The 57671-nt window shown below is 40.2% G+C and carries 57 protein-coding genes, 2 pseudogenes and 1 riboswitch (1 of these 60 cut by a window edge); of the genes and pseudogenes, 17 read left to right on the top strand and 42 right to left on the bottom strand.

From position 1 onward, the window contains the following. Window positions 1-219: 219 nt before the first annotated feature. The 3 genes from LCL96_RS23570 to LCL96_RS01490 all read right to left on the bottom strand — a co-directional run bounded on the left by LCL96_RS23570 (window position 220) and on the right by LCL96_RS01490 (window position 2874). On the bottom strand, window positions 220-1299 hold the full coding sequence (locus LCL96_RS23570) for a GGDEF domain-containing protein (RefSeq protein ID WP_224939729.1): 1080 nt from the start codon (window positions 1297-1299) through the stop codon (window positions 220-222). 357 nt (window positions 1300-1656) lie between these two features. Beyond that, window positions 1657-1866, bottom strand: a complete 210-nt coding sequence (locus LCL96_RS01495; protein WP_224939728.1) for a hypothetical protein — start codon at window positions 1864-1866, stop codon at window positions 1657-1659. Between the two features lie 411 nt (window positions 1867-2277). Then, the gene (locus tag LCL96_RS01490) at window positions 2278-2874 is read right to left on the bottom strand and encodes a class I SAM-dependent methyltransferase (RefSeq protein ID WP_224939727.1); all 597 of its coding nucleotides are present in this window, start codon (window positions 2872-2874) and stop codon (window positions 2278-2280) included. An 88-nt stretch (window positions 2875-2962) separates the two neighbouring features. Between LCL96_RS01490 and LCL96_RS01485 the strand changes: the two genes are divergently transcribed. Further along, complete coding sequence (locus LCL96_RS01485; RefSeq protein WP_224939726.1) at window positions 2963-3316, top strand: hypothetical protein; 354 nt, start codon at window positions 2963-2965, stop codon at window positions 3314-3316. Window positions 3317-3414: 98 nt separating this feature from the next. Here the strand turns inward: LCL96_RS01485 and LCL96_RS01480 are convergent, their stop codons facing one another. The 5 genes from LCL96_RS01480 to LCL96_RS01460 form a co-directional block, all read right to left on the bottom strand. Next, on the bottom strand, window positions 3415-4992 hold the full coding sequence (locus LCL96_RS01480) for a SagB family peptide dehydrogenase (RefSeq protein ID WP_224939725.1): 1578 nt from the start codon (window positions 4990-4992) through the stop codon (window positions 3415-3417). A 20-nt stretch (window positions 4993-5012) separates the two neighbouring features. Continuing rightward, the gene (locus tag LCL96_RS01475; protein ID WP_224939724.1) at window positions 5013-6956 is read right to left on the bottom strand and encodes a TOMM precursor leader peptide-binding protein; all 1944 of its coding nucleotides are present in this window, start codon (window positions 6954-6956) and stop codon (window positions 5013-5015) included. Then, window positions 6953-8863: a putative thiazole-containing bacteriocin maturation protein gene (locus LCL96_RS01470; protein WP_224939723.1), complete on the bottom strand. Its 1911-nt coding sequence runs from the start codon at window positions 8861-8863 to the stop codon at window positions 6953-6955. The genes LCL96_RS01475 and LCL96_RS01470 overlap by 4 nt, the downstream gene beginning before the upstream one ends. Window positions 8864-9010: 147 nt before the next feature. After that, entirely contained in the window at window positions 9011-9280 is a 270-nt protein-coding gene (locus LCL96_RS01465; protein WP_224939722.1) for a heterocycloanthracin/sonorensin family bacteriocin, read from the bottom strand. Between the two features lie 247 nt (window positions 9281-9527). Continuing rightward, entirely contained in the window at window positions 9528-10475 is a 948-nt protein-coding gene (locus tag LCL96_RS01460; protein WP_224939721.1) for a DHH family phosphoesterase, read from the bottom strand. A gap of 93 nt (window positions 10476-10568) precedes the next feature. On the opposite strand from LCL96_RS01460, the gene LCL96_RS01455 reads away from it, so the two are divergent. After that, window positions 10569-10874: a YtpI family protein gene (locus LCL96_RS01455; RefSeq protein WP_224939720.1), complete on the top strand. Its 306-nt coding sequence runs from the start codon at window positions 10569-10571 to the stop codon at window positions 10872-10874. A gap of 273 nt (window positions 10875-11147) precedes the next feature. On the opposite strand, the gene LCL96_RS01450 is transcribed toward LCL96_RS01455, so the two are convergent. Continuing rightward, complete coding sequence (locus tag LCL96_RS01450; protein WP_224939719.1) at window positions 11148-12467, bottom strand: DRTGG domain-containing protein; 1320 nt, start codon at window positions 12465-12467, stop codon at window positions 11148-11150. Window positions 12468-12788: 321 nt separating this feature from the next. Further along, a complete protein-coding gene (locus tag LCL96_RS01445; protein ID WP_224939718.1) occupies window positions 12789-13031 on the bottom strand; it encodes a hypothetical protein in 243 nt (80 codons plus the stop codon). A 628-nt stretch (window positions 13032-13659) separates the two neighbouring features. On the opposite strand from LCL96_RS01445, the gene LCL96_RS01440 reads away from it, so the two are divergent. The 3 genes from LCL96_RS01440 to LCL96_RS01430 all read left to right on the top strand — a co-directional run bounded on the left by LCL96_RS01440 (window position 13660) and on the right by LCL96_RS01430 (window position 15343). Beyond that, entirely contained in the window at window positions 13660-14235 is a 576-nt protein-coding gene (locus LCL96_RS01440) for a phosphoglycerate mutase family protein (protein ID WP_224939717.1), read from the top strand. Window positions 14236-14398: 163 nt separating this feature from the next. Beyond that, window positions 14399-14797 (top strand): hypothetical protein, encoded by a 399-nt coding sequence (locus tag LCL96_RS01435; RefSeq protein WP_224939716.1) that lies wholly within the window; start codon window positions 14399-14401, stop codon window positions 14795-14797. A gap of 117 nt (window positions 14798-14914) precedes the next feature. Continuing rightward, window positions 14915-15343: a hypothetical protein gene (locus LCL96_RS01430; protein WP_224939715.1), complete on the top strand. Its 429-nt coding sequence runs from the start codon at window positions 14915-14917 to the stop codon at window positions 15341-15343. A gap of 175 nt (window positions 15344-15518) precedes the next feature. On the opposite strand, the gene LCL96_RS01425 is transcribed toward LCL96_RS01430, so the two are convergent. Then, window positions 15519-16199 (bottom strand): metal-dependent hydrolase, encoded by a 681-nt coding sequence (locus tag LCL96_RS01425; RefSeq protein WP_219166602.1) that lies wholly within the window; start codon window positions 16197-16199, stop codon window positions 15519-15521. A gap of 166 nt (window positions 16200-16365) precedes the next feature. Further along, window positions 16366-17484, bottom strand: coding sequence for an alanine dehydrogenase (gene ald / locus LCL96_RS01420; protein WP_113969681.1), 1119 nt, complete (start codon window positions 17482-17484; stop codon window positions 16366-16368). Window positions 17485-17725: 241 nt separating this feature from the next. Here ald and LCL96_RS01415 point away from each other — a divergent pair, with 241 nt between their 5' ends. Further along, entirely contained in the window at window positions 17726-19054 is a 1329-nt protein-coding gene (locus LCL96_RS01415; protein WP_224939714.1) for a purine-cytosine permease family protein, read from the top strand. 66 nt (window positions 19055-19120) lie between these two features. Here LCL96_RS01415 and LCL96_RS01410 read toward each other — a convergent pair whose 3' ends face one another. Next, on the bottom strand, window positions 19121-22645 hold the full coding sequence (locus LCL96_RS01410; protein ID WP_224939713.1) for a pentapeptide repeat-containing protein: 3525 nt from the start codon (window positions 22643-22645) through the stop codon (window positions 19121-19123). Window positions 22646-23833: 1188 nt separating this feature from the next. Here LCL96_RS01410 and LCL96_RS01405 point away from each other — a divergent pair. After that, window positions 23834-25330: an adenylate/guanylate cyclase domain-containing protein gene (locus tag LCL96_RS01405; RefSeq protein ID WP_224939712.1), complete on the top strand. Its 1497-nt coding sequence runs from the start codon at window positions 23834-23836 to the stop codon at window positions 25328-25330. A gap of 133 nt (window positions 25331-25463) precedes the next feature. Here LCL96_RS01405 and LCL96_RS23355 read toward each other — a convergent pair whose 3' ends face one another. Beyond that, on the bottom strand, window positions 25464-25598 hold the full coding sequence (locus LCL96_RS23355) for a hypothetical protein (RefSeq protein ID WP_263628036.1): 135 nt from the start codon (window positions 25596-25598) through the stop codon (window positions 25464-25466). Window positions 25599-25668: 70 nt separating this feature from the next. Next, complete coding sequence (locus LCL96_RS01400) at window positions 25669-26427, bottom strand: adenylate/guanylate cyclase domain-containing protein (protein WP_224939711.1); 759 nt, start codon at window positions 26425-26427, stop codon at window positions 25669-25671. An 87-nt stretch (window positions 26428-26514) separates the two neighbouring features. On the opposite strand from LCL96_RS01400, the gene LCL96_RS01395 reads away from it, so the two are divergent. Then, window positions 26515-27084, top strand: a complete 570-nt coding sequence (locus LCL96_RS01395; protein WP_224939710.1) for a hypothetical protein — start codon at window positions 26515-26517, stop codon at window positions 27082-27084. 347 nt (window positions 27085-27431) lie between these two features. On the opposite strand, the pseudogene LCL96_RS01390 reads toward LCL96_RS01395, so the two are convergent. From LCL96_RS01390 to LCL96_RS01335, 12 genes and pseudogenes are all read right to left on the bottom strand, one after another. Continuing rightward, a pseudogene (locus LCL96_RS01390) lies at window positions 27432-27704 on the bottom strand (substrate-binding domain-containing protein); the annotation flags it as partial. Window positions 27705-27752: 48 nt separating this feature from the next. Then, window positions 27753-27890 carry a hypothetical protein gene (locus LCL96_RS01385; RefSeq protein WP_224939709.1) on the bottom strand — a complete coding sequence of 46 codons (138 nt, stop codon included), beginning with the start codon at window positions 27888-27890 and terminating at the stop codon, window positions 27753-27755. Window positions 27891-28081: 191 nt separating this feature from the next. Then, window positions 28082-28420, bottom strand: coding sequence for a hypothetical protein (locus LCL96_RS01380; protein WP_224939708.1), 339 nt, complete (start codon window positions 28418-28420; stop codon window positions 28082-28084). Window positions 28421-28500: 80 nt separating this feature from the next. Then, window positions 28501-29355 carry a malate synthase gene (locus tag LCL96_RS01375; protein WP_224939707.1) on the bottom strand — a complete coding sequence of 285 codons (855 nt, stop codon included), beginning with the start codon at window positions 29353-29355 and terminating at the stop codon, window positions 28501-28503. Window positions 29356-29956: 601 nt separating this feature from the next. After that, window positions 29957-30310 carry a hypothetical protein gene (locus tag LCL96_RS01370; RefSeq protein ID WP_224939706.1) on the bottom strand — a complete coding sequence of 118 codons (354 nt, stop codon included), beginning with the start codon at window positions 30308-30310 and terminating at the stop codon, window positions 29957-29959. A 319-nt stretch (window positions 30311-30629) separates the two neighbouring features. Then, window positions 30630-31568, bottom strand: a complete 939-nt coding sequence (gene rbsB, locus LCL96_RS01365) for a ribose ABC transporter substrate-binding protein RbsB (protein WP_224939705.1) — start codon at window positions 31566-31568, stop codon at window positions 30630-30632. A gap of 10 nt (window positions 31569-31578) precedes the next feature. Further along, window positions 31579-32532: an ABC transporter permease subunit gene (rbsC, locus tag LCL96_RS01360; protein WP_224939704.1), complete on the bottom strand. Its 954-nt coding sequence runs from the start codon at window positions 32530-32532 to the stop codon at window positions 31579-31581. Next, on the bottom strand, window positions 32525-34015 hold the full coding sequence (locus LCL96_RS01355; RefSeq protein ID WP_224939703.1) for a sugar ABC transporter ATP-binding protein: 1491 nt from the start codon (window positions 34013-34015) through the stop codon (window positions 32525-32527). The genes rbsC and LCL96_RS01355 overlap by 8 nt, the downstream gene beginning before the upstream one ends. Window positions 34016-34033: 18 nt before the next feature. After that, window positions 34034-34420, bottom strand: coding sequence for a D-ribose pyranase (gene rbsD / locus LCL96_RS01350; RefSeq protein WP_224939702.1), 387 nt, complete (start codon window positions 34418-34420; stop codon window positions 34034-34036). Then, on the bottom strand, window positions 34417-35307 hold the full coding sequence (rbsK, locus tag LCL96_RS01345; RefSeq protein ID WP_224939701.1) for a ribokinase: 891 nt from the start codon (window positions 35305-35307) through the stop codon (window positions 34417-34419). The genes rbsD and rbsK overlap by 4 nt, the downstream gene beginning before the upstream one ends. Before the next feature lie 6 nt (window positions 35308-35313). Continuing rightward, entirely contained in the window at window positions 35314-36294 is a 981-nt protein-coding gene (locus LCL96_RS01340) for a LacI family DNA-binding transcriptional regulator (protein WP_224941253.1), read from the bottom strand. Between the two features lie 141 nt (window positions 36295-36435). Beyond that, window positions 36436-36711, bottom strand: coding sequence for a hypothetical protein (locus tag LCL96_RS01335; protein ID WP_224939700.1), 276 nt, complete (start codon window positions 36709-36711; stop codon window positions 36436-36438). 701 nt (window positions 36712-37412) lie between these two features. Here LCL96_RS01335 and LCL96_RS01330 point away from each other — a divergent pair. The 7 genes from LCL96_RS01330 (at window position 37413) to LCL96_RS01300 (ending at window position 41675) form a co-directional block, all read left to right on the top strand. After that, a complete protein-coding gene (locus LCL96_RS01330; RefSeq protein WP_224939699.1) occupies window positions 37413-38180 on the top strand; it encodes a nucleotidyltransferase domain-containing protein in 768 nt (255 codons plus the stop codon). 367 nt (window positions 38181-38547) lie between these two features. After that, window positions 38548-38781 (top strand): DUF3953 domain-containing protein, encoded by a 234-nt coding sequence (locus LCL96_RS01325; protein ID WP_224939698.1) that lies wholly within the window; start codon window positions 38548-38550, stop codon window positions 38779-38781. A gap of 102 nt (window positions 38782-38883) precedes the next feature. Next, entirely contained in the window at window positions 38884-39291 is a 408-nt protein-coding gene (locus LCL96_RS01320) for a DUF4304 domain-containing protein (protein ID WP_224939697.1), read from the top strand. Between the two features lie 110 nt (window positions 39292-39401). Further along, window positions 39402-40076: a hypothetical protein gene (locus LCL96_RS01315; protein ID WP_224939696.1), complete on the top strand. Its 675-nt coding sequence runs from the start codon at window positions 39402-39404 to the stop codon at window positions 40074-40076. A 163-nt stretch (window positions 40077-40239) separates the two neighbouring features. Beyond that, entirely contained in the window at window positions 40240-40566 is a 327-nt protein-coding gene (locus LCL96_RS01310) for a DUF3221 domain-containing protein (protein WP_224939695.1), read from the top strand. Window positions 40567-40657: 91 nt separating this feature from the next. Continuing rightward, entirely contained in the window at window positions 40658-41200 is a 543-nt protein-coding gene (lepB, locus tag LCL96_RS01305) for a signal peptidase I (RefSeq protein WP_224939694.1), read from the top strand. Between the two features lie 226 nt (window positions 41201-41426). After that, on the top strand, window positions 41427-41675 hold the full coding sequence (locus LCL96_RS01300) for a hypothetical protein (RefSeq protein WP_224939693.1): 249 nt from the start codon (window positions 41427-41429) through the stop codon (window positions 41673-41675). A gap of 163 nt (window positions 41676-41838) precedes the next feature. Here LCL96_RS01300 and LCL96_RS01295 read toward each other — a convergent pair whose 3' ends face one another. After that, entirely contained in the window at window positions 41839-42558 is a 720-nt protein-coding gene (locus LCL96_RS01295) for a glycerophosphodiester phosphodiesterase (protein WP_224939692.1), read from the bottom strand. A gap of 581 nt (window positions 42559-43139) precedes the next feature. Between LCL96_RS01295 and LCL96_RS01290 the strand changes: the two genes are divergently transcribed. Then, window positions 43140-43652 carry a DUF6143 family protein gene (locus tag LCL96_RS01290; RefSeq protein WP_224939691.1) on the top strand — a complete coding sequence of 171 codons (513 nt, stop codon included), beginning with the start codon at window positions 43140-43142 and terminating at the stop codon, window positions 43650-43652. A gap of 570 nt (window positions 43653-44222) precedes the next feature. Here the strand turns inward: LCL96_RS01290 and LCL96_RS01285 are convergent. Beyond that, a complete protein-coding gene (locus tag LCL96_RS01285) occupies window positions 44223-44438 on the bottom strand; it encodes a hypothetical protein (RefSeq protein ID WP_224939690.1) in 216 nt (71 codons plus the stop codon). A gap of 36 nt (window positions 44439-44474) precedes the next feature. Beyond that, window positions 44475-44732 (bottom strand): DNA-binding protein, encoded by a 258-nt coding sequence (locus LCL96_RS01280; protein ID WP_224939689.1) that lies wholly within the window; start codon window positions 44730-44732, stop codon window positions 44475-44477. Between the two features lie 778 nt (window positions 44733-45510). On the opposite strand from LCL96_RS01280, the gene LCL96_RS01275 reads away from it, so the two are divergent. Further along, the gene (locus LCL96_RS01275) at window positions 45511-46374 is read left to right on the top strand and encodes a DUF1259 domain-containing protein (RefSeq protein ID WP_224939688.1); all 864 of its coding nucleotides are present in this window, start codon (window positions 45511-45513) and stop codon (window positions 46372-46374) included. Window positions 46375-47025: 651 nt separating this feature from the next. On the opposite strand, the pseudogene LCL96_RS01270 reads toward LCL96_RS01275, so the two are convergent. From LCL96_RS01270 to LCL96_RS01215, 12 genes and pseudogenes are all read right to left on the bottom strand, one after another. Beyond that, window positions 47026-47166 (bottom strand): annotated as a pseudogene (locus LCL96_RS01270) (hypothetical protein); the annotation flags it as partial. Window positions 47167-47712: 546 nt separating this feature from the next. Next, on the bottom strand, window positions 47713-48909 hold the full coding sequence (locus LCL96_RS01265; protein WP_224939687.1) for a M20 family metallopeptidase: 1197 nt from the start codon (window positions 48907-48909) through the stop codon (window positions 47713-47715). A gap of 12 nt (window positions 48910-48921) precedes the next feature. Next, window positions 48922-49758, bottom strand: coding sequence for a MetQ/NlpA family ABC transporter substrate-binding protein (locus LCL96_RS01260; RefSeq protein WP_224939686.1), 837 nt, complete (start codon window positions 49756-49758; stop codon window positions 48922-48924). Window positions 49759-49769: 11 nt separating this feature from the next. Beyond that, window positions 49770-50432 (bottom strand): methionine ABC transporter permease, encoded by a 663-nt coding sequence (locus tag LCL96_RS01255; protein ID WP_224939685.1) that lies wholly within the window; start codon window positions 50430-50432, stop codon window positions 49770-49772. Then, window positions 50422-51447: a methionine ABC transporter ATP-binding protein gene (locus LCL96_RS01250; RefSeq protein WP_224939684.1), complete on the bottom strand. Its 1026-nt coding sequence runs from the start codon at window positions 51445-51447 to the stop codon at window positions 50422-50424. Before LCL96_RS01250 ends, LCL96_RS01255 begins: the two co-directional genes overlap by 11 nt. A gap of 111 nt (window positions 51448-51558) precedes the next feature. After that, window positions 51559-51664, bottom strand: a riboswitch (SAM riboswitch). A 126-nt stretch (window positions 51665-51790) separates the two neighbouring features. Further along, window positions 51791-52354: a GNAT family N-acetyltransferase gene (locus LCL96_RS01245; protein WP_224939683.1), complete on the bottom strand. Its 564-nt coding sequence runs from the start codon at window positions 52352-52354 to the stop codon at window positions 51791-51793. Window positions 52355-52616: 262 nt separating this feature from the next. After that, window positions 52617-53183: an AAA family ATPase gene (locus tag LCL96_RS01240; RefSeq protein ID WP_224939682.1), complete on the bottom strand. Its 567-nt coding sequence runs from the start codon at window positions 53181-53183 to the stop codon at window positions 52617-52619. A gap of 204 nt (window positions 53184-53387) precedes the next feature. Beyond that, window positions 53388-54071: an alpha/beta fold hydrolase gene (locus LCL96_RS01235; RefSeq protein ID WP_224941252.1), complete on the bottom strand. Its 684-nt coding sequence runs from the start codon at window positions 54069-54071 to the stop codon at window positions 53388-53390. Between the two features lie 149 nt (window positions 54072-54220). Beyond that, the gene (locus LCL96_RS01230) at window positions 54221-54565 is read right to left on the bottom strand and encodes a hypothetical protein (RefSeq protein WP_224939681.1); all 345 of its coding nucleotides are present in this window, start codon (window positions 54563-54565) and stop codon (window positions 54221-54223) included. An 887-nt stretch (window positions 54566-55452) separates the two neighbouring features. Continuing rightward, window positions 55453-55974, bottom strand: a complete 522-nt coding sequence (locus tag LCL96_RS01225) for an MgtC/SapB family protein (RefSeq protein WP_412103552.1) — start codon at window positions 55972-55974, stop codon at window positions 55453-55455. 265 nt (window positions 55975-56239) lie between these two features. Beyond that, a complete protein-coding gene (locus LCL96_RS01220) occupies window positions 56240-56491 on the bottom strand; it encodes a hypothetical protein (RefSeq protein WP_224939679.1) in 252 nt (83 codons plus the stop codon). A gap of 634 nt (window positions 56492-57125) precedes the next feature. After that, a protein-coding gene (locus LCL96_RS01215; protein WP_224939678.1) for a PucR family transcriptional regulator crosses the window boundary here: on the bottom strand, window positions 57126-57671 show its end. 726 nt of this gene lie beyond the right edge of the window; the window shows 546 of its 1272 coding nt (coding positions 727-1272); its start codon lies off the right edge, out of view; the stop codon is at window positions 57126-57128.

Genomic DNA, 57671 nt, shown 5'->3' with positions numbered 1-57671 from the left:
GTCCTCATTTGCAAAAGATTTAGTAGACACTTAAACACTTTTTATGAAGAACACTCTTATGTTGAAGAGTGTTTTTTCTTTTGGTATCAACGCTGTTGCGCATTTGTAAATGCCTTGGCTGAACTTCCTGAAGAATCCCATCCAGGACGAGATGTGATCATAGAAGAAAAACGATGGCTTAAACTACTTACCTAGGACATATGTATTATTGTTTTAATCTCAGTTAGATAGTACTTCAAGTCTATTTCTTCCGGATTCCTTTGCTTGATAAAGGGCATCATCCGCTTCTCGAATCACTTCCTTAAAGCTGCTTTGGTTTCTAAACTCCGATAATCCGCCACTAACGGTTACTCCCGTTTCATTTTTTATTGAGTCAGATATATTCTTCCATATTACCTTGACCTGCTCTTCGGTAATATCTTGAAGAATAACAATAAACTCTTCTCCGCCAAATCGTATCACCAGTTCATCTTTGCGCACATGATTTACTATAATTTCTGCCACTTTTTTTAGTAATTCATCTCCAGCTAGATGACCAAATGTGTCATTGTATTTTTTAAAATAGTCGATGTCCATGATGATGACATAGAATGGCTTACCACTTCTCTTTGCAGACAGGAAAATCTTATCCGAGAATAGAGTCATAAATCTTCTGTTTCCTAACTTTGTCAATGGATCGACAAAGGATAGATTCCTATTCTCTAATTTAAGCATGATATTCTGGAGCAACATAGCGTACTGCTTTTTGATCATTCCAAATAACATGATATATAGAATAAGGATGCATATAGCCAATACAATGGTCTCTGAGGATGGCGCTGACAGGCACCTCACTATAATAAAGGAACAGACGATGTTGAGATATAGAAGAATAACCTTTTTAGATAAACTATATAGAATCATCCCGCCACTTAGCAGGCCAATCATTAGTAAAGAACTTGAAAATAGCCCTTTTAATAAATTCTCTCCAAAAGGCATAAATACAACAGCTGAAAATGAAATAAACGGAAGTATACTCGCATAAAAAAATACTCTCTCCCACTTTAATATCTCATCATGTGAGCTTGAATCTGTCATCCCTTCCTTCTTCATCTTTAAGGTGAGAATAATCCTAGGAATATATGAAATAATCATGATTGCTACCCAAGAGATAGCCATATGTAGTGAAACAAATTTATACACAAAAAAACTTTGAAAAATAATGACTGTGATAATGCCAAGGTAACTAGTACTCGTATTCTCATATAAAAATTTGACTCTTTCATAATCCACTTCTTTTTTATCTACGGTCGTTCTCACATATCCTTCCCCCTCATTCGTATAAAGCCAAAGTATGCATCTATTTAACAAACAAATATCAATTAATATTTTATAGGAATATTAAAATAAAACAATGAATGTTATGGATAATATCTAAGTGAAATCAGGGTCGACTTCAGTTTGATCCTGCCTACCCGAACTTCATCTGCCACAGTTCATGAGAATAATGAAAACCCCTCACTCTATTTCACGGTTAGGGGTTTTCATTCTAAATACATTAAGAGTGAAATTCAGGTCCATTACACCCTCCATTTCGTGTTCACTTTCCCTGCTATATTTCATATTACCACTTCAATTGCATTGAGAAGTTCTAGTAGTCTCCTTAAGAGGTTCAACTTACTCTGGATATGTGATAATACGCTCGATTTTATCAATAGCTACATAATAGACTGCCTGCGGATTGTTTAAATCTTTACCAGAAACTACTCCATTTTCAACTTTTTTAACAACAAGATTTTGAATATCTCCACTTCCAAGCAGCAAAGCCACTGTTCTGTTTTTTTGACATTGAAGAATTTTAGCTAGTTCATCACAAGTATGGTGCATAAAAAAACTCCTTTCTAAAAATGTTAATCTATACCTACCAATATATTTTGTGATTAAGGACTTTGCTTGTACATCAACCTATTATTTTAAAAATTGCTCGATTTAACGCATAAACTAAAGCTTTTATTTTCTAATTCTATCGTTTTTAAAAAGTGTTTCTATTAAGAGTGTTTCAAAACCCTCTTTTGTGTACGCACCATTTTTTAAGTAACTAGTAAATACATCTCTGAGAAGGTCATATGGAAAGCACGATCATAAGAAACGAACGTCTGAGTATTTTTCTCACCTCTTAAATTTGGATCAAAAGAGTGGAGGCGGCGTTCATGCATAAGAACCTTGAACTACGGTCTTTTTTGATTTATCAGAGCACAAAAAAACGAGTATGGACATCTCCACACTCGTAATGCTGATTCACTTACTACTACTCGCTATAAACATTGAAGCATCCTGTTTCATAAAGATTTGATGTCCATGATGAAATGTTCTAATTTCAGTGGATCTAAATCCCGCATCGGATAATTGATCTTTCAGCTCTTCATGAACAAAGCCGTTATGAACCTTCGGATGACTGATATTTTCGTTCTTATCAAAGTCGACAATGATCAGCTTGCCTCCGTCATGAAGAATGTTAGACAACTCTTGTAAGATCTGCACGGTATCCGGAATATGAAGAAGAACGAGTGACATGAGTAAGATGTCAGCTTTCATATTCGGAGTTCCCTGAGTAAAATCGGAATAAAGGACATCTGCGTTGTGAATTCCTCTTTGCATGATTTTTGCTTTTGCAACCTCCAACATCTGCTCAGACGAATCGACCAGCAGAACGGATTTGACCATATCTGTCAGTGATAAACTAACAAGTCCTGTACCGCTTCCATAATCGATGAGCGTTTTGGATGTGCTTCCCTGCAGTTCTTTTTTGACTTCGTTTACGACGACTTGAGCCAGCTCCATCCGCTCTTCTGTATCATAACGTTTTGCCATTTCTTCAAAGACGTTTGGTTCCATTGGTCACACTCCTGATTTGGTTTCGTTGTGGAACATTATATCAAAGTATTCTGTTACACTACATATAGAGAATTGAGGTGATGCCTAGATGGAAAATATAACACCGGAAGAAAAGCAGCAGTCGATTGAAGCGTTTCAGTCGGTCATCCGTAAATCGGAAAATGCCCTTGCTTCTATGAAATCAGGAACTTCGCAGACAAAGTTGCTTGAGAAGAGGCTGAAAGCAGCAAGGATAGGTGAAGGTTTGCTTACTGCACGTTGGGAAGGAAAAGAGCTCGATGTGAGCCATATGGAGTTGGAAGAAGCGAAGCAAGTATTGGAAGGTTTATTGCTGCTGCTCCCTGGATTCCTTGAGAAAACAAAGCCTGGAAGCGGACAGCGAACCTACATCGAGAGAAGGATCAAGGCATTTCAATTTGCCGTTTCTTATCTCAACGAATAATAGAGCCGGCAACCGCCGGCTCTTCTTCGTATGATTGAAGATTCCTGTACACTTCTCATATATCTTTCATGAAGAGCGACAGGCAGATTGACACCTTTTCAACTCATCAGACTCCCCCTCATCCACGCCTTCTCACGAAAAGGTCCAATCGGGATCTGGATTAAGGTGGTTAGACTCTCAGAATCCAGTTTATAAATTCCATCTGTCAGTTTTGTATCAATTCCAAGAAGGGGATGCCCTCCGAATCCTACAGCCGAAGACGCCAATAACAGAGGTTGTACGAGCATTCCCGCTTCCATTTGCATCATTCTGTAGCCTCTGTACCCATATATTTCCTGAAAGTGACTTTTGTTTCCGATGATGTGGAGGCATAGCGGCACCTGAAGCAGATTGACGTTATCCAGTGACAGACCAGATTGCAGCTGGAGACGATAATCCCCGGTGCCGATTTGCCGCAAGGAATGGCGGGCACTGTCATAGACATAGGCGCCGTTCGGGATGCCTTCAACATTATACAAACAGACGTAAATAGAAACACGGGACTTTTCCCCGTTAAAAATGTCGTCTACGTCACTTCTATGGGAAAATGAATGGGTTGCACGTTTCAATAGGGCTGACAGCTGTTGCTGACTGACCTTCCCCATAACAAAATCCATTTCCGGTGAATGGCGATTTTTGCAGGCATCCACGAAATCATACGGAAGGGACTCCATTTCCGGCAGAAGGATTTCATTTTCTCCGCTTTTCAGAACCGATGACTTCCCAAATGTGCGAAAAACACCGGTTGTATGCATGTGAGAAGCTTCATTCACTCTTAAAAGCATTGGAAATTCCCTAAGCTTTTCAGACCTTTCGTAGTGTTCTACAGAAAGTGCAGGCATCTCCCGGCATAATTCATCAGTAGTGAATTCACGTTCCCTCACTTTGCCTGTTCCTGACCAGTTCGTTGCAGCGACCGAAAGCGGAATCACAGCATAGACGCTTTCCTCTTCCTCGGTCAATCCGAGTAACAGGTTGATTGCTGAATCGAGAAATTGACCATACACCCCTGACTGAAATCCGAACTCTTTGGCCGTTTCCAAGAGATGCCCCATCAGGACGCCCGTATCCAGCCCCTGCAGCCGATAGGAGAAGTTGTTGTACTTAAAGAAGTTCTTCCAGAATCTCACCGACACAAAGACCGTGGCAAAACACGTCGAGATGTCGCAGCGATTACCGAGTGCCCGCTCCACATATGAATCGACGTTTCCTTCCCTGAGTAAGACGAGGCGATGATGGGCAGCATCATAATGATAGATTCCATCTGGCAAATCATCGAGCTTTAAATAGAGATAGAGTTCATTCGGATACAGCGCACCTCCGGATGGAACGAACCGCCGATAGGAGTGGATGGGGAGCGAATCAAATTCCTCGGAATCCTCAGGATACATTGACTGGCTTACACCGGTGATTCCGTAGGCGTACCAGAGAAAATGACCGATTCTTTCTACATCGGGTTGTAAGAGCGGCTGTCCGCTCTGGATTGACAGAGGTACTTCTGTAGACAATGGGATCGCCGGCAATCCCCGGTACAGCTTATAGGGAAGGGGCGCATCCTCCCAGTCCACTTCCCAGTTAGGCTGGTTAGCGCGATTGATATCAAATTGCAGATGGTGCAGAAATTCGTTCAGGCTCATCTTCCTCACCTCCCTCGTCCTTAAGGAAACGGATGCGGTTTCTGATTCAGTTCATCAAATGTCAACGGCCGGTCTTTATATCCCAGTTCCTCCGGGACGTTGAGGACCCTGTCAAGGCCGGTCAGACGGGTAAGATGATGCCCGAATGTCATGGGAAGCATGCCGGGGATCAGGACTTTTACGCAGTGCAGTTCGTTCTTTTCAAGTTCCGGTGCGGATTGGTCCACTACAATCACATCAAGGTTCCGGCTTCGGAATCTTTCAAGAATTTCCTTCAGGTCATCCGTCAGATCGGTGTGTTCCGTTCTCCAAATGAGCTCCTGGAAACTTCGTAAAGAGCGGTTGTCGTCCTGCAAAAAAGCGAAACGTTCTTCCGCCTGGGGGAGTCCATACAGCATGCCATGATCATCCATCTGCCTTACAAGGGAATCATCGTACAGCATCTTTTCAAAGTTCACCCTGTTCTTCTCCAATTTCTCATCGAGATTCAGCATCATCCCGGCAAGCTCCTGGATCGCGCTTTTTGCCGCTCTTACGGGATCCAGATGGGCACCTGCCGCGAGGATCAGATTCAATCCATTCTCCTTCCTGTTTTTAGCCATGGCAAAGACGCTTGGGATTCCGTGCTCCATGGTGGAGTTATACAAATAAAGATCGTACCCTGCCACAGTCCGCATCCGTTCAATCATTAACTGCAGCTCTTCGTCTTCTGACGTAAGGGGATCGAGACGAGGCAGACCCAGTTCTGCATACCAGGTCATAAGGAATGAGTCGCGTTCAACGACCTCCATGATGCCGTAGAAGATTGCTTCCTCTCTGCTTCCGCCAAGGGCACAGCCGTTGGACGTTTCATAAACAAAGCCCGATGATCCGCAGCCTAGACTGTAATAAGCTAGAAGCTCCGGTACGAGAATCGGCCGTTCTTCGATTAGAGAATACCCCCACACCCAGTCCATCTCCCTGTCAGGGTCAAACTTTTCAAAAGGGAAACCAGGCATGGCGTACTGTTCATCGGTGTGCACGCCTACTTTTAGGGGATCGAGTGCATGTTCCTCCAGGTTCCGGTAACTGTCACGGATGACGGTCCGTTTGCCCCGGGGCTCCAATCCGCAGTGGCGCTCCAATCCTTCAAGGATGGCGGTCAGCTCGCTGTCTGAGTAGACTTGTGTCCTTCCTGCCGTCCCCTCATCCCCGGAGAACATCGGCATATTAACGCTCGCATCGGCGAAAGGCGTCACCAGATCATACATCTTACTGTTGAAGAGTCCGGTCCGGTTATCCAGATAGTCGTTGATCAGCACCTTTTTCAGCTCATCCAGTGGTGTACAGCGGAAACTGTCTGCATGGATTTTCGGGCTGGGGTTCAATGACACATGTGCTAATTCCGACGAATCGTTAGGAATCCCGCTGCAAACACTGCACAGTGAGTCGGGAACGAATGAGTGCCAGGAGCTGTTCAACGTTTTCAAGTCGGTGAAGCAAACGCGTCCTTCTGAATAGGCACGATCTTCCTCAAGAATCCTGACAGCTTCTGATATGAGGATGTTCGTCATGTGCCATAACCCTGAATTCGAAGCCCACGGGTCTGTCGTCATCCCTCCTACTTCAGAGAGCTTCCGCTGTACCTCCCGCATCTCATGCCGTTCCTTCCCTCCAAGGAGTCGTCTCATATCGGCACATTGTGAGCATCCTGGTGTAGTGGATCGAACAAGTGGTCCGATGATTCCCTCTCCAAACGATACAAAGCCCCTAAGCCAAGGAATCGACGTCCCCCTCATCACCTCTTCTGCTTTCTGATGGACAGCCGGATTCCATGTATCATCCAGTGTAAGTACCAAATCGGTATTGGAGGGGATGCTCTCATCAATACTCTTTTGCCTGAAAACGGGATACCTGACTGACAATTGAGCACCAACTCGGTTCGCAAGCATCCCTTCTCCCACAATCACTACGAAAGAACTCATTGCCCTTCCTCCTCTCGCAGCAGCACACCGAACACACCTGCGAGCTCCTGTTTAAAAACGGGCTCCATATCCAGTTCATACACGACAACCTGCTTGTGATTTCGTTTTAAGGTGCGGATGGCTTCCCTCAAATCTTCAGGCTGTATTTTGTCTTCTATGGATGGGATGGTGATTCCCTCTGCAGCCCTTTCCTCCACTTCCACAGCAACAGGGTTTGAGTCAAATACATCTCTATTATTCTGGGCATGAAAGAGAGCCTGCTGTAGAGAGTTTCGCAGCGCCATGGTGAGGGTGTATCCGGTATTACCATACCAGCCGTTCTTTCCACGAACGTAGACGACAGGAAATCCCGTCACGCACTCTCCTACTCCGATTTCAGGCACTCCTCTCATTGTGGTTAAGGCGTTTAGATAAAACCGGCAAGTTTCATCTTCAATGGTATCTATAAGAAGACGGGAAACGGTACTACTTTGAACATACTCTCTTCTCCGCAACACCTCCGTCAGACACTGCTGGAGTCCGCGAGATACGCATTCTGTAAACGTCGCCCCAGTGCAGGTAGCCATCCATTCACCCTTCTGCTCGGGAACCATCAGACTTCCCAATCTTGAAGCGTATGCCTCTATTCCCCTTAACCCTGCTTCGCGACGAGCGTCTGCATGGGTCAAGCCATTGCAGACCATTTCATCCAGCAGATCTGCGGGACCTTCTGAAAGTCCATCGACGGGTTGGACTCTGCATTGAGCCAACGGGAGCTGCTTCGCATCCCCCTCCTCCCATATATGAAAAACCCCAGTCTCTTTAGACGTCAGGAGACTGAAGAAATACAGCATCTTTTCAGAATCAATTCTTTCTGACAGCTCTTGAAGCCGTGTCTCCAGATTTTGTACAGCTTTTGTTGCTAACCGCCCTGATTCCAACGGGTGTGGTAAAAAGGAGTGCCAGCTTCCTTCGAGGGTTTCAGCGTCCAGCAGAAAGAGCCGATTTCTCTGATCTGGTTTTGCCACCCCTGTGATCTCTTTGAACAATTCGAAGACAATCATGTTTGAAAGCATCGCTCCAGGGATTTCCGATTTAGCAGGATGGTGACCTTCTCTACCCAATGCCTCATTGTGGATTCGCCTCCATGCAGACTCCCACCCAGCTTCCGAATCAGGATGGATGATGGGTCCGGCGATGCCTTTCCCTTTGCTGCAAATCGCGGGAAGAAAAAGCTTCTTGTCCGTCCTGCATATGACGTGAAGGAGGTCCAGTTCTTCATGGTTTTCTTTTTGCGTGACATATAATATGGAATCGAATGGCTTCAGCGTTTCCCGCCACCCGCCATCACTGAATCGAACTTCCATTAGCTCTATTTCAGGATCTGTCTTACGGGCATGATCGACATGCTCCATGAGCCGGCGTCTGTTCGTCGGCTCCTCATCGGTTATGAGCACCTGCAGTTTTTTCAATCCTGATTCAATGATAGAAGAAACCAATGAAGACAGAACCGGACCAGATCCCACCGCCAGGACATTGGCTCCACGGTAGGTTTCAAATCTAGCAGCTCCCGAGTCTGCCAAACTATCGACAAATTCGATTTGGGAGGCGAATTTCTTCATAACGTGTTCCGGGAGCTGATGTGGCCGGTCATTGCTTATGTCACGGACAAATCCATTCTTAAACAGGACCTCGGCTATGTCCATCACCCTGTTACGATAAGGTTCAGGCAGTCCGTTCGTTAAATAAGCAAGGGAATACTCCCCATTGAACATTGGCAAGAGCTTCTCCACCCATTGATCAATCCCGCTTCCCTCCATACGGAAAGAGCATAGGTTATTCCTGAAATACACACCTCTGTCTGGTTCAGGGAGATAAAACGTATCCCGCTTTACTTTTAAACGCATCGAAGGGTTTAACTTCTCCATTGTGATCCTCCTAACCCCCGCTAATCTCACTAGAATTTGGCTGTCATTACCATCGTATGAGTTTCAATTTGTCCCTTATGTATAAAATCAAGACCCCTGTATCGATTCATACAGGGGTCCATTCGAAAGCGATATTCTAAAAGCTGATTAACGTCCGCAACGCCCACATCCACCGCAGCCGCCACACCTTCCACATCCGCCGCATCTTCCGCAGCCTCCGCAACGGAAGCATCCACCACAGCCACCACAGCCAAAGCAGCTAAAGAAGCAAGCGAAACCAAACCCGAAACAGCCTCCAAATCCAAGGAATAGCCGTTCGTCATTCGGATCGTACATGTTCTGATCCCAGGACACGGGCTGTGTTGCCTGGAAATCACCTATATTTAGACCTTGAAGTTCATTATGAAAATTATTCATATCCTTATAACCTCCCAAACAAAGTACCCTATGGCTCTATGGACAAATCAAAGGTTGTTATTTTACATTTCAAAGAAGTGGATCATCCACAACACTTTATGTCATTTTACTGGGTGTTGTTACTGATGCATAAGCCTATTTCTCGGGGAAATGGTAAAAAGAGAAAACAAAAATACTCCAGTCATTGGACTGGAGCTGATTCGTAAATTGAATGATTTAACCAAAAGAGCCGGCATCCGCCGGCTCTTTATAGGTCTCGATGATTTCTGCACACTTCTCTTAAATCCTTCATCACCGCTTCTTTCTCTTCCCATGAATATATCGATGCGCCTGCCGCCAGTGGATGCCCTCCACCGTTGTACTTTTTGGCAATCGTGTTGATAACAGGCCCTTTCGAACGCAGGCGAACCCGAATCTGGTCATGTTCTTCAATAAAGAAGACCCATGCCTTCATGCCTTTGACGTTCCCTAACGTACTGACAAGAAGGGACGCTTCTGATGGTACGACAGCATGCTCCTCAAGAATATCCTTCGTCATGACCATCATGCCGCAGCCATCCTGATCCATCTCGAAATTCTGCAGCACATAGCCGTTTAGCTTCGTGACGTTGGAATCGACTTCGTACATTTTATTGAATAACTCATTCCGGTCAAAATCATATCGGATCAGTTCTCCCGCGATGTCAAACGTCTTCTGGGTCGTACTTGGATACAGGAATCTTCCCGTATCGCCGACAATTCCGGCAAATAATAGTCTTGCTCCTGAGTCAGGCAGGGTCAACCCTTTATTTTTCCCAAACTGGTAAAATTCGTAGATCATTTCACTGACGGAGCTTGCGGTTGTATCAATCCACAGGTGATCCCCGTAAGCATCTTCGTTTGGATGGTGATCAATTTTCACAAGCTTGTCCCCAAGTTTGTAGCGGCGGTCACAGATTCGTTCTTCGTTGGCCGTATCACAGACGATGATGAGGGCACCTTCAAAAACAGAGTCTTCGATATCGTCGAGACGATTTAAGTAATGAAGGGTTTCCTCTTCTTTCCCGACAGCATAGATGTTCTTTTCAGGAAATGAAGCTTTCAGGATTTCCACAAGTCCTCCTTGGGAGCCGTATGCGTCCGGATCAGGGCGGACATGTCTATGTACAATGATCGTTTCATATTGTTTGATGAGGTTCAGGATTTGTTCTTTCATGGGAATCTCCTTTGTAGTGGAATTTATATTTGGCATTCTGCCCCGTTATCTGTAAAATAGTAGCGAGAGATGTCAACGATGGAGGACAAAACTATGTATTTTCTCGCATTACTAATTGTCGTTACGTTTACGTTCTATGTCTTTTATAAAATAAGACAAGTGAGAACACGACGACCGATGGAAAAGAAATGGTTATCGGCTAAAGCAAGCATTGCCCTTGGGCTGTTCGTTGCCCTGTTTGGGATCAATCAGCTTTATTTATTCCCTGGTACCCTGACGTATGTCATCGGCGGGCTTTTCATCCTGCTTGGACTTGGAAGCTGCTGGGCTGGATATAAAATGTACAAGCATGTACTTCCTTATGCTCAGAGAGAAGCAAAGGAACTGGATAACCAATAATGAAGCAAGAACGGAGGACTGGATGAATATCCGGTCTTTTTTTGTTCGGTTTGATTCATTTTTAGTCGTGGATCAGATGGTTTTGTACCATAAAGCCTGAAAAATCGTCTGGTGATGGTAAACCTACCATGGAAAACGTGGGAGCTGGACCCTCCGACTCGTTTATGAGCCGGTATTCGTTGTTTATGAGCCGGTTTCATCATTTATGAGCCACTTTCCCCGGTTTATGAGCCGTTTGTCGAGATTTAGCGAATACGCAAGCTCAATCCCAGCCTAATGCCTGTCGATCAACTGACAAATCATCAGCGATTTCCCCATTAGCACGCCTTCACTATATACCTCTACATCCACCTTACCAAACTTTCTTCCGACGTCGAGCACTTTCGGATGGATTTCGAGTGTGCTTTCCATCTGGACGGGTTTGATGAAGTAGATGGTCATGTTTTCGATGACGAGGTCGCCTTTTTTGTACGGCTTGAGTGCACGGTTGGCAGCTTCGGTCATGAGTGTGGTGAAGACACCATAGGATAGCGTTCCGATTCCCGTCGTCATCTGCGGAGTGACGGCAAATTGGTAGATTTCCTTGTTGTCTTTCTTTTCGCCTACTACTTCGACTGCATTTGAAATGAGGTCATCGATCGTTTCCCCAACCTGTGGCTGACGTTGGATCATTTGCAGAGCCTTCAATACATCCTGACGGCTGATGATTCCCTGCAGCTTGTTCTGTTCATTGACGACAGGAAGTAACTCGATCCCTTCCCAAATCATGATATGAGCCGCGGATGCGACGCTCGTATTCGGGCTGACGGTGATCGGCTGTTTCGTCATGATCTTATCAATGCCTGCATACTTTTCCTGCCCCATGACGTCCTTCGAGGTCACCATACCATGAACTTTTAAGTTTCGGTCCACGACTGGGAAACGGCTATGGAACGTGTACTGATTCTTTTCGTACCATTCTTCCAACGTGTCATCGAGATGCAAATAAATCGTATCATCGACTTTCGTTAAAATGTCTTCCACTAATACGATCTCTTTCTTGATGAGCTGATCGTAAATGGCACGGTTAATCATGGTGGCGACGGTAAAAGTGTCATAGGAAGTGGAGATGATCGGGAGTTCGAGTTCATCCGCGAGCTTCTTGACGTCTTCGTCTGCATCGAATCCTCCGGTGATCAGGACGGCTGCTCCAGCACGTAACGCATGTTCCTGTGCCTGGGTCCGGTTCCCGATAATCAAGAGGTTTCCTGCTTCCGTGTATCTCATCATGGCTTCAAGCTTCATGGCTCCAATGACAAATTTGTTGAGCATCTTATGCAGGCCGGATCGTCCACCGAGTACTTGTCCATCGATGATGTTGACGACTTCTGCGTAGGTGAGCTTTTCGATATTTTCTTTCTTCTTCTGTTCGATGCGGATCGTTCCGACGCGTTCGATGGTGCTGACGTAGCCTTTCGTTTCGGCATCCTTGATCGCCCGGTATGCCGTTCCTTCGCTGACAGTCAGTGCTTTAGCGATTTGGCGGACGGAGATTTTTTCTCCGACAGGCAAGGTATCTATGTACTCTAGTATTTGTTCGTGTTTTGTAGCCAAGCTTTTCACCCTTCTTTGTAACGTCCTACTTTATATGTTTATTATAATGTGAAAAGCGTGGTGTTTCAATTTAATCAGGGCTTTCTGGAGTGAAAGCCCTGATGGGTGAGTGGATATTTCTACATTTGATGAGCGAGTGCTGGTTGATTTTCGCTGCAGGGGCTCGCTTTCCGCGGGGCGTGAGTTGAGCCTCCTCGGGCTAAAGCCCTGTGGGGTCTCAACTTTCACGCGTTTCCCGCAGGAGTCGAGCCCCTTCCGCTGCAATCAACTTATGGGGTTTGTAAATACTGCCTTCCTGAAGCACCCCTCTCTCCATCAAGATCATCCAAACGACCGTGCTTTAACTTTGCGCACCGGCTTTGATTTGAGCTTCTTGCCTTTACCTGTTCCTTTTGGTGTGTAGAGCAGGGCTGCCAGGTTGCCGGCTATGACGAAGGTGGCTAGGATGAGCCAGCTGATGGCGAAGATTCCTTGTAGCCCTTCTGCGAATATGGACATGCGGGGGGCTCCGTAGTAGATGAGGGCCCCTGTGATGAGTAAACAGAGAATGTATCGTTGTTTCAAGTATGGTTCCTCCTTTCTAGGCTTGTATCATGTATATGCGAGTGGGTCGAGGATGTTGTGTAAAGGTGAGAAAATGGGGGATGCGTTTGCATCTAAGTAGTTAAATTTTGTTGAGGAGCATTATAAATGGGATGTGAATAAGCGGTACCTTTGAGCACATTAGATAAAATGTTTGATTTTTTTGTAGTCTCAAGAATTATTAACATTATGTGGTAAAATGAACTTAAAGTTTATCAGAATCCTGATCTTTAATTAACGGGCAGGTAATCTTAATTATAGGAATCTTAAATAATATGTTTTTGTCTATTTTCAAGTCGATTAATAAAGGAATATTTTTTATTCCCTTGAAACAGGTGAATAATTAGAGGATTATAACTATATTTTCGGGAGGAGGAGAGATTTGCTTTGGAGTCTTTAATTATGTTTTTATTTGTCTTTCTACTATGCGTTTGTATTGGGTCAACATTGAACATTCTTTTGAAAATGACAAATAAACTAGATTGGCTGATAACCCTATTCATAAGTTTATGTACAGCAACTTTAGCTCAATTTTGGAATGTTATGTAGAAAAATGAGTCCTCAATAAACGGACAGGTTAATTGAATAAGAAGCAAAGGAGGAGGTACTTGTGGAGTTAATTTTTATTAGACACGGGCAGGGTGAACACACCTTGAATTTACCCGAAAGCTTACAAATCCAAGACCCCTCCTTAACTAAAGAGGGGGTATATCAAGCCGAATCACTCCAATCTCAAATTCCTTTAAATGAAAGAGATATAGTAATTATTAGTCCTGTCAGAAGAACCTTAGAGACAGCAAGCATTTTAACTAAAGACGTAAGTTGCAGAAAAATCGTAAGTCCTCTAGTATCGCCACGGATGTTTCCTCAAAATCCAGTGTGGAAAACCCTTCCTTGCGATAGAATATTAAGTAAGAAATTAATAAAAGATCAATTTCCAAGCTTTACTATTGAGGAAGGGCTATCAGAAGAGCTTTGGACTTCAGGAATAAATACAATGCCTGAACAAGAATTTATTCTATTAGCAGAGACTTTTCTTAGATGGTGCAAAAGTCAAAGTGTTGAACATATATACATTGTTTCGCACGATGGGACAATCAATTCATATAGGCAAATCATGAGAGGAGAAAAACTGACCAGAAAAGATTTTTTAAAAGATGCTGGATGGATTAAACAAACTTGTTAATCTTCAGCTAAATGGGGCAAGAAATGAGGCAATAACTAAAGATCAGCGAAGTGATCACAGGCTATTGCCCTTCTTCAATTAATGGGCAGTTTAATTGAATATGTATTTGGTTAGAAATACTGGAGAAAATACCTTCAAACATTATCACTTGAGGTGAAAAAATTTGAAGAGGTTAATAATAATTCTGATGATTACCGCTCAATTTTCTTTGTATACAAATGTAAAAGCTAATAAGAACCAAAAGATTGATGGAGCAGGTAAGGAAGAATTACTTGAAGAAACTTTGTATTCCAGATACTATCCATATTTAGATAAAATGTATTCAGATTTTATTATGTGTCCAAGAGTTGTTATTGAAAGAATTAATGGCGATAAAAGAAGACATATCGTTCGTGCAACTGCTTTAAATTATAGTGCCCATCACGGAGATATTCTATATGATCGAGTACATATTACTTTAACCGATACACCTGAAGAAGGTGTTAGAATTTACAAGGTATCTATTGAAGAAAACATCTCTAAAAAAGAGAGCATTTTACAATGTAGGAAGGTTCGTTATTAATCGATTATAGGGGCGTTTGCTAAACAAGCAGCAGCCTCCGCCCTTCGTTAAAGTAAAGGAACAAGTTAACGGAATAAATCACCTTGTTTTATAGGAAGCTAAAATGAGGTGATATTAATGAAGAAGATAATTAGGATAATTATTCTCACAATTATTTATTCTTCAATTAACGGATTGGTATATGCACAGCCAAAAGAGTGCCCAGAAGTGAAGCAACTAAAAGAAGTATCACATAAGGATAAAGAAGAAGTTATTAATTCATTAAGAACGCTAATACCTCAAACATATGAGGTAGGAGACTATCCCGACATCTACAAAGAATGGAGGGTTCTTTCTGCAATTCCTTTTTCAAAAGTGGGCGGGAATGAAGAGGAAGAAAATTACTTAGGTATGGCAAAGAATTTTTGTGGTGAGAAAGTTACCAATAAGTCTTGGTTAGTGCGTTTAGACTTTCCTCAAGCAAAAGGAGCAAGTGCTAGTCAAGGACAGCTATTCGTAGCAAAAGATAAGGAAAAAGGCTGGATCGTTTGGTTTAGGTATCATTAAACTGAAAACTTTGTTCCATTAAAGGGGCTTTAATTGAATAAGAAAAACATCTTTCATAACAAAAAGCTTGGGGGTATCCCAAGCTTTTTGAGTGTATGAAAAAATGGTTAACTTCCGTGCAATGTGGAATGCACTTTAAGTCTTCTCCACATGATTTGAACTACTTAAATCTTCTCTAATATTCAATCACATCCCCAGCCTTCATAACCTGCCCCTCAGAATCCTCAAGCATCTCAACAAATTTATGCGGATCCTGCTTAATCGGCGGGAATGTATCATAATGAATCGGCACAACTTTCTTCGCTTTCAAGAAGCTAGCTGCCGTTGCCGCATCCTCAGGTCCCATCGTGAAATTATCCCCAATCGGAAGGAAGGCAAGGTCAATCGGATGACGCTCCCCGATCAGCTTCATGTCAGAGAATAACCCTGTATCCCCTGCATGGAAGATTGTCTTCCCTTCAATCATCAACAGAACTCCTGCTGGCATACCCATATAGATGATTTCATTGCCGTCAGTGATGAGACCTGATCCGTGGAATGCCTGAGTCAGCTTCACTTTACCGAAGTCAAATTCGTAAGCTCCCCCAACATGCATCGGATGAGTTTTCACTAGTTGCCAGCTTAGGTAGGTAGCCAGTTCGTGATTAGCGATGACAAGTGAATCGTTTTTCTTCGCAAGCTCCACCGTGTCACCTACGTGATCGTTATGACCGTGTGTCAGGATGATCACATCTGGTTTCTCGTCATCCACTTTCAAATCCGTCAGTTCATTTCCATTGATGAATGGATCAATCAGAATCGTTTTACCGTTTGTTTCAATTTTCACTACTGAATGTCCGTGATATGAAATCTTCATAATTTCTCTCCTCCAAATGAACGTATCTATTTTTATTTTCTTTCTCTCGTTCGCTACTTTATGTTATACCCGAAATTCATAAAGTTAAAAGTGTGTTTGATCAAAGATGAAGAATTCGGCACACAAAAAGCCGACTGAACATTTTCATGCAGTCGGCTTCCTGTTGTTATTGTTGCTCTAATTGAGTTCTAGTATCTGAATAATCTACATCATGCGCTTCAGCAACAGCCTGGTAAGTAACATATCCATTCAATGTGTTAATACCTTTAAGTAGCGCTTCGTTATCTAAGCACGCTTTTTTGTAGCCTTTGTTGGCGATTTGAACCGCATAAGGTACAGTTACGTTTGTTAATGCGATGGTAGACGTACGTGGTACGGCACCAGGCATGTTGGCAACGGCATAGTGTACAACACCGTGCTTCACGTATGTTGGATCGTCATGCGTTGTGATACGGTCTGTTGTTTCGAAGATTCCGCCTTGGTCGATGGCGATATCGACAACAACTGAACCAGGTGTCATTGCTTTGATCATGTCTTCTGTTACTAATTTAGGTGCTTTCGCTCCTGGAATCAGTACAGCACCAATAACTAGGTCTGCTTCTTTGACAGCTTGTTCGATATTTAACGGGTTAGACATAAGCGTTGTTACGTCGCTACCGAAGATATCATCCAGCTGACGAAGGCGATCCGGGTTAAGGTCAAGGATGGTTACGTTGGCACCAAGACCGACAGCCATTTTTGCTGCGTTCGTACCGGCAACTCCTCCACCGATGATCGTTACTTTACTGCGGCGAACCCCAGGGACACCTGAAAGTAATACACCTTTACCACCGTGGATCTTCTCTAAGAACTGGGCACCGATTTGAGTCGCCATACGTCCAGCTACTTCACTCATCGGAGTCAGTAATGGAAGGGCACGATTCAGTTCAACCGTTTCGTACGCGATTCCGATCACTTTATTATCGATTAACGCTTTCGTTAATTCCGGCTCTGGAGCAAGATGTAAATATGTAAATAAGATAAGCCCCTCGCGGAAATAAGAGTACTCACTTGGAAGTGGCTCTTTTACCTTCATGACCATATCCATGGACCATGCTTCCGCTGCAGAATCAACGATGTGTCCACCTGCTGCTTTGTAATCTTCATCTGTAAATCCTGAACCCATTCCCGCTCCAGCTTCAATGTAAACCTCATGTCCAAATTGAACAAGGTTCACAACACCAGCCGGCGTCATGGCCACACGATTTTCGTTGTTTTTAATTTCCGTTGGTACACCAATACGCATACTAAGCCAACCTCCTAAATGCACTATTGCTCCTTGGAGCATTCACTTCCTAAATATAACACTATTCATATATAATAGCGAAGGGCAATTACTCACCCTGTAAGCACTTACATTCTAACAAATAAATAAGGAAATATCTCTATTTTTCTTTTAAAAAATAAATGATTATTTCTTCGCTTTTTTTCAAAAATTCTTTAAAATAGAAACCATGCATCCTAGTATACCCAAAGGAGACCATTATATGAAACAACCCATGATCGAACGGCTCGGACTCGAAAAGGTCCCACCTGCACTAAAATCAACCACATGGATCGAATACTTCATCATACAGCTCGCCTTCTCCGTAAACGCAGGAAACTTTCTCATCCCGGCACTGGCCGTCCTCGAAGGCGGACTATCCTTCCAGGCAGCATTTCTTGCCACCGTACTCGGAGCAAGCGTCGCCTTCCTCTTTGTATCATTCCTGTCACTACCGGGCTCCCGCTACGGACTGCCCGCACAATACGTCCTGAGATCCATCATCGGAACCCGGTTGTCGATGCTCATCGCATCCCCCATCCGGTCCCTGACGTCCCTCTACTGGTTCAGCGTCCAAACCATCGGAGGAACCTTCGTCATCATCTCCATGGTGGAAAAAGTAACACCCTACACGATACCATTCATAACAGTCGCCATCGGACTCGCCATCATCATGACCCTTCTTGCCCTCATCGGCTTCGAAGCCGTCAAAAAAGCGACCAAACTATTCATCCCGATCCTTGTGATCGGTCAGGGAATCATCCTGTACCTTTTCCTAACAAAAGGAGCCGATTCCCTTACAACACTCACACAAGGCCAGGAACCCTTCTCCATCGGAACGTTCCTATTCTACTCAAGCCTCGTCTTCGTCCAGTACATCTCAGGCGTCAGCGCATCCTCCGACATCACCCGCTACAGCAAAAGCGATCGCCACGGGTTCTGGGGACTGTACGGAGGAAACGTCGTCGGATTCATGATGACCGCACTGCTTGGAGGATTGAGTGCCAGCTTGTTCAAAGATCTGAATCCATTCGTGGCAGCGGGTCAACTGACCGACTCCAGTCTGCTTTTATTGGTGATCACGGCTTGTGCGATGGTATCGATGATTTCTATTAATCTTAGTAATGCGTATACAGGGGGATATAGTCTGCTTAACGCACTGCCGTCCCTATCGCGGATTCAAAGTGCACTTTTGTTCAGTATCGCCGGGATTATTTTAAGTTCGTTTCCGCAGCTGGTTTATAATGCGCAGGAGTATATTTCGTATCTGGGGATCCTGATCATTCCGATATCGGCGATTGTGGTGGCTGATTATTTGGTTATTAGGAGAGGAAGGATTTCTGAGAGTGCGCTTGTTCGGCTTGCGAGTGGGGAGTCGAATTTTAATCGTGAGGCGTTGGTTGTTTTAGTATTTGGGATGGTGGTTTATTTAGTGATACCTGATAGTTGGTCTCCGGGGTTTAGTTGTTTTATTGTTACTTGCGTTGTTTATGTGGTGGGTAAGAGAGGAAAGAGGATACAAATGCATGATTCTATTCAGAAAATTTGTTAAACGAAAAGAGCGAGAAAAAATATACATAACAAAAAGCTGTCGAATTCGACAGCTTTTTGTTATGTATTATTTTGTAGAGAATAAATCTTGATAATTAATTGATTTCATACTTAAGGCACCCTTTGACATAAGAAGACCACGGTTTTTTTCACTCAACCCAATCGTCAAATCTATATTAACATTTTCCCAAGTCAATAAATTTGAATAAAATCCTTCTGTTTGTATATTGCCTGTTTCTAATTCAATTAAATATTTTTCCCCTTCAATACATGACACTTCTACAAAATCTCCAAGATATATCATATCTACCATATATACAGTATCTAATGTAGTTTCCCAAATCAGTTTATCTTCACGAATACATTCAATATATACCTGATTCTCTTTTAAATACTGAACATCTTTATCAATAAAAGGATATTTTATATTAACTTCATAAGATTTAACACGAATTGCACTCACCCAACCTATTTTCACTAAAGTTTCTTCCAAATTAGCTCCCTCTAATGTTGCATTTTTTAATATTGCATCCTGTAAATTTGAAGAAGACAAATCACTATTCTTAAAATTACAACCTGTAAGATTTGCCCTCTCTAAATTACAATTCACTAAAATGCAGTTAGAAAAATCTAGTCCAGATAAATCTTCATTTCTTATTTCTTTTAATAGAACAAGAGAGTTTGATATTAAATACTTGATCTCTGAAAAACTCTTTCCCCTGTTCTCTTCAATAATTTCAAACAAAGTTGATTCTAGCTTCTCCTTAGAAACCATATTAATGAGGAGATCAATTATTGCCATTGTAATTGGTTTACTTCCAAAAGTTTCAATTAGGTTCTCAGTATTATCTCGATTAAAATTTCTTAAAAGAACCTTTTGTTCATTACCTTCTGGATAACTTGGAGAGTTACGAAAAAAATATTCGGTCCAATTATAATCTTTTGCTGCTTGTGTATAATCTACATTCGATTGACTTCTTGCTAAATCTGTAAAATCTGATTCTAAGGTTCCTAAATGGGAAGCAAATTTATAAGCAGTAAAAAACTCTGTCAAAGAACGATGAAAGGGAGAATAATCCCCTTCGGAATTTCTTATAAGAATAGTTTGGCCCAACATATCGTAGTGCCAGTGATCCAAATCTTTTTGTTTACTTACTTTAGTCCCAAATAACCTCTTAAGTTGCTTTGGAAAATCTCTATAATTAACACTCATTTCGTCAGTTAGTAGCATTTCAAATGATAATTCAGATAGAAAGTATAATTTGTCCGCTAATGACGTGAAAGTTCTTTCTGATTTTATATCTCTTTCCATCTTTGTTTTAATTGCATAAAGGTATACTCTAGAAATATCAATAGGTTTCCCTTCTTTAATGTCTGGTAAGGCATCCATAATAAATTCACTCATCACTGGCCTAGCAATTAAACTCATTAATTCTTTATTAGTTAATACTCGTTTTACAGTTTCTTCATCAAACTTATTTAGTAGCAAAGTATTAATTTGTTCATTTGTGAATTTTTCTAAATTAAGCACTTCAAATTGTGGTGGTTCCCCACTTAAATTTGATGTAGATGCCTTTAATTCCGCATTTAATAAATCCCTTCCTTCCCTTGCTTCAGGAAAATGTTCTGTTCTACATGTTAATAACGCTTTTGCACCTGCTCCCACTACTTTTGCTAGTTCCCAGAAGTTATTTATCATTTGTTGTCTATCTACTTTGGCTGCCATTTCATCAAATCCATCGAATATAAGTAATAATTTACCCATTCTATTTAGTTCTTCAAAGGCTGCATAATTTGGTAAATCGATTTCATGACGTCTAAAAAAGAAATCAGATAAAAGAGTTTCTACGCTAAACGCTTTTGCATAATCCCTGAGAGGTATAAACAGAGGAATACGAGGACGAGCCAATCCTTTAGCCTTTGCCTCCTTATACTTTAAGAGAATAGTCCAAGCATAATGGAGTGAAAACCAGGTTTTACCTGTACCAAATTCCCCTAGAATAGAAATGTGTTTTTTTGTAGGGTCATCCAGCCAACGATCTATATAACCTTCTATATATCCTTCTTCCTCACCATATCTACTAACCCCTATTGATTTATCCAAAGATAAATCATATTCCTCTTTTGTACAGGCAAGTGGTATATATAACTCGTGAATTTGCTTATCCTTAATTAAATTCTCAAGCCATTCTAAATAACCATCAAAATTGGCATCTTCATCTATAAGTTCATCAAATGTATAGCATTCAATATTAGTTTCAGCTACTACTCTTTGTGCAGCAATACTAATTCTTCGATTTGTTATCAACCATCCTTCATGTACTTTTAATTCATTCACCCGATCTGATAAGCTGTTGCAATGTTGCAGGTCAATTTCCCCATCAATACATCTTATTAAAACTCTATCGAATCTACCTCTTCTTCTACCGGGAATATTTATTATTGTTTCTACATACTCTTCACTTCTCTCTTTATGTTTTTCAAATGTATAGCCTATTGCTTTAAACCAGTTTTTTACATTGTAAAAAAGCAAATCGATGTTCGTTCCCTCAACCATATTAAAATCAGTAGTCGATCTAATCCTAGTCGCTTCTTTTTTAATTTTTGTATGGTCTTCATCATTCTGTTGATTTAATAATAAAGCTGTCATTTCTCTATAATAGACAAGCAACCATTCTTTAATGTCTTTTGATATAAGTTCCGTAAGGTTATTAACTCCTTCAAATCTCTTAACTGAAATATTAGCGCTTTCTAAATACCTTTTGAATTCTCCTTCTGTATAAAGATTTTGATTCAAATAAATAAAACATTGTTTATTTAATGATATGGCAAAATCTAACTGTTCAAGATAGGTTTTGTGATTTTGCTTTTCGTTTAATATTTGTATATAAACGTCTGATCTTTCAATAAAAGGCACACTATCGTATTCACTAGAAAATCTATTTACATTTAGATTCTCACCAAAATTTATTTCACTCTCTGATAATTCGCGTTCAAAATCCTTTATATTTATGTTTGAACTGGCCTCTATATAAAACTCTAACATATTTCCATTTACAACTTCTGTTGGCCTTGAAGGCAGTACCTCAAGAATTTTTTCTAGTGAATCTAACTTATCTAACTTATTAATAATATTCTCAAGTGAAGTCTGTAAATTCTTTATGTCATGATCAAACATAATTTCAGACGGATTTCTTGACATATTTATAATACTTTCGAAAACCACGCTAAACTTCGCTACTTCTCTCTTAGGATCTATATCTATTTTCTTGAAATCTTTTCCTAACTCATGCCAATCCAAAAACTCATTTATTTCCTTAAGGAAAGACGATGGATTTTGTTCCTCAAATGATTTTTTAAAAATATCTTTTACGTACTCATCACTAAAAAAATCTAAAAATATTTTGTGTTTCCCGATTCCATATTCAACTAATGTATACGCATATACTCCACTAAAATCTTTAGGTGGATGTTCAGGACTTAATTTTAACCTTTTCAAAACAGAAATTACCGCTAAATTTCTTTCTACTTTACCTTTAATAACTGGCAAAGAGGCTTTTGCAATTATCCCAATAATTGTGCCAAATTCCATAATAAAAACCCCTCTTTGAATTTGATATAAAAATTATACCAAATATAAGAAAAGTTAACTATAATAGGTAATTCCTCAAGGAAAGTTGGCTAAGAAATTTTCCCACCCTCGCCATCATATTTACCATCATTTCGAAAGGATTTTACCTGGTTACGCTAACGCGTTTCCTAATTGAATAGAAAAACCCTACAGATTAACAATTTCATAATCTTGTAGGGCTTTTTTATTTCTTTTGCGAAGTCAAGAATAGTTTACACATTTAAACTTGGATTGCGTTTTAGGCGCGAGCGTCATGGGTTAACAAGGTAATCGAATCCTGACAAAACTGAATAGAGAAGAAATTCAGAACTTAGAAGATTATCAATATATAAAAGTGTATAAAAAGTTGGGTTCCTTTTGCGAAAGAGTTAATAGTAAAATCTATAAGTAAGTAACTTTTTAAACTATACACATAAATTCATCTATATCCCTATACTTTAAATATACTATCACTTCAATAGAAACTTTATCATAAATTGTTAGATTCTTGATTATTTATTACAAAATACTCCCATTAAGTATTATATAATATAGACACTTACAATTTGTAAGATTATAACGGAAGGATAGACACAGCGTATACCACTAAAAATTCACACGCAATATTAAATTATTTAAATCAATCATCATAGAGATTTAAACTAAGGGCATAAGAATAGAATGTTTTATACTAAGGATTATGCCTACAAAAATCTAGAAAGAGTGAATTTCGGGATTGGTAATAGTGATAGTAAATCTTCATTTGTTTTTGCCTTTTAGAGGTGCTCATTGCCATAGGAGCTTTTTTATCCTTAGAAGGGCTTTTTCTTTTTCTTTGGTAAGGCCGTCAACTCTATATTAATCTCCCTAACACCTAAAATTGACTCATCTATTTCAACGAGTTAGGTATAAAGAAAGATTCTAACTTACACTTTCACTCAATAGATAAAAAAGTTTTATTAAATATTTACAAGACAATAAAGACATCTGTTCAGAAGAACAACTACTTTTACTAGATATCGAATCACAAGTTTATATTAACTCTAAGATGACAACAAAAAGTTCAAAAACTTTAGAAAAGCAATAAACTCTACTAAGTTGTCATTAATATGTCTAATAATATTTTTGATTTTTGGGACTATTCTTAGGGCTTTTTAAATTAAAAGGAGGATGAAGAAAATCAGTAATAATTGGACCTTAGAAAATTTAGAAACGGTAAATGAAAAGATAGGTGAAGTATTAGATACTCCAATGGAAGTTGAACCATATTCGGGGGATACGGTTCCCTCTATTAACGACCTTGACGATAAGAATGAAGGATTATTAGTAGAATGCGCAATTCTATTTGTTGACATTCGGGGATCAACCACTCTTTCAGATTCCTCATGGGCTAAAAGCATGGCTAAAATATACAGAGCATTTGTTAGAGCTATGGTCTTGAGTATAAATCATAGCGGTGGGAGTGTAAGACAAATTGTTGGAGATAGGGTAATGGGCGTCTTTGTTAATGGTGATAAAAAGGCTACTGAGAAAGCGGTTGAAGCTGCGAGAGCAATATTAACTGTTGTTGATTACTATTTTAATCCAAAGTGCAAGAGCGAAGTTAATGGAAAAGAAATTGAATGCGGGATTGGATTAGATTACGGAAAGGTTCTTCTTACTCAAGTAGGCATGAAACTCCAAGAAGAGGAATCAAAAGATTTAGTGTGGGCTGGAAAGATTGCAAATATAGCTAGTAAACACACCGACATGGCGGAACCAGGTGAAATTTTTTCAACTAAACGGTTTTTCGATAATCTACCTATAGATTATAAGACAGATGCGAGCGGTAATGAACTTTGGCAAGAAGATAGGCGATTTAAAAGCAATGGATTATTTGAAGGTTTTATTATAAAGAATTATTATCTAGATTGTATTTTAGATAATACCGACAAACAAGAAATTGAATCATCTCAGCTAAAAGAGATAGAAGTACCGACAGAAAATCCACTAGTTAACATTGAGGTTGCTCAAAAGAAGATTGAAGAATTTTTACAAAGGCGCACCGAAAGAAAAGTCGATGAAACATTAGATATAGCTCTTAATAAACTAGAACAAGTGGTTCGTCGTGAAGAACAACTAAAAAAAATGGAAAAAGATTTAGTAGAGAGAGAGTCTAAAGTAAATCAAAAAAATCAAGAGCTTCGTTTAAAAGAATTAAAAATTAATGAAAGAACACTATTAGCAGAATACGAAATCAAAGTAAACATCCTGTATGATCAAATGGATGACCTTTCACTTACTATGTTCCGAACAATTTATGAAGAAATTGTCGGGTTAGGAAGAAGATCAGGCAAAAGTAATATACAAGTAAAAAGTGATTTACATTATTGGAAATTGATAAATTTTCTATCAAAAAAAGATGTTGGCTGGGCTTATCAATTAATAGAGGAACAGTTAATGAAAGCCCAAGCAAGTAGATGGTGGGCAATGCCTTTAAAAGATAATGTCATAAAAGTTATAAAGGAACTCCATAAAGAATCCGCTTTTATTGAAAGTGTAGAATATTCTATGGAACACTATGAATCAGACTTTGTTACAGATGATAAATTGGAGCTAAGAGATATTCTAGTAGAATTAGGGGTTAGTATGGATGTTGCAAATAAAAAAACCAAAATAATCAGCTAATACTTACTAAACTATTTAAATGCTGTCAGATCCCCGGTCCATGCTTTGCCGTACCGAGGGACTGACCCTATACCCCGCAAATCTATATGTAGGACACATGTTTCTATTAATTTGCATTATTGTATGCCTGTTATTATAAATTAGGATATGTAATATCACTTTCATCTACACTGGGTACGGTAGTAGTTTCCATGACTACTGCTTTGAAACCGGATGATAAAATAGCTTTCATTTCTTCTTCGATTTCCCTAAAATCTTTCATAGACATTTGTTATCACTTTTTATTCTATTAAGTTAAGATACACTTATTCATTACTGATAAAAAAATATTGTATATATTACGATAAAGAGTTGTTCTGGTTTTTCTTTTCATCTTTTTCTTTTTGTTCCTTTAGCCAATTATTCATAGCTATACTTACTGCCGAGCTTGAATAATAAGGATCAAAATTGGAAGATGAAGTGAACATTTCTTGATACTCCTTCTTAAGATTATCGTAAAAATTCTTTGTAATGACAATTGGCTTTTGAACATCTTTCATTGCTTTAGAGCACACCTTAGATGCTTGATTGACTGCATCCCCCATATACACTACCTCATTTAGTCCGGACCCATTATACCCAGCCTTTATCATTAAGACTCTTCCCCATGAAAGACCTATTCCAGCTTTAATTGCTGTATATCCTTTTTTCTCTAATTTATAATTTAAAATCTGTATCAAGCTGTTTATCTGTCCTGCTGCATCTAGAGTTTCATTAACATTTTGTTTGTATTTCCCACTAAATATAGCCGATACACAATCCCCGACGATGCTTATCTCTTTACAATGTAAAAAACCATTTAGTATAGCAACAATTTCACTAATGTAAGACCGATATATTTTAGCAAGCACTTTCTTTTGATGAACTTGAGGAAGAGTGGAAGAACCCCTTAGGTCCACAAATAAAGCACAACACTTTACATAATAACCATTCGTATAAGTAAGGGTGTCTCTTTTTGGTATTTCATCTTTATCATCAAAATTACTTGTAGAATTTAAAATATCGTCTATTCGACTAATACTATCATCAAATTTATAGGTTTTGAAATTTGTCTGCATTCATTAAATCCTCTTTTCGTGTTATTATTACAACTAGCGTATCACTTTCGAAACTTTCAAACAATAATAATGAAAGGAGATGATTCTTTGAATTCATCCCAGAAGCAAGACAAAGCAAACAAAGTTTTTGAAAATGCAAAATTCTGGATTTCAAACGCAGATGCAAAGGTTTCATTTATAATTGGATTTACTGGGGTATTTTTAGGTTTTATTTTTTCCAGTGATTCAATTACTAAAGCAGTACAGAATTACATCATAACTATAAGTAAAATGAGCTTTAGTGATTTAGAACTGATATTGTCATTAATTGCTACAATTTTATTTGTAATAACTATTTACTATCTCGTGAAAGCTGTTCACGAACTAATGAAAGCTTTACAAGGAAGAATAGACCCGAGCATTTATAAACAACCAGGTTTGGAAATAAATTCGAATATATTTTGGGGCTCAATAGCATCAAATGATTATGCCACATTTAAAAGATCCTTTGATAACCCCGAGGATGAAAAAGAACTTAATGATCTTCAGTCACAAGCCTACATAAATTCATTAATTACCAAAACCAAATTTGAAAACTACAACAGTGGTCTAAAATACATACAAAAAGCAGTTGTATTTTTTATTATTTTTAAATTGCTAACGTATTTTCCAATTTAAAAATTAAAATATCTTTGCCGACCTGTGGTTTCATGGGCTAGCATGTTTTGCTAAATCAAAATGGGGCTGACAAATCGTCAGTCCCTTTTATCTGTACATTTTACTTATTATCATAGTTCTAAAGACCTTTAAAACAATCTCGCTTTTTTAGTCATATGTTTAACTACACTGACCTTTCTATTTAGATATTGAAAGGTCGGTAAACCTTCTTAGCGTTGATTAAGCTTCCCTTTGCTCCCAGTACAGAAAAATGTATCAGGTATGGGTTTTCCAATCCTCCACCTGCCTTTCCCTGCATAAACCAAACCCCTTCCGTAAAAACGCACAAAAGGGGCTTTCCATCAAAATTATTCCGTTGATGCTTCTACATTCTCCTCCGTCACCAACTTCAACGGCACCGGAATCTTCTCCTTCACTTTCTTTCCTGACAACACATCAGCCCCAGCCTGAACGGCCAACTGACCAATCTTCTCAGGCTGCTGAGCGACAGTCGCAGACAGGTTACCATTCCGAATGCTAGTCATCGCATCTTCATTTCCATCAAATCCAACGACTAAGGTTAAATGGGGACGGTTCCAGTTTGACTTTTTCACTAATCTCCAAGCTAAAGATAAGTGATCTTTAACGATTTTCATTATTCTGTCCATTTATGCATTTAAATTGCCCACCTACACCAAAGATAAGCCCGTTTGAGTCGTGTATCTCTTAAGAGCCACAAATATTGGGGTCAGTTCTTGCCCTTCAAAACCTTTGATGAAATCTCTAATAACTTTTTTTATTTCTTCAATATTTTTTACCACCGTCATATTGCTACATCCTTTCAACCAATTAAAAAGCACCCTAATAAGGATGCTTTCATTTTTTTATTCTACAATCTTTAATTGCCAGCTTATAGGATTCTATTCATTAAACAATAACCACTTTTTTCACTCAACTATTTCGATATATTAATCATAGTATTCACCCGTATCATAATAGCCACCACATTTTTTATAATTCAAATGCCACGAGAGCCCCCCTCCATACTGAGAAGGTTTCCAGAAACAGTTTTCTTTATCAAATTCATGTTCGCATTTTTTTCTACTTTCTTCCCACTCTCTCTTTTAAATTCAGCTTCTCCATCTAATTGTTTTATGTCATCATTTTCAATTAAATCAGGTTTAATTTCTGTATTACTTAAGTTTTCAATTACATCTTCTATAACTTCTGCAAGAATGGGGTCAGTCCCCCAGTTCATTAACGCTTCACCGTTCCAAGGGTCTGACTCTGACCCCAAGATTCCAGTTAAAGCCGAGAGTCTGACCCTAATATCACCAACAAACACAAAAAGGGACAAGGCGGCCGCCTTGTCCCTTTTTAACACTATTCGCAGTGACACTAACACCTTATATGTCCCAGTTCCCCCGCTATTCTTATCTAAGCACGCAATAATGCTCCATTCGGCTCTTTTAATTCCTGCTCTACTATTTGATTCATCTTAGAGAAGTGGTCCAGAAATTGTTGTGCCAGCTCTTGTTCCTCCGTGTCACTTTTCAATGAAACGATGTCGCGCAAAATCTGAGCCATCCACGAATTATCGAAATATCGGTACTTGCCTGAGTTCCATGTCGTTTGTTGAGGGGATTTTTCATTGACATAGTACTTCCAGAAAGGCATCTGCTTCGATTCTTCGTCTGTCAGTTGGAGTCTGTAATGGGAATGGGCAGGAATATTTCCATCTTCACAAAGTTTACCGATGAAATGGTCCTTCACCATATAGACACCCAAGATGCGTCTGTCTTTTTCAGGCATGCCGGGATCGACCGCTGTGAGCAGGACCGCACTGTTTTGGTGTAAGCGACTGGGCTTGTTTGGCTTACCCTTATTTTTACCACTGTTTATTTCACCAGAGGAAACCGTCCAATCTGAAAAGGAGCTACCCTGTTCTTCTGTATCGCACTTGTAAACCATCTGCGATTCGGGATGAAGTTTGTGATTTTTCATGAGTTTTTCATGATCCACTCGAAGCTCCTGGTTTCTTCTTTGCCGTGCCTTTTCCTCTTGCTTCTGCATTTCTTCCTCTTTGAGTTCCATTTCCTGCTCGTGTAAAATTTTTTCAAGTGAATTGGCAGCACTTTTATCATGTAGTTTCAAATGCTGTCCAAATGCATCCGGGTAAACAAATTTTTTATTTTCCGAGGCGAAATGGATTTCAACCACCGTATCACTATGATTCACGATGCTTCCCATACCAAACCGCTCATGTGTAACTTTCTTATTGATTAAATTCAATATATTAGTCCTCCTTGTATAAACACTCGGGTACTATTGCCTAAAAAGCTCACAAAAACTGTTTGAATTTCCCTTCGGAATAAATAAGATAGATATCTAATCGTTCAATGTAAAAAATCACCAGATAATAACCTTACCATTTTTTTGATAAAAATACAACTTTAGTATTGACAACTTATTTTATTGCGAGGTAAAATGTAATTTTGTTCAAATCTTGATGATCGGTACAACTGTACATTTTTGGTTTTTCTCCGGTTAAATGGTGACGGATCCCATCCGACTTTTCTTCATTAATCTGGAAAATCCCACTTTCAAACTAATGACCTTATCAGCCATTGATATATAGATTTGAATTCTTTACACTCATCCAAGTGCTCGAACCAGAGCCCTCCCTTTGAACTACTCAAATATCATGATCCATCCTGCCAATGAAATGTCCAATCAGCGCCTCCCCCTATCTACATCCTAAGTGTCTCTAATGGCAGTGGTGTTGATGTTGTTGTTCTCTAAGATCTATTCTTTCTCTAAGTTCTTAAGTCTGTTTGCAGGTTCTCTCCGTACCCGATTCACATGCTTTTCACCGCACGAAGACCTTCCGGAATCAGCTTTTAACAAGCTGGTCAATCCCAGAATCATAACATCCCTTTTTTACAAATATCTTTATCCAATAGACATAATCCCCACAAGCCAAATCATTCATCGACTTAAACGTATAGACACCCCCATACTCATACTTCTCCGACTCCAACCTCTTACAAAAAGGCCTCATTCTCACTTTTAAAAACAGGTCCTCTCGAATCTTCCCAATGGACCGAATATACGGCCTTTCACCGAGCACCACACACCCTAACTGAACTCCGCCCTCATACATGGCATTCAACAGAATCCACAGATACAGGTAATAAAATGTACTCAAATCAGATATCCATTTATTTAAATTTCTCCATCTACTCATTTGATTCACTCCTGATTCAATCTGTATTCAACTTTTATATAGGGAGATGGGCTGGGAAAGGATACCCTTAGGTGAATATCCTTAATTAAATATGTTGTTATGAAAGCTGAGGAAGGTAAATACCTTTGAAGGAGAAAATGAAGAGCAGGTTTGTTATCTTAAAAATGCTTTTGGCTTAATCATCTGAAAAACAGGGCGACCCCAACTCATTTGGAGCAAACGCAAGCAAGAAAAGCTGAATTCTTTTCTCCACTACTTTTACCAACAAAAGAAAAAACCTCATTCGCACAAATGCACGAATGAGGTTTACCACCACAATTTATTCTGAAGAGTCTTCTATATTCTCCTCCGTCACCAACTTCAACGGAACCGGAATCTTCTTGTCTACCTTCTTCCCTGACAACACATCAGCCCCAGCCTGAACCGCCAACTGACCAATCTTCTCAGGCTGCTGAGCAACAGTCGCAGACAGATTACCATTCCGAATGCTAGTCATCGCATCTTCGTTCCCATCAAATCCAACGACGAGAACGTCACGACCAGAACTCTGGATAGCCTGCAGTGCTCCCAATGCCATTTCATCGTTATGAGCGAACACCGCTTTGATATCTGGATTCCCCTGGATCAGGTTCTCCATTGTATTCAATCCTTCTGTACGATCAAAGTTGGCAGTCTGCTTGGCCACGACATCCAGCTTTTCATCCGCGATGTTGTGGAACCCGGCTCCCCGCTCACGTGTGGCGGATGCTCCAGGGACACCTTCAAGTTCTGCAACTTTGGCTCCTTCACCAAGTTGTTCGACGAGGTATTCTCCGGCCATTTCGCCGCCTTTTTCGTTATCCGAACTGACGAGTGTGGCAGCGTCTCCTTTTTCCGCTGAGCGGTCAAGGGTCACGACGGGAATGCCCAGGCTGTTGGCAGATTGAACGGCAGTGGAGATGGCTGCTGAATCCGTCGGGTTGATGAGTAAGACGTTGACGCCTTGCTGGATGAGGTCTTCTACGTCATTGATCTGCTTGGCAGCATCGTTCTGTGCATCAACAACGACGACTTCCATGCCTTGTTTTTTCGCTTCGTCTTCTACTCCGTTTTTCATGGAAACGAAGAACGGGTTATTCAGGGTTGAAACAGATAGTCCGATTTTGATGTCTTCAGGGTTCGAGCTTTTATTTGGTTTCGCCCATTCCGGCGGCTGCAGGGAGCAGGCGCCTAGGAATAGGAGTGATAGACTGATTAATACTAACCATGCTTTTTTCATAGTATCCCTCCTACGCTGCTTTCTTTTGGTCGATGAGAACGGCGATGATGATGACGACACCCTTTACGACCATTTGGAAGAAGGATGAGACGCCGAGCAGGTTCAGACCGTTGTTTAACGTTCCGATGATAAGTGCACCGATCAGTGTTCCGACAATCAGTCCGCGTCCGCCTGAAAGGCTTGTCCCGCCTAGGACGACGGCGGCGATGGCATCGAGTTCATACGATGTACCGGCTGTCGGTTGGGCTGAGTTCAGGCGTGACGTGAGGATCGCTCCTGCGAGTGCTGCCAGTAAGCCGGCCAGGGAGTAGATCATCACTTTGATGCGTGGTACTTTGATCCCTGAGATCAGGGCTGCTTTTTCATTTCCACCGATGGCATATGTTTTTCGGCCGAACGGGGTTTTGTGCAGGATCACCCAAAGGATTGCGAACGTCAGGATCATTGTGACGGCAGGTACTGGGATTCCAAGGAAGTATCCTCTTCCGAACAGTTGGAAGGCATAGCTGTCGCCGAGTCCTGTGATTGGGTTTCCGTCGGTGTACACGAGCGTCAACCCGCGGAACATGGTCATCGTTGCAAGTGTTGCGATGAATGGTGCCATTTTTCCTTTTGTGATGAGTAATCCGTTGACCATTCCCATCAAGGCTCCAAGGATACAGCCGATCAGGATTGCAAGGATCGGGTCGATTCCAGATACCATCATCCCTGCCATAAGGGCACTGGATAAGGCGAGGATCGAGCCGACGGATAAGTCAATTCCTCCGGTTAAAATGACGAAGGTCATCCCGTAGGCAATCAGGGCGTTGATCGCGACCTGTCGTAATAGATTCAATAAGTTCAAGGGTTCTAGAAAACTAGGGTTGATGATGGATACGGTCGCAATCAGCACAAACAGTCCGAGAAGCGGACCGAGCTTTTGCATCAGATTGCCGACGTGATTCGTTTTGAGTGCATTATTCATGTGCGTGACCTCCTGTCGCCAATGTCATAATTTTTTCCTGTGTGGCTTCTTCCTTTGATAGCTCTCCTGCGATGGTCCCTTCATGGACGACGAGGATGCGGTCGCTCATCCCGAGTACTTCAGGCAGCTCTGATGAGACCATCACGATCGCGACGCCCCGGTCGGTGAGCTCGTTCATCAGTTGATAGATTTCCCGTTTCGCTCCGACATCGACTCCCCGGGTCGGTTCGTCGAGGATGAGCACCTTAGGACCGATTCCGATCCATTTGGCGATGACCACCTTCTGCTGGTTCCCACCCGAAAGGTTCTTTGCGTGGGTCCTGGCTGATTCGGTCTTGATCGTCAGCCGTTTGATGAGCATTTCCACAAAGTCCTGTTCGCTTTTATCATTGATCAAGCCTTTCTTCGTGAAGCTATAGAGGCTTGGAAGGGCGATATTATCCTTCAGGGAAAAGTCGAGGACGAGTCCTTCATCCTTCCGATCCTCGGTGATGAATCCAAGACCGAGTTTCACCGCCTGATCGGGTGTTTTAATGGTGACCGGTTTCCCGTTTACGATTATCTCGCCTTCATAACGGCCGTCAAGTCCAAAGATGGTGCGCATGATTTCCGTTCGGCCTGCCCCCATCAATCCTGACACCCCGACGATTTCTCCTGAGCGGACCTCGAAGCTTACCTTTTCAAAGAGTCCCTTTTTCGTCAGGTTCCGTACTTCAAGCATTGTTTCACCTGGTTTTGGTTTGCGTGCCGGAAAACGGTCCGTTAATTCACGTCCGACCATTTTCTTCACGACTTCATCGAAATTGGTTTCTGGGATCGGCGTCGTATCCACCGTGCGTCCGTCCCGCATGACCGTGATGGTGTCACAAATCGTGAAGATCTCTTCCATCCGGTGAGAGATGTACACGATCGACACGCCGACTTTCTTGAGCGAACGGATGACGGTGAAGAGCGTCTCGATTTCACGGTCCGTCAAGGCCGCCGTCGGCTCGTCCATGATGATGACTTTTGCATCCGTCATGAGGGCTTTGGCGATTTCAATCATCTGCTGCTGCCCGACCGAGCACTGTCCGGCTTCTTTTGTGAGAGGGATGGAAATGTTCAGCTTTTCAAACTGCTCATTCGCAATCGCTTTCATTTTTCTCGTATTGATGAGACCGAATTGTGTAACCGGTTCCTTATTGATGAAAAGATTCTCAAGGACGGTCATCTCCGGCCAGACGTTCAGCTCCTGATGGATGAAGGCAACACCGAATTCCTCGGCCTGCTTCGGATTATCGAACGTCATGTCCTTTCCGTCGATGGTGATCGTTCCCTGGTCCTTCTTGTGAAGACCGGTCAGGATGTTCATCAGGGTCGACTTTCCTGCACCGTTTTCCCCCATCAGGGCATGGACCTCGCCGTCCCCGATCTCGATGTCGACGCCTTCAAGGACCTTGTTCGTCCCAAATGCCTTATGGATATTCTTCATGCTGATCTGCATGCTACTACCCCCTTTGTTTTAAAAAATGACTCCTGCGTGAAGGATGCAATTCGCGTACGGTGTGACTTCCCCCGTGCGGATGACGGCCTTCGCTTTATGGGTTTCTTTCTTGAAGTCTTCATGGGATACATACTGGATCCCATCGAACCATGAGGTCATTTGTTCTTTAACCCCTTTATTAGTTTCGACTTCTTCAGCTAGCGTGACGGTTTCAACAACCATTTCTTCCTTTAACAGTTGGACCACGTCAAGGAAGGACGGCTCTCCCGGTTTCAATGCCAGGTCGATTTTCACGACATCTGACGGAATCGGGAGACCGGCATCGGCCACGACGATCGTATCCGTGTGGCCGAGATCGGCTAGTATTTTTGCGATGTGACTGTTCAAGATGCCATGTCGTTTCATTCTGCCAGCTTCCTTTCCACTTCGTCTCTTGTCGGCATGCCGCCCTGTGCCCCGAATCCGGTAACGGAAAGCGATGCGGCCCGGTTTGCGAATCGGAGGCTTTCTTCCATTGACTGTCCTTCAGCAACGGCTGTTCCGAATGCAGCATTGAAGGTATCGCCGGCTCCTGTCGTATCGACGACTTCGACTTTAAAGGAAGGAACCATGATTTCCTTTGTTCCATCATGGTAGCGGACTCCGGCTGCTCCTTCGGTGATAATGACTTTGTCAGGATATTGTTTGAGTGCTTCTGACGGTTTCATTCCGTTAAAAAGGACATCTGCTTCATGTTCATTTGGTGTCAGATAGCTGGCACCAACAATGACTTTCTCTGAGATCTTCCGTGCAGGTGCCGGGTTCAAAAGCAGTGGTACTTCAATCTGGTTGCACAGGTCTGCCACGTACTCGACGGTTTCCTCCGGGATTTCCTGCTGGATCATGATGAGATCACATGTTTTGAGGAAATCTGCTGCTTTCTCAACGTATTCAGGTGTCACAAGATCATTGGCCCCTTTGACGACGACAATGCTGTTGTCTCCTTCAGCAAGGATGATATGAGCGGTTCCGGATTTCTGACCTGTAACCGGTTCCACATACTCGGTATGGACACCGTTGCTCTTGAAGTTTTCTAAAATCTCTTGTCCGTATGGATCGTCGCCTACGCATCCGATCATGTACACATCAGCCCCAAGCCTTGCTGCTGCAACGGCCTGGTTGGCTCCTTTTCCGCCGGGAACCGTGTCAAAGCTGTCTCCCAGTACCGTTTCCCCTGCGCCAGGTCGTTTCGCTGATGTTACCACCAGATCCATGGATGAACTGCCGATTACGGCAATCTTCGCTTTTTTCATCTTCCTTCATCCCTTTCGTGTTGTGTTTCGCTGTATGAGTTCAACCGGAAGCTGAACCGTTGTATCGATGTCTTTTTCTTTTTTTATCAGTTTAATCAGAAGTGCCGCGGCCTGCCTGCCCATTTCGTAAGCCGGCTGCCTGATCGTGGAGAGCGCCGGATAGGAAAGGCTGCTCTGGGGGATGTCATCGTAGCCGATGATCTGTATGTCTTCCGGTATCTTCTTCCCGAGCCTCAAGGCCTCATGGAGAATGGCGATCCCGACGATATCATTGCTCGCGATGACCCCGTCCGTATCAGGATAGGTGGCGAACAGTTCCTCTGCCCAGCCCTTTGCGTCTTCAAAGGAAAACGAGGTCGTGGACATCACCGTGAAATCGACGTCGGTCCCACTTAAGTACTCGACGGCTCCCCGAAACCGGTCCTGTGCCGGCTTCACGTGTGCCGGTCCCTTCATGACGGTGATCCGCTTCGCCCCTTTTTCGACGAGGGTCTTTGCCGCCAGGCGCCCTCCTTTACGGCCGTCTGCATAAACAGCCGGATAGTTGTCCGTGGTCCGGTCAAGGAGGACGAGTGGGAGATTCAATTCACTATACAGCTGGTCATGCTCCACATGATTGGTCGCAGAAATCATCCCGACGACATTGTTCTGAACGAAGGTCTGAATATAATCTAACTCTTTTTGAATGTTTTCGTCACTGTTTCCAAGGAGGAGCCTGAACCCAGCCTCGCTCACTTCATCCTCGACCCCTCTCGCCAGCTGCGGGAAGTACGGGTTCGTGATATCCGGAAGCAGCAGTCCGATCAGCCTCGACTCCCGTTTATAGAGAGAGCGGGCCACCTCGTTCGGACTGTAATTCAGCTTCTCAATCGCCGTCATTACCTTCTTCCTCGTCTCGGCCCCTACATAGCCATTATCATTCAGCACCCGGGAGACCGTCGCCACCGACACCCCCGCTTCACTCGCCACATCCTTGATTGTTGCCACGTGCGTCACTTCCTGTTCGTTTGTTGGTTAGTGTGTAACCGGTTACACATAAGGTAACATATGTTTGTAACCGTTTGCAATAGTTTCGTTTATTTTACTCTCTTTTTTAATGAAAAGATGTTATCAAAAAGGATAAGAGGGCTAACAGATAGTTGTTTCCCCTTTTGTTATTTCACCAGTTTCGTCACTCACATAGTCCGTTCCATTCTCACAGTTTTCTTTATTTTCCCATTTAACCAGATACTCATTGCCTTTGTGACTGACGGATATGATTTCAACTTTACCAATGTGTTTGTTGTGTTCTTTTAACACAATTGATTGTGCTTCATCTTCCGAAATTTTCGGTGTGGAGAAGTTGCTACAACCAATCATAATCAAAATGAACAAAAGAGAACACGCTATTACGATTCGCTTCATAAGCGTTCACCTCCATGTTCATTTAGACGCTATCATGATTATTCAAGTTACAATCAATACCTACATTTTAGCAAAACTAGATAATGGAATTTTAAGATTCGAACTTTAATCTGTCCCAAGAAAACCCAAGGATTTATGACATTATGTGGTAAAATACACTTATAGATTTTGAAAACTCAATTCTTCAAATTAGAGAGGAATTTCACTATTTAGTTCGTAAATGAAAGGATTGTTCGGAAGATATTACATCGTGATAAAGGGAGATATTTTACAATGCCAGTCATTCTGACAAGTGTTTTTTCGGCCATAATCATTTTCATTACTGTTTTTTCTATGATTAGAGTATTAAGTATCGCTTATAAAAGAAAGGAAATTTCGACTTTGAAGTTTTCCTTTTTATCCTTTTCATTTATTGGGGTAGGTATGTTGATTTCTACTATTTTACCATTTGGTTATCAAAAACTATTTGAAATGATTATTTAATAATCTTGGGAGCTAGAAGATGAAAAATAAAAAACAAAATAGAAAAGAATTTTTTAAAGATACCCTAATAGAGTTTATATCTGAAGTGGTTTTCAACATCTTATTGTTTATACCAAAAATGTTTTTTCGTATAATAAGAAACATTTGGTGAAAGCAGTATCCTCTTCGTAAGATAAGGGAGAAAGAAACTATATATAAATTTAAGGGGGAGAAATTTTTTGGAGAAAGTTATAAAGAAAATCAATATTCAGAGTGAGTACAAGACTTTTGTAGAAGAGTATACAGCTAGCTTGCTTTCAGAGTTCAGTGGGAAGATTCACAGTATTTATATGTGTGGCTCCATTCCTAAAGGTACCGCTAAGCCATTTACGTCTGATGCAGATTTTACAATAGTATGCGAAAGACCAGAAGATATAGATTATGATAGAGTATCATGTCTGAAGGACCGGATTTTACAAAAATATCGATTCGTAACGAAGATTGATACGGTTATTTGTTCACTGGATGATGTCAGAAGTAAGCCCCATGAATGGGGATTCTGGATCAAAATCATCTGTGTTTGTATACATGGTACTGATATTGGCGAAGAAGTACCGACTATCCTTATTTCACCTGAGTTCATATTAGATTTGAATTCAGACACTCAAGAGGCAGTGGAGCGCGTTCGCGGTTTTCTATCTAATGCCAATGATGACACACTGAAATCTAGATATATCAAAGGTTACTCAAAGAGATTAATTCGTGCATTATACTCTTTGGTTTTAGAAGATACAGGGGTATGGCAAGATGACATTGCTAAGATGAAGAGTGCCATATCAGATTATTGCATGATTGATTCAGCTTTAGTTGACTATCTGTATGCGTGTTACTTTGATAGTCATGTAAATGTTGAAGAATTTCTGGGGATTGCAGAAGAAGTGTATCGTTATATTGAGAAGGCTTTAACTGCATTGGCTGCTTCCAGAACTACTCCTTCAGAAATATAAATTTTTCTCGTGCATACTCGCTTATTAGCAGATGATTATCGTTGCATATGTACCTGGATTTTTATTGGGTTTGAATAAACATAACAATGATCACGAGAAACATATATTTATATTAGAGAAGAAAAAACTGGCATAAACATTCATTTTGATATCCAATCATTTTCGATCCGTTGATAATGTATATGAAAAAGGACAAGTTTTGGGATGCTGACTATTAACTATATTATTACAAAGCGTTATTCGAGTAACGGGGGCAAATATCTGAAGATCAGCTAATTGATCACCAGTGCCCTTCTTCAATTAAAAGGGCAGGATAGTAGAATAATCTATAAGGAATATGTGACAACAGGAAAAAGGTGGTGATAAATTGTTAAAGATTTTGTACATTATTTTATCAATAACAGTTATTTCACTTGCAGGGTACGGCTTGATTACTGGGGATTTTAAATTTCAACCATATATGATGTTATTTTTGAGTTTAACGATGTTAGTAATGGGACTAAGGGAGTTTCAAAAGGGAAATAAAGGTTACGGCTGGTTAGGCACAGTTACATTTTTATTTATCTTTTTTGTATCCATTCAAACTTTCTTATGGTTGTAAAGGGGCATGATTGAAGATCAGCTAACTGGGCCCACTATTGCCCTTTTTCCATTATTGGGAAGTTTAGTTGGAGAGTAAAGAGAAAACATAAATCAGTTTGAGGTGGTTATTATTAGTGAATTAACCCAAGAACAGTTGACTGATTGTTTAAAGCCTTTTCTTAAAAAGCAAGGTTTTAAGAAAAGGCAAACAACTTGGCGGAAAACAACAGTTGATTTGATATATGTCCTTAATATTCAAGGTTCACAATGGAATGAAGAGGACTACTATATAAATGTCGCGATTTATATAAAGGCTCTTGGTGAAGAGGTAAATCCACCCGAATATCGTTGTCATATTAGAAATCGGATTGAGAACGAGCTGTACGTCTGTTCTTCAATTTGCGAAGGTGTTTCGAATTGGTTTGAAAAATATGGTGACATTGAAGAACTTAGAATACTTTGGCGAAATAGTGAATTACCTTTAATGGTTACTGTTGATGCTCAGAATTATCTAAATGAAAGCAACTAACAAGAGCGACAGCGAACTTTTGTACATAAACGGAGCAGGTCAATTGAAGAAGGAACTATTGATTTGTATTCGTCGGGATTATTGAGACACTTTTATAGAGAGGAATTTTTATGAATAGAAAACCTTATGGAGAACACTGGAATGGAGAAAGAGGTTACAGAGTTATTGAGGGTAACGATAATTATAATCATTTTTTTGGTACTCTTGAATGTGAAGTTCCGATTTGTAAGTTATGTAGAAAAGAAATGCACCTAATTTTTACTTTTGACTTAAACGATGAGAGACTCTCCGATTTAAAAACTAAAGATATCGACATATTACCTCTAGCTTCGTGCTTAAACTGTTCGATGGTGTGGAAGCCACAGTATTTTCAAATATGTAATAGGGGGAAGACTTTAAAAATCATTAAGCAGGAAAATCTTGAGGAATGGATTTCAGATGATGAAGACAAGCTACCTGTCCCACTTCCCAAAATTAATATCAAACTTCTTTCTATGAAGTCAGAAGATATTCCTACTACTGAAGAGAATTATAATCTTGCTTTTGACTCTTTTGGTTCAGACTATCTATGCAGGATTTTAGGTGCTCCGTTATATGATGATTTCCCTGAAGACTCTTCTTGTCCCTCTTGTGAGAGTAAAATGAAGTACATCGCTACAATAACCCAGGACTACGGAGAACAAGAACTCATCTCTGTGGTGGATTTTCAGTTAGGAGAGTTTAATATCCTCTATTATTTTTGTAAGAGTTGCCTTTTTTTAAAAACTGAAGCACAAGTATCATAACACTCTTTATTCCAGTAAAGGGGGCAGTAACTGAAGTTCGGCTAATCGATCACCGGCTATTGCCCTTCTTCAATTAAAGGGCAGGATAATGGAATATCCCAGGTTATCCCCTCTTTTATAAAACATCTCATTTAATGGCATATGAATGGAGGAATAATGTGATATGACAAGAATATTTAAGACATTAGCAATAATTGTTTTATTACCAATTATTGGATGTTCTAATTCAATAGCTAGCAGCGAAGAAAATGAAATCAAAACGGAAAGTTCAAGTTTTACAGGAACAATCAAAGAAATTAATGATAACCGTGCACTTGTTTCTGCAAAAGTGTATGAGGGTAATCCTGAAAGTGATGTGTTTATTGACCTTTCTGTGAATAATGCTGAGACTTTCAATGTTGGAGACAAGGTAAAAGTAGGATTTGAAGGTATCATTAAAGAATCGAACCCAGCTCAAATTAATACTCTTTCTGTTGTATTGGTTGATTGATAAATAATACCTGTGTTCAATTAAAGGGGAGCGTTTAACGGAAAAACGAAAAAGGTTGAACTGACTTTTTATAGTGAGAGGATGAAAAAAAATGGTTAAAAAGAAAAATGAGACGCTAGAATGGATGAAAGCTATGGTTATAGCTGTAGTTATTGTGTTTACGGTTCGTGCATTCTTATTTACACCTATTGTAGTTGATGGTGCTTCGATGAATACTACCCTACAAGATCACGAAAGAATGATTGTATCAAAATTAGGAGAACCAGAAAGGTTTGATATTGTTGTCTTTCACGCAAATGAGAAACAAGACTATATTAAGCGTGTTATTGGTTTACCTGGGGATAAAGTTGAGTATAAAAAAGATACTTTATATGTAAATGGAAAAGCGTATAAAGAACCATACTTAGATAAGCAAAAGAAAAATATTAATGGTGACCTAACGAGACCCTTTAAATTAGAGGATACTGCTGTCGGACAAGCTACTGTACCAGAAGGTCATTTATTCGTTATGGGGGATAACAGAAGAAATAGTACAGATAGCAGACAAATAGGAGCAATCCCCATAGATGAGGTTGTAGGGACTACAAATATTGTTTTTTATCCAATTAGTGACATTAGGATAATTGAAAATTAGTGCTATTCCGTTATAGGGGGCAATAACTGAAGATCGGTCATCTGATCCAAGGCAATTGCCTTCTTCTATTATTGGGCAGGTTAATGGCGTAATCAGTCCAATGTAATTGCAGCACCGGAATCAATATCAAATGTTAATAACTATGAGAGGATGCCTAAGTGCTACTTAATGATTGCCTTATTACCAGTATGGGGGAAGTCTGAGTACTGATAAGGAGTTGAAAGGAATGAGGAAGAAGCTTTTTTCCTTAATAGGTGGAATCATCCTTGGCTTCATTATTGCGTTTAAAACACTTGAATATAATGGATGGACCATTTTTACTATGGGTGAAAACGGGGAAGTTTTAAACACCACAAAGGAATGGGATTTCAATCTAATAACGAATTACTTTTTAATCATGGCAGCTTCCGCAATTGGCCTTTATCTTCTTTGGTCAATAATAGAAAAGATAGCATTCTTTTCTCGGGAAGGGTAATGTTTTTAAACCTTGCTAATGTGAGAATGTTTTACAATTGTTATCCCATTTCTATTTAATATGACAAACCAAAGAGATTCGTCCAACGACGAATCTCTTTTCTTTTTATTGCTGCCAGTTTGGGTGTGAGCATCTCATAATGAAACCCAGTTCTCCCTTGCTTCTATAAATGATCCAAAAACAACCCTGGATAATCAGTCATTACGACCGACACATTCGCCTTTTTCAACAACTGAAATTCTTCCATTGTATTAATGGTAAATACACGAAGAGGCATCCCCATATCCATCACAATTCTCCCCGTTGGCGATTGAGCAAAAGACGCATCACAGTGAAGAGCATTAACCTGTAAGGGCTTAGTGCGGTCCAGAATGTTTGCTGGAATTCCTTCAAAAAGGAAAGCTGTCTCAATGTCAGAATCAAGTTGTCTTACCTTCTTTATACTCTCAGGATTGAAAGATGAAATAATCGTCTGCTCTTTCATCCCTTTTTCGTTGAGCAGCTCCAGAACCTTTTCTTCCAACTGCGGATAGTCGATTTGATCGTTTTTCAATTCAATATTGATGATCATCGAGTCATGGTGAGCGGTCACCACATCGAGGACCTCTTCTAGTGAAGGGATAGACTCTCCTTGGAAAGAGGAGTGAAACCAGCTCCCCGCGTCATAGGTTCTGAGCTGTTCCCACGTCATATCCTTTACATAGCCTGTTCCATTTGTCGTACGATCGATGGTTTCGTCATGAATGACGACGATGTGACCGTCTTTTGACAGTTGTACATCCAGTTCGATGCCATGTGCTCCCGACTCGGCTGCTGCTTTAAACGCAGCCAGCGTGTTCTCTGGAGCCTCTCCACTCACTCCGCGATGAGCAAATAGTTTCATTCTCTTTTCCTCTTTTCTTATCGTTGTTAGAATAGAAACGCCCTTGAAGCAATTCCTTCAAGGGCTTCCATCGTTGTACTATTAGTATACGTATTCCAAACAGGTTATACTAGTTCCCTTGCTTTTTGTTGGCGACTTCTAATGCACGGTCCGTTTCCTTCGCTGCCTGATCTTTCAGAGTCAGGTTGTGAAAAACAAAAAAACATAAAAAACATAGGGGTTACTCACACAGCAGTACGCCTATTTCTTTTTATGGTTTCTCCTTCTCACAACCAGGTGCTATTCACTTGTCCTTCTCTACTGTCATATTAAAGTCCGAACGTTAAGCTAATATGAATCGTATGTTTGATATCGTAAAGATACAGTAGACTTTGTTAAGATTTTCACACTCACTTAGATCCCCTCCCATTTTCAATTGTTCACATGACATCCTAGGTGTTTATACCTAAAGAGAGGGACGGACCTCTGCTTATTTAAAGCAGGAGGTCCGTCCCTCTAAACTTTTAATTAGTATAAAAGCATAATGACTAATCTAAAGGATATATATTTTAATAGTAGACTCTTAAGGAGGGAACCTTCACATGGAAATAAAGCCAAAAGTAGACATTATAAATCCAGCCTATCAAAGTAGCAAAGGAAGGTTGTTTGCAGGAACTTCTGGGGTATTAAAAACGAGTGCTAGTAAAAATGCATGGGCACAACTTGTAAATCCACTACATTCTAATGTGAATTTATATGTCTCTTTTTTTGCTTTGACAAACTTTTCGAGTAAACTAGTGACGGCAGATTTAGTTGTGAATGCTGATCCTCCTGGAACCCCAACGCTATCATCAGATGTGAGTGTTCTGAAACTTGCCTCCCATAATAAACCTGTAGGACAAATCCTCTTCAACCCTAATGTATCAGGCTCATTTTCAGGAGGAAGGATTGTCGGTACCAGAGCGCTAGGCCCCGAAAGAACAGAGCTGGGTTTTAGAGTGGATGGCCGATTGATTATAGAGCCTGGAACTAACGCAATGGTCTTTTTATGCAGTCGTTCCGCTGCTACATCTCAGATAGAGTTTGAATGGTTTGAGAGTGAGGAAATCTTTTAATTTACAGGAAAAATACCTTGGACATGTGTAATTAATAGTTGTTCATTCTGTCATGGGGTTAAGTAACATTAACCTCTTTTTAAAAAATAAAAAAAGCAACTTACTTCCCCAATTCTTAAACAAAGATAGGGAGACTATTCTTATTCAATAATCGCCCCTTTACTTGAATAACTATTAGTCTAATTTACTTCACAACACTTTACTAAATTTGATATTACCTCTGGTCTATTTTTATACCTAAAAACATCTTCAATAGGTAGAACTGCATACCAAGAATTTTCAGATCGTCCAGTTAAAAAGGGTCTATCATAAATCAAATCAATTTTTAACCGTTTATTGGCTTTTATTGAATCCGATAATTCTCTATAAATCTTATTCATTCTATCATCATCAAATACACCCTCAATGGCAATCTCTCCATGAACCCCATCCCACCATGCTAAAAGGACTTAACACTTTCTTAATAACCGAAAAAACCTGTTTCATTATCCTCAAACATCTTTTGAAATAATGCTTTGTCAAAAACTAATATTCCATTATGGTCATACATACCATTATTATTGTTGTTATTTAATGTCTCTTCCCATACCTTTTATAGGTCTGTTCAAATTGGCTATCTAAAATCCCCCATTTTGAACTATCTACATATGGAAATAAAGGGGTTTCTCTATCTTGATTTTTACTGTTCAGATATATGTTTTGAACATATATTAAATAATTTAATAAGTAAGGTGCATTTACCTCTATTTCAAATCCACTATGTACTCTTTCTTGATTATCTTCCATAAAAAAATCCCTCCCTCAATTCCATTAACCTGCCCTTTACTTTAACAACGAATCCTCAAATTGTTTAATCCAACTCTTTAGGTCTTCCTCTTTATAAAGATAGCTTGTTGGAGATTCTAATGCATCTATGTTGCTAATAATTATTAACGCTTCCCAAACCTCTTCGTCATTTATAATAGGGTCATCAGCCATAACGAAAGTTGCTGCCCAATCATACAGCTCTTCTCGACTTATTTCATTCGCGAGGACTAACCTCAACCTATTAATGATTTCTATCAAAGTCGGTTCATCCATTTAAATCACCACTTTAGTTAAGATTTGCACTTTCTTATCTTCCGTTAAACTGCCCTTTACTTGAACAAAGGGGCGGCTGTTTGTTCAACAAACGCCCCCTTTAATAGAAAAATTTTATGCTGTATTTTGAACTAAAATCCTAAAACTTTTACGGTAATATTGATTAACATTAAAATGATATTCAGCCAGACGAAAAATTTAATTATTACCTCGCCCATAACTCTCTACACAATTCAAAATAAAGAATAACCACATAAATCAAGAGGCTAACAACTACACGAAATTTAGAAACTTCTTCAATACCCAAATCGAAAAAATCAATGAATGTATTTATCAAAACAAAGATAACAAATAAAAGAAGATATACCTTGTTTTATAACCTAAGTAACAATGTATTCTACAACCAAATATATAGTACTATTACATTTGATTTTTCAGAAAGCTCATTATGCGATATAAATTGAAATACATACTAAATTTACTCGGTCATTTTATAGATCTTACCATAAAAATTGACATGCAATAAGAACTAAATCCTACTACTTCACACGAACTGATGTGCAACAGCTACCAGAATGCTTCTAATTTTTTGAAGTACAGAAATATGATCAAATCAATAAAGAACGGAGAATATAGAATTTTATCGTTCTTCTCTCCATTTCTGGGGTATAAAAATTTGTTCATTTTTTCTCTAATTTAGATAATGGCCCGAACCTAAATTTACATATCACATAGTATATTATAGTAATGCCTTAATATTTTTAGATGGGAGAAAAATATGAAAGAATGTAACAATAAGATTCACATTGAGACTATATCAGCTTATTCTAAGAAAATCGCAAGGATTATTGGAGGGAATATCCTTGTCGAACTAAGCCCTCCCAATCAAGTTTACATTACTAATTTCCGTACATTTGATACAACCCTAAATGGGAGAAAAACAACCGATCCATTAAACAATATGTTTATTATCACTCATTCATGCGCTCCGCATAATAAGACGCTAAATTTAGGAAGACTTGCATTACTTGATGAGGAAGTAACAGAAGTTGTACTGCGATTAAATACTCAAGGTAATCACGTCACATCTATTAGTGATTATAGTGTCATGTTAAAGCCAGGAATAAAACTTGTTTACTTTCAGGCGATAAGTGATCCTTTTCTTTTTGCCAAGCAGATGAGGGAAATATTAGACTTGATAGGGTGTGTAACCACAGACCACTTGGATTCTTCATGTTCATTCTGTTCTAGGACAAAAGCTATGTGCAAAGATTTTGCAGAGGAAATTGGCACGCCTCTTCAATTTATTGTAGATAATTCTTGTGAAGCAGTGGACATTCAGCCCTTAAATGTAAAAATTAATGGGCAAACAGCACCTGTTTTCCTCGGATACCTCGACTTTTCCATTGAATCAATTGATCATCATAGACAAGCTTTATGTATCGGTACATTAGGATTATTACAAGAACAAGTGCAACCAATCTTGTCAATATTAAAAAAACAAGGTAAGTATACAATATCATCTCTTGTTACCCCTTGGTTCTCAACTCCATCCACTGTATACCTGACTTACTTTGGGATTAAAAACCCCTCATGCTTTGCAAGAGATGCCAAAGATATCATTCGCTTGATCCAAACCTAAATACATTACTCATTCTTCACAGAATACTCTTTTGGCTGTCCATAAAATAGATAGCCATTTTTTTATGTAAGCTTGACAGATGGAATCTTTAGTTTTGTCAGTATGGATTCGCAAGGATATGCTCTTAATATTGGACGCATCCCAGTTCAGTTTAAAGATGCAAATGTTGTAATGTCGAGATTAACACAACTAGGAATTTATTGTAATTTCACGACAGGATTTCCTTGTAGTATGCCTATGCTATCATATGTCTTTGTTCAACAGATTGAGAAACCTGTTGTATTTGCTAAAAAAAATCGTCATGTAATTTAAGGCCAATAATGACATAATGTTTATATAATCTTACAGCATTAGGACCGTATTTCTTTTTGAACGCTAACTCACATCCGGCAAACTTCCCCTGAATATACTGTGGCAGGTGATACAGTCTATTTAAGTATATCCACCTCTTCAAGTTAAATATGGTACTCATCTTATCCTGAATGAAGGAGTGAAAACCCCCCCTTTGTTTAGTGGTTTTGACCTGTTCCCGTGGTGCTCAATAAGTACAAAAAAGACTCCCCCCTTTCAGTCGGGAAGTAGTCTTCTTAAAATTAACTATTCATGTATGGATTCGACAGAAGGTTCATCTTCCTTAGGAGCCCTCTATTTCTCGGTTTCATTAAACCGTTCTAGAGCAAGTTGATTTTCTGCTGTTTTTTCACTAGACGTACCGAACCGTTTTTGTTGGCTAAGACGAAATTGTTCTTCGTACTATTTTACTTTCGCGCTGAGTTCTTCTATTTGATGTTTAAGGGATTCAATTGTAGGTTGTGGAATGAGGGTGTGTAGTTTTCATAATGAGATACACTCTAATGACAATCCTATTTTCCCACCAATAATTTCGGCTGTTTCAATTGATCTAGATCAGTCATTTGTAATAATCATATCCCATTTTTCTTAAAGAGACAGTCTCTCTCCAATGTATAATTCCTATCTCATTTAAGTCACTTACTCCTTGAACATTACCTAAAGAGTTCCATTCTGTTATTCCTTGCCTTGTTAGCCCAACAGTTGTCATTCTCTCCACCCTTTCTCAGATATTCTCTTGGAATATGGAATCTTAGTATAGATGAATACCAACATTTACAAACACCTGAGCCTACTCTTGAAATACTCGTAATAATCCATTTTTATCTCCAAGAAATTAAATATAATTCCAATTATTACAAATTAATTCATTTAAAGCATTATCCTTATTCCATTATATGGCCCTTTAATGAAATACCCCCTCCATACATTCTCCATGAAGCGACGCATCAGAAAAAAGACAGCCCAGATTTGGCTGTCTCTTCATCCTTATTTACTTGAACCGAACTCTTCCCATATTTCCTCCAAAAGCCCCTTATCCGTCAACAATTCATACCCCGTCAAGGCAAGTGCCTTTGCCCCAATCACAAGGGCACGGTCACCCTCGGTGGATATCGCCGCTTCCCTGAATTCGTTCGTGTGGACGACCAGGGATTCGGGGCCGATTTTGATATAGGGATGGATAGTCGGTACCACCCTGCTGACGTTTCCGGCGTCGGAGGAGCCGAGTCCCTTTCGTTCCGTATCGTCAAAGTATTCCCCTAATGACTCGATGGAGCGCTGGAATACTTGATCAAAACGGCGGTTGAGCTGAAAGTGATCGACTTCATTTTGGATTTTGATGACATTCAGTTTCGTCCCGGTGGCGAGGGCCGATTTCTCAGCGATCGCTTTCACTTTCTTCGTGACTTCATTGCACGCTTCCCTGGTTGCAGCCCGTATATAGAAGCGGGCCTTGGCATAGTCAGGGACGATGTTTGGCGCGTCCCCGCCGTGGGTGATGATACCGTGGATACGTACATCATCGGTCACGTGCTGACGAAGGGCGTTAATGCCGTTGAACAGCTGGATCACGCCGTCGAGGGCATTGATGCCGTCTTCAGGGGACGCTGCCGCATGGGCGGATCTTCCTTTAAATTCAAAATCAAGGGGGTCCACCGCAAGGGTTTTTCCTGTCTGTGTTGTTCGGTTGAACGGATGGACCATCATGCAGGCATCCACTCCTTCGAACAAGCCTGCCTTTACAAAGCTTCCCTTCGCACTTCCATTCGGGCCGCCTTCTTCTGCAGGGGTACCGAACACGACCACTTCCCCTCCTGTTTCATCGATTACAGACGACAGGGCGATGGCCGCCCCGCAGCTCGCCGTCCCGATTATATTATGACCGCAGGCGTGACCGAGTCCAGGCAGGGCGTCATATTCAGCCAGGTAGCCAATGACCGGACCTTCTTTCCCTGAATGTTTGCGTGCCACAAAGGAAGTTTCATGACCCGCCACTCCTTGTTCAATGGTGAACCCGTTGGCTGCAAGTAAGGTGGTCAAGGTCTCTGAAGCAAAGAACTCTTCGTTTCCGATTTCAGGGTTGTCGTGGATCTGATGGCTGGTCGACACGAGTTTCACCGCCAATTGATCGACTGCTGAGAGGATGTTTTGTTTACGATCGGCCATCACTGCTGGTTGACTCATCTCTTTACCCTCCTAATGCAATTCACTGACCGGCACGAATGTCGGGATCAGGGAATCTTTGTATGATTTCTTGATATGTTCCGCTACGTCATCTTGCTGGTAGAGCTCCACAATCTTTTGATAGGTCTTGTTGTCTTTATCTTTTTCCTGGGCTGCGATGATATTGATGAACGGCTTGGATTCCGCCCCTTCGATATAAATGCTGTCGTCAACCGGGACCATCCCTGCTTCAACCGCCACACCATTATTGATGATTGATGCAGCAACATCCGGCAGTACCCTCGGAGTTTGGGCAGCGACGACCGGTGTGAATTCAAGGTTTTTCGGATTTTCTTTGATGGCTTCAAGACCCTGTGACTGATCAAATCCTTCATTCAGTTGGATTAAACCTGCTTCCTCCAGTAGGAGAAGGGCACGGCCAAGGTTCGTCGCCTCTTGAGGAACCGCTACTTTACTGCCTTTCGGTAAGTCTTCTACCGATTTATATTTTTCCGAATAGATTCCCATCGGCGCGATGATCGTCGAGCCGATCGGTACAAGATCCAGGTTATGTTCTTCCACGAAAGAATCAAAATACGAAATCGTCTGGAAGGCGTTCAGGTCGATATCCCCATCGGCCAGCGCCTGGTTCGGCCTCACGTAATCGGCAAACTCTACAATCTCGATGTCAATTCCTTCCTTCGCTACTTTCTCTTTCATGTACTCCCAAATCGGCACGCCAGATCCATTCACTCCGACTTTCACGACTTCTTTTTCACCTGATCCGGATGCACTGTTTCCCGAGCAACCGCTCAATAGTAGGGTAAAAAATAGAATCGCGATACCTGCTAGACTGATTGATTTTTTCATATTCCTCTCTCCTAACGTCTCCTGATGATTTTTGATAATGTATTTCCTGCCGTCTGAAGTCCCTGCACCATCACGATTAAAATGATGACGGTCACGATCATGACGGATGTTTCAAAACGCTGATATCCGTAAGCGATGGCCAGATCTCCAAGGCCACCGCCTCCAACTGCCCCGGCCATGGCCGATGCACCGACAAGGCCGATGGTCGCAATCGTGATATTCAGGACCAGAGTACTCAGTGCTTCTGGAATGAGGATCCCGAAGATGATCTGCCACGGCCCGGCCCCCATGGACTCCGCCGCTTCAATGACACCCGGTTCCACTTCAAGGAGGGAACTCTCTACGAGTCTAGCAATATATGGTGCGGCAAATACGACCAGCGGTACGACCGCTGCCGCCGTTCCAATCGACGTCCCCACTACCAATCTTGTAAAGGGGATGATGGCCACCATTAAGATGATGAACGGGATCGAACGAAACACGTTGATGATGCTGCTCAATACGGAAAAGACGGCTTTATGTTCAAGTAAGTGCCCCTTCCTCGTCACCACGACGATGATGCCGAGGGGAAGCCCGATCAACGTGGCAAATAGAAGGGAGAATGACACCATCGCCACGGTATCCCATGTCGCTTCTATAATTCTTGGCCAGAATAATTCCCAGTTAACTTGCACGCTTCTCCACCTCGCTTACGAATAATCTGTTTCTCCAATATTCCAGGATTTCTTCCGTTTCCTTCTTGCTGCCGATGATCTGCACGATGAGATTTCCGAAAGGCTTGCCCTGTAGTTCCGTGATCTGGCCGAATAATACATTGATATGGGCATTGAATGCCTTGGCCGTTTCGGAAAGGATCGGCGTACCCGTCGAATCCCCCTTAAATATGAGGCGGCAGATGCGCCCTTCCTTACTGTCATTCAATTTATCAAGAACCGATACAGGCAGCTGATCATTCATGACACTCTTCACAAAGTTTCTCGTCGTCGAGGTCTGCGGGTTGGAGAAGATATCGAAGACGCTTCCCTCTTCCACGATTTCTCCATTTTCCATCACCGCGACCTTGTCACAGATTTCCCGGATGACCCCCATTTCGTGAGTGATCATCACAATCGTAATGCCATACTCCGCGTTGATTCTCTTTAATAAGTTCAGAATCGATTCCGTCGTCTGAGGATCAAGGGCGGATGTCGCTTCATCGCAGAGCAGAATCGAAGGCGATGTCGCCAGTGCTCTTGCTATCCCCACCCTTTGCTTCTGCCCTCCTGACAGTTCATCCGGATAATGCTTCGCTTTATCTTCCAGTCCGACAAACGCGAGCAACTCCTTTACTCTTTCGCTGATTTTATCTTTCGGCCATTTTGCCAGTTTCAGAGGATAGGCGATATTCCCTGCCACCGTCCGGGATTGAAACAGATTGAAGTGCTGAAAGATCATCCCGATGCGGTGCCTTTCCTTCCTCAGATCGATGGCCGACTGATCCTTCAGGCTGCGCCCCTCTATGAAAATATCACCCGAAGATGGTTTCTCTAAAAAATTGAGACAACGGACAAGCGTGCTTTTCCCCGCTCCGCTGAATCCGATCACCCCGTAAATTTCACCCTTCTTCACTTCGAAGGAAACATTTTTCAAAGCGGTGAATGGGCCATCCTTCGTCTCGAAAACTTTCGTAACATTCTGAACTCTGATCATACAGGACCTGCTCCTTTCGCTATGTAGTCTTCTTGTTGAACATCGTAGCTCAAATAAAAAGTGCCCCCCTTCATAAGAAGAGAGGCACAAAAATATGTATATGTCCCGCTCTTCTCATCTTTCAAGTCATATGACTTGATGGAATTGGCACGGTATTCATTAAGAACCCGTTGCCGAGGTATCACAGGGCCAGTCCCTCCACCTCTCTGGATAAGAAGATATCGCTTTATTAAATTAAAGTTATGATGCGTTTTAGCATTAGGGTTATGGTAATAGATTCTAGTTGGATTGTCAATCCTGTTTTTGAATATTAAAATCCTTTTTGATTTATTTTCAATGATGTTTACTTAATCATTGAATAAATACAAGTGTCCGTTCGCTTGCTGCCATCTGCGGATAAATCATCATTCCGTAAGGTTCCTTCCAATTCAAAACCTAGTTTTGCTGCGACCGAACGACTTTTATTGTTTGTTGATTCACATCTTATTTCAATTCTTCTAAACTTGAATTTCTGAAAGCCAAGGTTCGTTAACTCACCTACAGCTTCTGTCATATATCCATTGCCACTAAATGGCGAGTTAATCCAGTATCCAATCTCACATTTTGAAATCTTCCAATTCATTCTGTGAAGGCTAGCCGTTCCAATAAAATCATTCGTATCCTTATGAAAGATAAGATAGCGAAGGCATTCTCTTTTCAAAAAATCGATATGGGCGTTCCTCAGGAGAATTTCTGTTTCTTCAACAGTAGGAATGGACTGAAATAAAACCAACCATTGCTTCAGCTCATTAATTGAATCCTTAATCGCTTGGTGTACTACCTTCCCGTCCCCAGCTTGTTGCGGTGCTCGAAGAATGAGTCTATCTGTTTCGATTTGTAACGGAACATCTATTAAAATAGGATCCATCTCGTTTCCCCTCTCTAAAACTTTAAAGTAAGATTTAATGAAAAAACGTTCTCCCTTTTTTATATTTCACCCCAGTTTAGATTTCTGTTAATGTAATTCAACAAAAAAGTACATTAATCCTTCAAGGGATCAATGTATTTAAATTTGGATCTTATGAGTGGGAACTTTAAGATGAACCAATTAATTACCTGCTAACCTGCACTAAATAGTTTCAGGTTTTCTTAAGGCTTTCCTTTTAGCTTAATATTAGGATGAATTTGAATCAAAAACAGTTAGCAATATGAACGATTTCTTTAATTACAGAATCAACATCCTTATTATCTCTAATTACAAATAAATAATCTGCTTCCCCTTCTTCAGGGTCCACAACATCTTTATTCATAGAACCGCTCTGTTGACTATAGAGTACTTCCTTAAAGTTAGAATAAGCTCCCCTAAGTATATTGGTACTTCGTTTACTTTTAATTACTCTTTCATAAAGAACTTCATCAGGAATATCAAAATGAACCAAGATACTTACAAACGCATTTTTATCATATACTTTTTCTAGTAAATACTTTCTCCCTTTTCTAGTACGGTTTGCACTACTAGCAATAATATGAAAGTCCGTGTGTTCTTTAGCATAATCAACAATCACCTGTGATACAGAATGCTTTAGAATGTTAGGTCCTTGTTTTGGTAATAGATTCTTATAATATGTATTTAAAAATTCAGCGTTATTATCTTGGTCCATTATAAAAGAATTATTTAACTTGCTTTCTAAAGCTTTTGCAAATGTAGTTTTTCCACTATGGGTTTTACCTACTGTCATTATAACTAACCTTTTCATACTTTCCCCTTTTTCTTAGAGATTGAGATTTTTAATATTGAATCGCTTTGAGTGGAGTGCACCCTTAATTAGAAAAAATCCCAATTAAGGTTTCGAATCTTCCATTATTGTGCCCGATAATTTATTAGGGCAATAACCTTGATCTGAGTAACTGACCTTCTGTTATTGCCCCAATAAAGGAATAAGGATTTTAATGAATTAGTGCTATTTATTAGCTTCTAAAAATGTTGTAAGTATCTTGTTATATATTGCTGGCTCTTCAATATTTACTGTATGTCCTGTATCAGGAACTAATCCAACTCTAATATCATTATTCAGTTTCTTCATATAAGTCGCTGCCTCTACTTCGTGCATTTCATTACTCCCATTAAGTAGTAACATTGGAACTCTTATACTCTTTATTTCTTCAGGGGTAGCACTTGGATACTTATAAGTCATCTGATACAAAACCTTTTTTAAGGTCTTATGCCATTTATCTCCGTGCAGGGACATAAAGTACTCTGCTGTCTCTTTATCGTTTTCCTCAATATTTAAGAAGAATTCATATTGTTTCTCCATAACACTAATTAACTCTTCAGGAATATACGGCGAATAACCAGTGAGCACTATACCTTTTACTAACTCTGGCTCTCTCAGGGCAATATGTATAGCTAAAGATGCTCCTAAAGACAAGCCAACCAGAAATACTTCTCCTTCTTGTTTCATTTGAGAAATGACGTATTTTAGAGCATCTTCAAAATAGTTATCAGAAGCCTCGACTGGTGAGTTCCCGTGTCCTGGTAAATCAATTAGGATCGCTTCATAACCATCACCTAAACTAGAAACTTGGTTAGAGAAATGAGTTTCTCCAGTACCCATAAATCCATGTAAAAAATATACTCTCTTTATTACAATCTCCCCCTCTGAATCATCTAATCTAATATTAACATATTATTCCATAAGTCTACCCCATAATTGAAGAAGGGCAATAACGAGATCATTAGCAGATCTTTAGTTATTGCCCAGTTTATTGTAGAATTGAATTCAAGATATATATATTACTGAAATGTTTCAGCTTCCGTTTCAGTTAACCACTTATCTATTGCCTTTACAGGAAAATAGGTGGTATATCCAATTTTTATATAGGGTATTTCACTTGTAGTAACATTACCCTCTTTTTTGGGTAGAATCTTTTCTAATTGCTCGTCGTTTATTCCCAGGTATTCTTTTAGTTCTAGATGATTTAATAATTGATGTTCTTGAGGTGTAACAACAGTAACTTGATCAACTGCTGCAACCGCTTTCTGATTACCGTTATTATTTAGTGAATTAGAAACCATCCAAGCACCAGCTAATACACAAACCCCCAAGAATATTAGAGAAAAATTATTTGTTTGCTTCATAAAATAAATATCACTGCCCCCTCTATTAACTTATATAATAAATTATTCCAAATACAAATTATTACAAAATAATGCATTTTGAGCAAGAGTGGACCATCAATATATGTTCATTTTAGACTTAATTTCAGTGCTCCTTTTCGGTTAAACTGCCCTTTAACTTAATACCAATTAATACAAAAAATATTCATTCATACAATGATTTCATGCCAGCAAAAAAAGCACGATATTAAATTATCGCGACAATTAATGCTTACATTTAATTCCTCTTAATATTGAAGTATTAATTCAAAAGAATGATAAACATCTTTCTAAAATATAGACAGAATTGACAAATAAACACATGTAACTGTCAAAATAAAAAAGATAACAGAAATTCGAAGATTTCTTCTCATTTTTATTCCATAAGCACAAAAAAAGATAGCAGCAGCTAATTTAGAAATGCTTTGTAAATAATCATTATACGAAAAAAATGAACTACTAAAAATAATTGAAGAAAGTAAAGTGGTAATAATCAAAATTTTAAACCACAATGGCTCACTTAGAAAATGTTTAATCATAAATTTTATACGTTGCAATACTGAATAACTCCTTTCTGAAAACGTTTAGTCTAATTAAACATATGGAATTTTTTCTAAAACTTTACTACCCTCGAATGCAAATTCATCCCATTTTAAAAAGATTCATTCAAAGGTAATACTTTACTCATTAAATTAATTACAGTTATTCTTCAGCAGGATTCCAAAATTGAATCGTAGTATTGTTCAATAAAATGTCCTTTAATTGGACAAATTGATATAAAAAAACTGACCTATGCCAATTCATAGGTCAGCTTTGTTGTCATCTAGAAAACGGAGCCCTCTATCCTTAGGAGCTAAGGTCCGCTTGTTTTACCTCCCAGCCTTCTTGTCTTCTTTCTCTTCCTCTTTTTTCTTTCTTATCTTCGGCAAGCGCACGATCGTGATTTCCCTTCCTTCAAAGAAGTTTCCGATCCTCGTCATGAGGAACGTGACCAGGGTCGCAAAGATCACAATGCCGTAAAATCCCGCTCCAACCCCGATTCCGACTCCCCCGACGTAAAAGATCATCGCGGCGGAAGTAAGTCCTTTCACGCGCAGACCGTCCTTCAGGATTACCCCTGCCCCTAAGAAACCGAGCCCAGATACAATTTGAGCGGCGAGTCGGAAGGGATCCATCATTTTCCCACTGTCCGGTTGACTGAGCATTTCGGCACCTTCGATTGAGACAATGGTGATCAAGGTACAGGCCACTGCTACGTACGTATAGGTTTTTAAACCGGCTGGCTTATTCTTTGATGACCGGTCCCATCCGATGATGAAGCCTAATATCGCACTCACCACAATCCGGAAATAAATATCATGCTGCCAGAAGAAATCCGTTAATCCATCCATGTAATGCGCCATGACTCCATCCTCCTTAAATGAAAAAGAGATCTCGCCACAAAACGAATGCATCCTTTCTCCTCTAACAGGGGAAAAAATCATACATATCGCTTCATAGGTGATCTCTTCCACTTTTCCTACCAAGCTTAAATCCAAATATTTTTTTCTATTATACACGAATTCACATCTTATTTCAATATAACATCCGAACATTCTAAATATACAGTAAATTCACTTCTTATTCCATTAAAATACCTTATATTGAAAATAGTTCTTACAGTCCTCCCTCCATTATAAACCCCCATATAAGCATAAGAAATCCTCCAACAAGAATACCAAATACTGAGATTAAGATTGCCTTTGGTTTACCATTTTTGATTAACAAGGCCGTCACCAACGCTAATACTATTCCAGTAATTAGCACGGTGGTATCTACATACCAACTTACTTTCCCTTTCAAAAGTAAAAGCAGAATAAAAGTAACTCCTATCATTCCGATCGGTGCCCAACCTAGATACTTTCTCATTTTACCCTCCTACCAATATTAACTTGTTTATTAGAAGAAATCCGGCAACTCTAAATTAAATTAGGGCATTTATTTGACCGCTTATTGAAAAAAGAAAATAGCCAAATCAATTATTGGATCTTCAACTAATGTTGGAAAGTTACTTAATTTTTTTATGCTGATTAATAGCAAGAAGATACACGAGAATCGAAAACAAAATGTTTGATGAAAACGCGATTGCAGACAACATATTTTCAACATTAAAAATGAGCCTAAATGTAATTGCTGCAAGCACACTAACCAGTAAAGGATACGTCATTTTTAATCGCCTATAAAATTTGTGGAAAATCAACCCGAAAACCATAACTAATATCAGCATTATAAATAATTGAAACATCAAAAGTGAGAAAAACTCCATAATCTCACTCCTCCTTTAGTGTAATTTTACACTTAAAGGGTGAATTTATCAAATCATTTTTCCACTATTTACAATCAAACCAATACAACCTTTTTCTCAAAAACAAATAAAGCAGTCTAAATCATTTATGATTTAGACTGCTTTTTGTCGTTTATTCTCTCTGAACGGTAACTCATATTCACTCGGGATAGGGGCTATTTATAAAGGTTTATTGAGTGGCACAATTTAGTTCCACGATCAAATCCCTTTCAAAGCATCCTTATACCGCTGATAATAAGCTTCTACATTATTCAACAGCAACAACTCCGTATACAAGTACACCTTCATATTAAAATCATTAAAATCAATCGTAGTCAGTTCCTGTATTTTTTTTATCCGATAATTTAACGTATTCGGGTGGATAAACAGTTCATTGGCAGTCTGTTTTCCCTTCCCATCATTCGCCAGATAAACTTCAAGGGTCTTCAGGAGATCTGTCTGTTTCTTCACATCATTCTTGATTAATACCAACAAATCATCACTGTAATAATCCTTTGAAGTGTTTTTCTCATAAAGGGTTGGCAGGTACCGATAAATGCCCAATTGAGCAAATTCCCGGGGCATTGATTCAGGACGCGGACTGATGAAGTTAGCCGTTTCAATGACTTCTGATGCTTCCAAGAAACTTTTTCTCATTTGATATAACGTGGTGTATTCCTTCCCGATTCCGATGAGGAAGTTGTAGAAATCTTCTTCGCCTGTTTGTTCTTTCACCTTTTCGACGAGGTCCCTGGCTAATTCCAG

The sequence above is a fragment of the Rossellomorea aquimaris genome (assembly GCF_020172085.1).
GTDB classification, from domain to species: domain Bacteria; phylum Bacillota; class Bacilli; order Bacillales; family Bacillaceae_B; genus Rossellomorea; species Rossellomorea aquimaris_E.
Note: the sequence above shows the minus strand (reverse complement) of the source record. Positions and strands in the feature narration are given on the sequence as shown.

Bases quoted from the DNA above. Each gene is read 5' to 3' on its own strand.
- LCL96_RS01470 (WP_224939723.1), bottom strand. From the start codon at position 8,863: ATGGAGAAGTTAAACCCTTCGATGCGTTTAAAAGTAAAGCGGGATACG.
- LCL96_RS01465 (WP_224939722.1), bottom strand. From the start codon at position 9,280: ATGAATAATTTTCATAATGAACTTCAAGGTCTAAATATAGGTGATTTC.
- LCL96_RS01220 (WP_224939679.1), bottom strand. From the start codon at position 56,491: ATGAGAAAGTATCTAGGTTGGGCACCGATCGGAATGATAGGAGTTACT.
- LCL96_RS01385 (WP_224939709.1), bottom strand. From the start codon at position 27,890: ATGACGGTGGTAAAAAATATTGAAGAAATAAAAAAAGTTATTAGAGAT.
- LCL96_RS01425 (WP_219166602.1), bottom strand. From the start codon at position 16,199: ATGAAGATTTCATATCACGGACATTCAGTAGTGAAAATTGAAACAAAC.
- LCL96_RS01400 (WP_224939711.1), bottom strand. From the start codon at position 26,427: ATGCAGACAAATTTCAAAACCTATAAATTTGATGATAGTATTAGTCGA.
- LCL96_RS01250 (WP_224939684.1), bottom strand. From the start codon at position 51,447: ATGATCAGAGTTCAGAATGTTACGAAAGTTTTCGAGACGAAGGATGGC.
- LCL96_RS01410 (WP_224939713.1), bottom strand. From the start codon at position 22,645: ATGGAATTTGGCACAATTATTGGGATAATTGCAAAAGCCTCTTTGCCA.
- LCL96_RS01430 (WP_224939715.1), top strand. From the start codon at position 14,915: ATGAAGAAGATAATTAGGATAATTATTCTCACAATTATTTATTCTTCA.
- LCL96_RS01295 (WP_224939692.1), bottom strand. From the start codon at position 42,558: ATGAAACTATTTGCTCATCGCGGAGTGAGTGGAGAGGCTCCAGAGAAC.
- rbsC (WP_224939704.1), bottom strand. From the start codon at position 32,532: ATGAATAATGCACTCAAAACGAATCACGTCGGCAATCTGATGCAAAAG.
- LCL96_RS23355 (WP_263628036.1), bottom strand. From the start codon at position 25,598: ATGTCTATGAAAGATTTTAGGGAAATCGAAGAAGAAATGAAAGCTATT.
- LCL96_RS01315 (WP_224939696.1), top strand. From the start codon at position 39,402: ATGAATAGAAAACCTTATGGAGAACACTGGAATGGAGAAAGAGGTTAC.
- LCL96_RS01225 (WP_412103552.1), bottom strand. From the start codon at position 55,974: ATGGATGGATTAACGGATTTCTTCTGGCAGCATGATATTTATTTCCGG.
- LCL96_RS01265 (WP_224939687.1), bottom strand. From the start codon at position 48,909: ATGAGTCAACCAGCAGTGATGGCCGATCGTAAACAAAACATCCTCTCA.
- LCL96_RS01485 (WP_224939726.1), top strand. From the start codon at position 2,963: ATGGAAAATATAACACCGGAAGAAAAGCAGCAGTCGATTGAAGCGTTT.
- LCL96_RS01405 (WP_224939712.1), top strand. From the start codon at position 23,834: ATGAAGAAAATCAGTAATAATTGGACCTTAGAAAATTTAGAAACGGTA.
- LCL96_RS01290 (WP_224939691.1), top strand. From the start codon at position 43,140: ATGGAAATAAAGCCAAAAGTAGACATTATAAATCCAGCCTATCAAAGT.
- LCL96_RS01490 (WP_224939727.1), bottom strand. From the start codon at position 2,874: ATGGAACCAAACGTCTTTGAAGAAATGGCAAAACGTTATGATACAGAA.
- LCL96_RS01460 (WP_224939721.1), bottom strand. From the start codon at position 10,475: ATGAAAGAACAAATCCTGAACCTCATCAAACAATATGAAACGATCATT.
- LCL96_RS01370 (WP_224939706.1), bottom strand. From the start codon at position 30,310: ATGAGTAGATGGAGAAATTTAAATAAATGGATATCTGATTTGAGTACA.
- LCL96_RS01415 (WP_224939714.1), top strand. From the start codon at position 17,726: ATGAAACAACCCATGATCGAACGGCTCGGACTCGAAAAGGTCCCACCT.
- rbsK (WP_224939701.1), bottom strand. From the start codon at position 35,307: ATGAAAAAAGCGAAGATTGCCGTAATCGGCAGTTCATCCATGGATCTG.
- LCL96_RS01475 (WP_224939724.1), bottom strand. From the start codon at position 6,956: ATGAGTTCTTTCGTAGTGATTGTGGGAGAAGGGATGCTTGCGAACCGA.
- LCL96_RS01310 (WP_224939695.1), top strand. From the start codon at position 40,240: ATGACAAGAATATTTAAGACATTAGCAATAATTGTTTTATTACCAATT.
- LCL96_RS01335 (WP_224939700.1), bottom strand. From the start codon at position 36,711: ATGAAGCGAATCGTAATAGCGTGTTCTCTTTTGTTCATTTTGATTATG.
- rbsD (WP_224939702.1), bottom strand. From the start codon at position 34,420: ATGAAACGACATGGCATCTTGAACAGTCACATCGCAAAAATACTAGCC.
- LCL96_RS01480 (WP_224939725.1), bottom strand. From the start codon at position 4,992: ATGAGCCTGAACGAATTTCTGCACCATCTGCAATTTGATATCAATCGC.
- LCL96_RS01275 (WP_224939688.1), top strand. From the start codon at position 45,511: ATGAAAGAATGTAACAATAAGATTCACATTGAGACTATATCAGCTTAT.
- LCL96_RS01280 (WP_224939689.1), bottom strand. From the start codon at position 44,732: ATGGATGAACCGACTTTGATAGAAATCATTAATAGGTTGAGGTTAGTC.
- LCL96_RS01245 (WP_224939683.1), bottom strand. From the start codon at position 52,354: ATGGATCCTATTTTAATAGATGTTCCGTTACAAATCGAAACAGATAGA.
- ald (WP_113969681.1), bottom strand. From the start codon at position 17,484: ATGCGTATTGGTGTACCAACGGAAATTAAAAACAACGAAAATCGTGTG.
- LCL96_RS01300 (WP_224939693.1), top strand. From the start codon at position 41,427: ATGAGGAAGAAGCTTTTTTCCTTAATAGGTGGAATCATCCTTGGCTTC.
- lepB (WP_224939694.1), top strand. From the start codon at position 40,658: ATGGTTAAAAAGAAAAATGAGACGCTAGAATGGATGAAAGCTATGGTT.
- LCL96_RS01355 (WP_224939703.1), bottom strand. From the start codon at position 34,015: ATGCAGATCAGCATGAAGAATATCCATAAGGCATTTGGGACGAACAAG.
- LCL96_RS01260 (WP_224939686.1), bottom strand. From the start codon at position 49,758: ATGAAAAAATCAATCAGTCTAGCAGGTATCGCGATTCTATTTTTTACC.
- LCL96_RS01495 (WP_224939728.1), bottom strand. From the start codon at position 1,866: ATGCACCATACTTGTGATGAACTAGCTAAAATTCTTCAATGTCAAAAA.
- LCL96_RS01240 (WP_224939682.1), bottom strand. From the start codon at position 53,183: ATGAAAAGGTTAGTTATAATGACAGTAGGTAAAACCCATAGTGGAAAA.
- LCL96_RS01285 (WP_224939690.1), bottom strand. From the start codon at position 44,438: ATGGAAGATAATCAAGAAAGAGTACATAGTGGATTTGAAATAGAGGTA.
- LCL96_RS01455 (WP_224939720.1), top strand. From the start codon at position 10,569: ATGTATTTTCTCGCATTACTAATTGTCGTTACGTTTACGTTCTATGTC.
- rbsB (WP_224939705.1), bottom strand. From the start codon at position 31,568: ATGAAAAAAGCATGGTTAGTATTAATCAGTCTATCACTCCTATTCCTA.
- LCL96_RS01230 (WP_224939681.1), bottom strand. From the start codon at position 54,565: ATGAAGCAAACAAATAATTTTTCTCTAATATTCTTGGGGGTTTGTGTA.